Origin of the sequence: Maribacter zhoushanensis, from assembly GCF_029350975.1 — a bacterium.
GTDB classification, from domain to species: Bacteria; Bacteroidota; Bacteroidia; order Flavobacteriales; family Flavobacteriaceae; genus Maribacter; species Maribacter zhoushanensis.
This window is the reverse complement of record NZ_JARKMR010000004.1, coordinates 57,672-115,342: the sequence shown is the minus strand read 5'-3', so window position 1 is coordinate 115,342 and position 57,671 is coordinate 57,672. Positions and strand designations below refer to the sequence as shown.

The following is a 57,671-nucleotide window of genomic DNA, read 5'->3' as shown; positions in this document are numbered from 1 at the left end:
TTAATCGAAAAGTATGCTGCTGATATCAAAGATAAATTTGGTGAAAATGCAGATATGGACTTGCTTAAAAAAGTAACAGTTGGTCTTGGACCATCTATTTACAACATTGATGCTTCTAAAGTATCAGGTAGTGATCAAAAAGAATTGGACACTGTAAAGAACAATTACTTGATCAAGAAGTTAGGTCTTCCTGATAATGCTAAATTAGATGAGGCTATTGCAACTGTTATGGACAAATATGGTTCATCTAACAGAAATAAGCATAGAGCTGTTATCTATTACAAGCTTTGTCAACATTTCAAAAAAGAATCTGTTTACGATAAATAGTCAGATGATAAATAAATTAGAGACCGTTGCCTTTTTGGTAACGGTCTTTTTTTTACGCTAAATTTTAAATATTTAAAATGTAATTTTGCAGCATGATAGAATTAGGACGTATAAACAACCTTGAAATTTTAAGAGACACTAGTGTAGGTCTTTTTTTGGGAGATGAAGAAGGAAATGATGTATTGTTACCAAATAAATATGTACCCACAACTTATGAAATAGGTGAGAAAATAAAAGTTTTCTGTTACTTGGATTATGATGAAAGACCTGTTGCAACTACTTTAGAGCCAGACATTATGTTAGGTGAGTTTAGATTATTGCAAGTGGCTGAGGTTAATGAATTTGGCGCATTTATGCAGTGGGGGCTTGAAAAACATCTTTTAGTACCATTTCGTGAGCAAAGGGTTAAGATGAAAGAAGGGCAATGGTACGTAGTACATTGTTATTTAGATGATCGTTCCGGTAGATTGGTAGCATCAAATAAATTAGATAAATTTTTGAGTAATGATACCGTAGAACTTAAAGAATGGGAAAAGGTAGATTTGGTAGTTACTAGGCAAACCGATTTAGGATGGGAGGTCATTGTAAATGAAAAACATAAAGGTCTAGTTTATTTTAACGAGGTGTTTAAACCAATTAATATTGGTGATGTTATACCTGGTTGTATTAAGACCATAAGAAAAGATAATAAATTAGATATTTCGCTACAGCCCTTAGGTGCAAAAGTATTGGAGCCTGCTGCCAAAAAAATATATGAAGTTCTTGTTGAAAGTGGTGGTTTTTTAGGCTTACATGATAAATCTGCACCAGAGGAAATTAGAGATGTTTTTCAAATGAGTAAAAAGACATTTAAAAAAGGTCTAGGCACACTGTATAGAGAACGCAAGATAAAAATAGAATCTGATGGTATTACTCTTGCAGATGATTAAATGTTATGTAGGAAAATTCTCTGATATTTGATTTTCAACAGAATATCTTAAATAAACGTCGAGTTTTTTGTAATACCTTACAATTAATTTTATTTTTGTTGTAAATAAAAAGTTATTAACAATTTTTAGCTTACATTTAAGTTTTAAGCTTAAAAATTACCCCTGTATTTATGCCTTTTATAGAAGAGAGTGATTTACTAGAATTACATAAAGATGTCGATAAAGCTCAGATTATTAATGAGCGTTTATTAGATCAAATTAAGTTCAAGAACAAGGAGCTAAAAAAGAGTAAGATTCAGCGGAATGTCTTGGCAGGTATTACAGGACTTTTTTTAATAGGCGGTTTGGCGTTTACGTCATTTACGGCAGGTTTATCAAGTTCCGGAGGCTTTAATAGAAAAACTTCTAACGATTTGGTTTTGACTTCTATAGATAGTGTAGATGCTATTAGAACGCGATTAGAAAACTTAAAGGAACAAAACGAAGAATTAAGTTTGGTTAAGGAGTTTTACTTAGCTAAAGAGTTTTTACAGAAAGAAAAAATATATTCCGTTCAGGTAAAATCATTCGTAGATAATAACGTGACTTTGGCTTCTGAAGCTTTGACCAATACACTTTTTGTCAAAACAAACCCTTTTTATTCTTACTCACTTGGTAATTTTGAGACTTTAGAAGAAGCTCAGTCTTTTAGAAAACAATTAGTTGATATTGGTTTCGGTGATGCTTTTGTAGCTTCTTATCAAGACGGTAAAAGAATTCAAATAGAAGATCCGTTTTAGTGATTAAAGTTAAAGCTTGGCTCAACGCAGCAAGACTTAGAACGCTTCCATTATCAATTTCAGGTATATTAGTTGGTACTGCTTTGGCAGCTTATCATGGAGTAACCAATACCACTATTTTTATTTTGGCAATCTTAACCACCATAGGGTTACAAGTAACTTCTAATTTTGCCAATGATTATGGTGACGGTGTAAAAGGTACGGATGGGGATGATAGGTTAGGACCTAAGCGAGCACTTCAAAGCGGACTTTTAACCGCATCACAATTAAAATCAGGTATTTATATTAGTATTGTCATAAATGCAATTCTCATTGTGTCTTTAATTGTGACTTCATTCGGTTTAGATAATATTTTATATCCTATTCTTTTTTTATTGTTGGGGGCTTTTGCAATTTGGGCGGCAATTAAATATACAGTTGGTAAATCTGCTTATGGTTATAACGGTCTAGGTGATATTTTTGTTTTCATTTTCTTTGGGCTTGTAAGTGTTTTGGGCTCAATGTTTTTGTACCTAAAGGCTATTTCGTTTATGACAGTGTTACCGGCAGCTTCTATTGGTCTGCTAAGTGTTGGTGTGCTTAACCTCAATAATATGAGAGATATTAAATCTGATGCTGCTGTGGGTAAAAATACCATGGTGGTTAAAATGGGTTTGACGAAAGCAAAAAAGTATCACTATTCATTATTAATTATTTCGTTTTTATGCCTGTTTTGTTTTTTGCTTACAACAAATGGATCACAATTACGTTATGTATGTCTTGTAGGCTACCTTTTGGTATTTATACATTTAAGAAAAGTAGCACGTACTACAAATGAAGCTGAACTAGATCCAGAGCTTAAAAAATTGGCTTTAAGTACCTTTTTTATCGCCCTGTTGTTTTTTATTAGTTATTATTATTTTTTGTAATTTTGAGTATAACCCACAAACCAATTTAAACCTTGGAACAACCCATAAAAATTCTAATTGTTGAGGATAATGTGATCATCGCCGATGATATGCAATCTATGCTAGAGGAAATAGGATATGAAATAGTTGATAACGTAATTGTTTACGAACAAGCTGTAGAAGTTTTAAAAACCCAACAGGTAGATTTAGTTTTAATTGACATCATTTTAGCGTCTGATAAAACGGGTATTGATTTGGGTAAGCATATTAGGGAAAATTATGATATTCCATTCATTTTTGTAACCTCTAACTCTGACCGTGCAACAGTTGAAAATGCAAAAACCGTAAAGCCAAATGGTTACCTGGTTAAACCATTTGAGCAACAAGATTTATATACTTCTATAGAAATTGCTTTATCTAACTTTATTTATGGTAAACAAGCTGCTGCCAGCAATGGAGCTGCACCTACTGCAAGTACAGAAGATGTAGCAATGTCCAATTCAATTTTAAAGGACTCAATTTTTGTTAAAAAGCAGCACCTTTATTATAGAATACAATTTGGAGATATTCAATTTATAAAAGCGGATAACGTGTATTTAGAGGTAAATACAGTTGACAAAAAGTTTTTGGTACGTTCGCCATTAAAAGATTATTTAGAGAAGTTACCACAGAATAAATTTTACAGGGCTCATAAATCTTACATTGTAAATGTAGATCATATTGATGCCATCAATTCTAAAGATATTATGATCAATAATACATTGATTCCTATTTCTAAAGATTTTAAAGAATTTATAATTTCGGCTATGAATTCTTAGTACGAGTAATAATGTAAAAAAAACACCTTTTTAAGGTGTTTTTTTTTGGACTTATCTCAGATGAAAGGTCTTTATTCATCGTTAAAATGTATATTTTTATCGGTGAAATGCACTATTTTAGAGCTTAAATACGTTTCACAACAATAATTAGGGGTTACACAACAATTAATCTCCTTAGCTATGTGATCTTTTTAATTTTGAAGTATTAGAAGTTGTAGAATTTTTAGGCTAGAAATTAATATTATATCTAGAATTCACAACAATTTCAAATAAATTAATAGAAAGTACGTAGAACACGCTTTTTGAGCTTAGGTTATTTGATAAACTTATAACGATGGCTCACAACAAAAATTTAGTAGAACAGACTATAAGTTTTAAGTTTGATTTTGCTTTTATTGAGATATGAAAAAACAGATTATTTTGAGATTAATGTGCACTTTGGTTTTAAGTGTATTTACGTGCTTTGTATTTGCACAGGAAAATATTGAATCTCAGAATGAAGATTACTACAAGCAGTTTCAGGATTTAGAGAACGGTGAATTGCGTTCTTTTTTCTTTTTTAATACTCCAAATCGATATAATCAGAATTCTCCGTACGATTGGTTAGATACTGTGAAGGTTTACTTGAACAGTTCTGAAAAAACTAAAGATTCCATTTCAATTCGTAATTATCAACTTATAGAATCTCAAATTTATTATGATTTGGGTAACTATGAGAAAAGTTTAGCAATAGCAAGACCGTTATATGATGATTTGTTAAAATTAGATCTTGAGTCTAAAAAGACAATTTTAAGCATATTGGATAGTAATTACAAAATGCTTGAATTGTATGACAAGCAAATTGAAATTAGAAGGGTTAAGCGTGAATTAGGTTTCACTGATAATGTAGCTTTTTATGATATTTATGCAAGTTTAGGTCAGTATAGAAAGGCTATGCGCGATTACATGACCGAAGAAAAGAAAGTACTTAAAGACGATGATTACTACGGTCAGGCTATTTATAATAATACGATAGGTGATTATCTAAGATTAGATAAATCAACAGCTACAGCGTTAAGTTACTATAAGAAAGCAGAAGGATTAATAAAGGTATTTTTAAGTGATGTCACCAATGAGCATTCTGATAAAGAAATTGCTGACGGAAGAATTCTTAACGGATTGATAATAGGTAACATTGGTAAAAGTCATGTTCAATTAAGTGAGTATGAAAAGGCTATTCCTTTTTTAGAGGAAAGTAGAGAGATTATTAAGAAGTACAATAAAAGTAAATTTTCTTCAGATATTATAGAGAACACATTGGCTCTTGCCGAATGTTATTTAAAGTTAGATGATTATGCTAAAGCAACAGATTATTTAACTGATGACCTTAACCCTATAAAGTCAGATAATATTTTAAAGCGTAATAGAATTTATGCGGATTATTACTTTAAAACAGGAGATTTCAAAAACTCTACGGTATACCTTAAGAAGAACATAAGAATTAGAGATTCTATTGATGCCTTGGCATCTAACATAAAAAATCAACAATTAACTTCTGTTGTTGCACAAGATTTAGAGAACTCTAGAAAAATGGTGGATCAACAAAAAGCTCAGTTAGAGGAATCTAGAAAAGATATTAAGGCAAGAGATGATAAAATTAGCTTGGTGTTTGTATCCTTGATTTTTACACTTATAGGTTTTGCCGGTTTAGTATATGCGTATTTAAAGAGTATTAAAAACCAACGTTTAATTGCCGAGCAGAAATTTATTATTGAAAATTCATTAGTAGAGAAAGATTCATTACTTAAAGAGATACATCATAGGGTTAAAAATAACCTGCAAATGGTATCTAGTTTGTTAAGTCTACAAACTAAAAATACTAGAAGTAAAGCTGCTATTGCTGCGTTAGAAGAAGGTAAGAGTAGGGTGAAGGCTATGGCTTTAATACATCAAAAATTGTATCAAAATGATGATTTGTCAGTAATTGAGATGCAGGGCTATATTGAAAGTTTAATTAATAGTATTCAGTCTGTTTATAAAAAAGGTGGACATAATATTAATATTACTATTGATGCAGAAGGTGTAGAATTGGATATTGATAGAGCAATACCATTTGGTCTTATATTGAACGAGTTGGTTTCTAATTCATTTAAATATGCATTCCCGAACGATGATAGCGACGGAAAGATATATATTCATTTGCGTAAAATAGCTGGTCAAGAAGGCTTTTTTGAATATACTGATAATGGTGTTGGTTTGCCAGAAGATTCAGATGAAAGAGCAAGCTCCTCAATGGGTATTCGTTTAATGAGTAGATTGGCAAATCAGCTTCAAACTTCATTGAATACAGATAAGACCCAAGAAGGCGTACGTTTCTGGTTTAATTTTAAATAAGCTTAACGAACCTTACTTTTCATAACCACTTTATGTAAAAGTTTAGGGAAGAATCTTTTGAGGTAAATACCAAATTTTTCTTTTCCGCCTATGTAAGTTTCAAAACGTTTCTTTTTAATTGCAGAGATTATTTTTTGTGCACATTCGTTAACTGGCATTCCATTTTCTGTGGCATTGTCTTCTTTTTGTAAAGCAGAGCCATCACCAGTTAATGCATTTTTAGCCACATTGGTTTGTATAAAGCCAGGGCAAATTATAGAAACGTTGATATTATCTTTTTCATGCTCCATTCGTAATGCATCAAAGAAGCCATGTAAGGCATGTTTTGCCCCACAATAGCCAGAACGATAAGGAGATGAAAATTTACCCATTAAACTAGTTACGGTAACGAAATGACCACTTTTTTGAGCTATAAAATAGGGTAGTATATGTTTAGTTAGTTTTATAGCACCCAGGTAATTAACGTCTATCATCTGTTGATAGACTTCAAATTTTGTATCAATTATGAGTGAACGCTGACTCAGTCCGCCATTATTGATTAATATGTCAATCTTACCATATATTTTAAAAGCCTTTTGGGTTATGATTTCTAAAGAATCAAATTCAGTTAAATCTAAAGGCAGAATAGAAACACTATTAGGAAACTTACATTTATTTTTAACTTCTAAAAGTACAGCTTCCCTTCTTGCTGAGAGTATAACTTTAGCGCCAAGCTCGTTTAATTGATATGCCAATGCTTCACCAATTCCCGAAGAAGCTCCTGTTACCCAAACTACCTTATTGTTTATGCTATCCATTCTGTCGTATTTAAACTCAAAATATAGTTAAATTTGAATGATAATATGAAGGCAACATTTAAAAAGTATCTTTTAAACTTTAAAAACCCTAGTGGAACTTCTAGGGGAATTTTACGAACCAAAGAAACATGGTTCTTGTTTTTAGAAGAAGAAGGGAAATGGGGTATTGGTGAATGCGGACTTTTTAGAGGACTTAGTTTTGATGATGTGCCTAATTATGAAGAAAAGTGTAATTGGGTAGCGGAAAATATTAATTTAGGAGAAACTGAATTATTGACAAGGTTAAAAGAGTTTCCTAGTATACAATTTGGGTTGGAACAGGCTTTTTTATCCTTAAGGTCTACAAATCCTTTTCAGCTCTTTGATTCTGCTTTTTTAAAAAATAATAAACCAATTTCTATTAATGGTTTGGTTTGGATGGGTGATAAGGAGTTTATGCATCAACAAATAGAAGAAAAACTAGCGCTTGGTTTTTCTTGTATTAAAATGAAAATTGGCGCAATAGATTTCAATACAGAAATTGCCTTGTTAAAATCAATTAGAGAACGCTATTCAAGAGAAGATATTGAATTAAGAGTTGATGCTAATGGAGCATTCTCTCCGCAAGAAGCTTTGTCTAAGTTAGAGGTTTTATCAAAGCTGCATTTACACTCTATTGAACAACCTATTAAACAAGGGCAATGGGAAGAAATGCAGAAATTGTGCAAAACTACACCGTTACCAATAGCTTTAGATGAGGAATTAATTGGTGTGGTAGATGTAACAAAGAAGCAAGAGTTGCTACAAACTATACAACCACAATATATCATTTTAAAACCAAGTTTGGTAGGTGGATTTTCAGGTAGTAATGAATGGATTTCTATTGCTGAACAAAATAATATAGGTTGGTGGGTCACGAGTGCGTTAGAAAGTAATATTGGATTAAATGCCATTGCTCAATGGACGGCAACTTTAAATAATAAAATGCCACAAGGTTTGGGCACTGGGTCTTTATTTACAAATAATATAGATAGTCCGTTAGAAGTAGATAATGGAGGCTTGTTTTACGACAGCACTAAAAAATGGAATAAAAATTTAATTGAAAGTTTATGTATATAGAACAGGGGTATAAAGGAGATATCGGTTTATGGAAATATTTGATAATTCCTGGATGCTTTATTGGTTTAATGGTTATGAATTATATAGCTATAGTGTTCTCGCCTGTTAGTGTAGAGGATAGTATGGCTGGAATGATTGATAAATTAGGGTCTAATTTGGTCTTAATTATTTTATTGGCACCATTGGCTTTAGGGTTGTTGTTGGTGTTAGGTTGGTCTAAATTGGTGCATGCGCAAAGTATTACTTCTTTGACAACAGCTAGAAAAAAAATAGATTGGAAAAGGGTAGGTTTTGCCTTTGCGGTATGGGGTTTACTTACGGTAGTATTGACTATGGTAGGTATTTATTTGTCTCCAGAGGATTATGAATTTAATTTTAAATTGAAACCCTTCTTGTATTTAGCATTAATAGGTGTTTTGCTTATTCCTTTACAAACAAGTTTTGAAGAGTATCTGTTTAGAGGTCATATGATGCAAGGTATAGGGCTTGCCGTAAAGAACCGATGGGTGCCTTTAGTTGTAACCTCTGTTTTATTTGGATTAATGCATTTAGGTAACCCAGAAGTTGAAAAGTTAGGATACGGTATAATGATCTATTATATAGGTACAGGTTTTTTCTTAGGAATAATAACCCTTATGGATGATGGTTTGGAATTGGCATTAGGTTTTCACGCGGCTAATAATTTAATCAGTGCTTTGTTACTAACTGCAGATTGGACAGCCTTTCAGACAAATTCAATTTATAGAGATGTTTCTGATCCTGTTTTGGGCTATGACGTTTTGGTTCCGGTTTTTATAATTTTTCCTATTTTATTATTCTTGTTTTCTAAAAAGTACGGTTGGTCAAATTGGAAGAACAAACTTTTTGGAAAAGTACTGTCTAGAGAAGAGTTTTTTTTGATTGAAAGTAAAACTGATGGCTAGTTATAACCCGCATCATGCTTTTCGAGTAAACGGTCGGTTAACGTCTGGTGAAAATCTTTTTGAAATTAGCTATAGCCTTATTAAAGAAGGTGAGGAGTTTGAAAAGCATATAGGTGAATTTCTTTTAGATTGGATAGATGGATCTTCAACTATTTCAGTAAAGACTTCTGGTTCTACAGGAACTCCTAAAACCATTGTCTTAAAGAAAGAGCATATGGTAAATAGCGCTTTAGCGACAGGTAGCTATTTTGATTTAGCTCCTGAATCTTCAGCCTTGTTATGCTTGCCTGCAACGTATATTGCAGGTAAAATGATGTTGGTTAGGGCTATGGTATTAGGTTTAAATATTTATTTTGTGCCACCAACATCAAATCCGTTAGAAGATACAAACAGGTCTTTTGATTTTGGAGCTATGGTTCCTATGCAGGTAAAGAACTCTTTACCAAATTTGCATCAAGTTAAAAAGCTCATTATTGGCGGAGCTCCTATTTCTGCATCATTAAGAGAAGATTTGAAAAATGTGTCTAACGCTAGTTATGAAACATATGGTATGACGGAGACTATTACCCACATTGCTATAAATCCGTTAAATACAGGAACAGGGTTTGAATCATCTTTTTCAATTTTACCAGATGTAAAAATTTCAGTAGATGAAAGAAACTGTTTAGTAATCAATGCTCCTAAGATTTCAGATGAAACTGTAGTTACCAATGATGTTGTTGAATTGGTTTCGGAAAAAGAATTTAAATGGCTTGGTAGAATTGATAATGTTATAAATTCTGGTGGAGTTAAGTTGCATCCTGAGCATATAGAGAAAGTGCTTTCTAAGTATTTAAATATTCCCTTCTTTGTAATCGGTGTTGAAGATGAAGAGTTAGGACAGAAAGTTGTTTTGGTAGTTGAGAATACCTCTAAAAGTGATATTCATAAAACCTTGGATAAAATATTAGAATTCAAAAAATTTGAGAAACCTAAAGCCATTATGGTTTCTAAAGAATTTAAACGGACTGAAAGTGGTAAAGTGCAGCGACAAAAAACCATGTCCTTACTGTAGTCATAACTTCCCTAGCTCAAAGCCATACTTTACTCATTTTTCATTTTTATAGCATTTCTTTCTTTATAGGTTTATTGTTCAAACTTTAAACCAATTATAATGAAAAATGCAATTTTCCTATTTTTTCTGTTCTATAGTATGCTGTTGTCTTCTCAACAAGTTAAAATTAGTGGTATTGTTTCTGATCATGCAGGGTACCCTATGCCTGGTGTAAATGTTATGGAAAAAGGAACGACCAATGGTACACAAACAGATTTTGATGGACATTATGCTATAATAGTATCAGAAGGTGCTGAATTAGCATTTTCATATATAGGTTGTAAGAATCTAACTGTAAAGATCAGGGAATCAGTAGTTGTTAATGTTTCACTTGAAGAAGATCATGAAGCTCTTGAAGAGGTTGTGGTCGTAGGTTACGCAACTTCTAAACGTTCTTTCTTAACAGGTTCGGTGACAAGAGTCAGAGGTAATCGAACTAGAAAACGAAACTCTCAAAATAATATGAATAGCCTATTGCAAGGTAAGATAAGTGGTGTCGCAATAAGTGGAGCAATTCCCCAAGAAAAGAAGGAAAAGCACAAAAAGGTAACAACCCCTCTGTATATTGTTGATGGTGTTCCTATTAAAAAGCAATATAATTCAATTGTTCAAAACTTAAAAAGTGAAAATATTGATAGTAGAAAAAAACTTAAAGCTTCTGAAGCAAAGAGTTTGTATGGAGCTGATGCCAGGTATGGATGTATTGTAATACAAACCGTAAAAGGAAATTATGTAATTGAAGAAGATGAGAATTATGCTCAAATTACTGAAAATCAATTTCAGAATGTTAACGTAAATCCGCTATCTACTTTTTCCATAGATGTCGACAAAGCGGCATACAGTAATATTAGAAGATTCATAAATAATGGAAAGGCGGTTCCTATAGATGCCGTTAAGATTGAAGAAATGATTAATTACTTCGATTATGATTATCCGCAACCAACAGCAGAGCATCCTTTTTCTGTTAACACAGAGGTAGCACAAACTCCTTGGAATGTTGATACTAAGTTGGTACGTATTGGTTTGCAGGGAAAAGAGTATTTAAATGAAGAGCTGCCAGCTTCTAATCTAACTTTTCTTATAGATGTTTCTGGTTCAATGTCGGCAGGTAATAAATTACCACTACTAAAATCCGCATTTAAACTATTAGTAAATCAATTAAGAGAAAAAGATAGGGTTTCTATTGTTGTTTATGCCGGGGCAGCCGGTGTTGTGTTGGAACCTACATCTGGTAATAATAAAGAGAAAATCATGAGTGCACTAAATAACTTAGAGGCTGGCGGTTCTACAGCTGGTGGAGAAGGAATTCAATTAGCGTATAAACTGGCAGAAAAGAATTTTAAAAAAAATGGTAATAATAGAGTGATATTGGCAACAGATGGGGATTTTAACGTTGGGCTGTCTAGCGATAAAGACATGGAAGATTTGATTACTGAAAAACGAGAATCTGGAGTGTTTCTTTCTGTGCTAGGTTTCGGAATGGGTAATTATTTGGATTCTAAGTTGGAAACTTTGGCAGATAAAGGAAACGGAAATCATGGCTACATAGATACTATGCAAGAAGCTCAGAAGTTATTTGGTAAGGAGTTCGGTGGTACTTTGTTTACCATTGCAAAAGACGTAAAGCTGCAGGTAGAGTTTAATCCAGCAAAAGTAAAATCTTATCGACTAATTGGTTACGAGAATAGATTATTGGCAGATGAAGATTTTATTGATGATACCAAAGATGCAGGGGAATTAGGCAGCGGACATAAGGTAACCGCTTTGTATGAAATAGTGGAAACAGGGGTTGAATCAGTATATGATAAAAAAACACCAGAATTAAAGTATACTAATACTACTAGTAATAATGCTTTTTCTGATGAGTTGTTTACTGTTAAATTCAGATATAAAAAACCTGATGGTAAAAAGAGTATAGAATTGGTTCATGTGCAAAATTCAAATTTTCAAGAAATGACAAAAGATTTTCAATTTGCCACAGCCGTTGCTTTGTTCGGTCAGCAATTACGAAACTCTGCATTTATAAATAAAACATCTTATAAAAATATTATTGAATTGGCAGAGAACGGTAGAGGTGACGATAAAAATGGATATAGAGCAGAATTTATCAGGTTGGTTAAAAGCGTTAATGAGAAATTGGTAACTGACAACTATTGATATTAAATAGATTGTAAAAATCATTTGATTTTTGGGGAATAGTTTATTTCTAATGTTTGTTATTTTGTATTTTCAGTGCTTAAACCAAACAACACTCATGAAAAAACTATTCCTTTTTGTATGCTTAATTTTTATAGGTAAAATTAGCGCCCAACAAATCTTAAATGAAAAAGAAAGAGCACAGGTAATTGATGAAATTTTAGACGATCGTTTCAATAATCTGCTACCTGAACTTATGGATGCCGCTGACCTTGATATGTGGGTGGTGATATCAAGGGAATACAATGAGGATCCGGTTATTAAAACAATGCTTCCGGCTACTTGGTTGAACGCTCGCAGAAGAACTATTCTTTTGTTCTATAGAGATAAGGCGAAGAATACGATTGAAAAGTTGGCTGTTGCCCGTTATAATGTAGGTAAAAATATTGTATCTGCTTGGGACAAGGAAAAAGTGCCTAACCAATGGACTAGGTTGATGCAATTGATATCTGAAAGAGATCCTAAGAAAATTGGACTAAATTATTCTACAGATCACAATATTGCCGATGGATTAGTTAAAACAGACTATGAAGAGTTTATGGCTAATTTACCTAAGAAATACACTTCAAAAGTTACTTCTGCGGAACAACTTGCTGTTCGTTGGATTGAAACAAGATCGGAACGTGAAATGGTTATCTACAATCAATTAGTAGATATTACTCATGATATTATTGCAGAGGCTTTTTCTGAAAAAGTAATTACTCCTGGAGTAACTAGAACCTCTGATGTGGTATGGTGGATGAGACAAAAAGTAACCGATTTAGGATTGGAAACTTGGTTTCACCCAACTATAGATGTTCAAAGAAGTGAGAAGGGTGAAAAAAGTGAGTTTTATTCTTTTTCAAATAAGCCAGACGATATGGTGATTCTACCAGGAGATTTAGTGCATTGCGATTTCGGAATTACATACTTACGCCTAAATACCGATTGTCAAGAATTGGCATATGTTTTAAAGCCAGAAGAAACTGCTGCTCCAGATTTTTTAATTCATGGATTAAAAGAGGGGAATAAACTACAAGATTTTCTGACCAGTAATATGGTTAAAGACAGGTCTGGTAATGATATTCTAGCAAAATCATTAAAGGAAGCTAAAGCAGCCGGCTTAAGACCTTCAATTTATACACACCCATTAGGTTTATATGGTCACTCGGCTGGTACTACAATTGGTATGTGGGATTCTCAAGGCGGAGTTATGCGTGACGACGGTGAAAACTATGGATTAAATCCTAATACTGTTTATGCTATTGAATTAAATACTACCATCAACATACCGGAATGGAATAGAGATATTCGTATTATGCTTGAAGAAGCAGGTTTTTACGGTGAAGATGGCTTTAGGTATGTGGGAGGAAGGCAAACGGAGCTTTTATTGATTCCTAGAGTGAAAGGACATCAGGGTTATTAATTTTCTATTTGTAAGATTATTAATTAAAGATGTAATAAAAATCTTATTTATTTTTTTAGGCACTAGGTTTAATGTGCTGTTATTCATATATTTAAGAATATATTAACAGTTATTAAATAAACCGCCAAATGATATTGATTAATAAACTTCATAAAAAGTATTTCCTTTTTTTGGTTTTATGTATATCAAGTATAGGGCTTTTTGCACAACATCAATATAAGGGAACGGTGCTGGATGCTGACACTAAAGAGACGCTTCCTTTTGTAAATATTGGAATTGTAAATAAGGGTGTAGGTACCGTAAGTGATTTTGACGGGAAGTTTTATTTAGAGATTGATAAAGGTAATTTTTCCAAAGATGATATTCTTCAATTTTCATCTGTAGGTTATAAAACCGTTAAGTTCAAAATATCCGAGGTAAACTTTAGCAATGCACTTTTTCAAAAAGTGGTCATGCAGCCTGAGGCAATGCAACTCAACGAGGCGATAGTAACTGCTAAATACCTAAAAGGTAAAAAAGATGACGTTGTCGGTTTTTCCTATCCTAGTAAAAATAAGTTTGGGTATTGGAAGGGTGATGGTTCATTGGGTGCTGAATTATTGACAAGAATAAGTGTAGACAAGAAAAAGCACTACTTAAAAGATTTTCACTTTTATGTGAACGAGAATTATTCAGATAGCGTTTTGGTACGTATCAATATTTACAAGGGCGGAACTATCTATCCAGAAGATAAATTATTAAAAAAGAACGTTACCAAAATGATAGGCAAATCTCCAGGAAAGATAACGGTAGATTTAAAGCCTTACAATCTAATTGTAGATGAAGATTTTAGTATTGGTCTAGAATTATTGGAAGTGTATGGTAAGCGCGTTGGTTTAGTTTTGGCTGCAGATTATAGACCAAGTACTTCGTACAGAAGATATGTGAGTCAAGGGCAATGGAAAACCTTTAGGGGAGATGCAATGACCTTTTATGTTAATACCACTGCTTTGAATGACGGTGATATTGCTCAAATATCAGATTATTCTAGAAACAAGTTGCTTAAAAATTCATTTCAAACTCCAATAATTAATACTAATCCTATTAAAACCCACCGATCTATTACTGGTTTTGTTTTTAATAATGGTAAGCCCGTGGAAAATGCTACAGTTCAAATAACAGAATCATTAAAACAGACACAAACAGATGCCTATGGTAGATACTCTATTATGGCTAGGTTAGGTGATGTTATTAGTTATAATTATTTAGGTTTTGAAAAGGTAGAGCGTAAAGTTACAGAAACCGTACATAACATTAATGTAAGTATGAATGTTAAAGTAGAAGAGTTAACAGGTGTAACGGTTACAGAAAGAGCACGCTTAAAGAAAACCGAGGCAGAAATGTTTTCTGAATATTTAACGAATGATGAATTTGCCAAAACTGCTTATGGAACCCTTGATAAAAAAACTATTGGGCATTCAATAACTATTTTAGAGGGTAAGAGTTTAAATTTAACTGCCCCAAATATACTTGCAGCTATCGACGGTAAAATAGCGGGTGTCCGGGTAGGGAACGTAAAAGTTGAAAATCCCTGTTTTGGATGTTCTTTTACCAAAGTTGCTGTTTTTATAAGAGGGGGAAGCGGATCAATAAATAATTTGAGACCTGCTATATTTGAGGTTGACGGTATAATCTATGAAGAAGTTCCTTATTTCTTAGATTTGAATGTTATTGAGCGTATTGCGGTAATACCTGGTCTTGCTGGCGTTGGTAGGTATGGTCAAGTTGCAGCAGGTGGTGTTATTGCTATAAGTACTCATTTTTCTAATTTTGCTGGTAAAGACGGTAAAAATATTGATCAGGCATTAATTCAGCGTAATATTTATAAGCACGATGCAATAGATAAACAACAGGCTAATAAAAATTTGCCAGGCTACCTTCAAGCTCTTTTAGCTGGCAGTAGTTTTGAAGCGGCTAAGAAAGTGTATCACGAAAATGAGAAACTTTACAGTAGTTCTGCTTCGTTCTTTCTTGATGCCTATATTTATTTTACTGCTAATTGGGAGCAAGAAAAATTCAATAATGATATCATCGCTAATCATCAGTCGCTCTTTGAAAATAATATCAATGAAATGAAAGCTTTGGCATATGCTCATCAGCGAGAAGGTGAATTTGAAAAAGCCAAGAAATTATATACCAACGTTTTTGTAAAAAGACCCAATTATGCGCAATCGTATAGAGACATGGCAAATAGCTATGTTGAGGTTAATGAGGTGCAAAAGGCGGCTAATCTTTATAGTAGGTACACCAAATTATTGAACGATTCTTTTCTTGTGGCAGATACTATAGGATTACATCCTATCATTACGACTGAGTTCAATCACTTTTTACAGCATAAAACCGACTTTGCTATTAGTTCAGAGGATTTAAAAGAAATTGTGGCTATGCGCAAGGGTACAGATACCCGTCTTCTTTTTGAATGGAACGATGATGAAGCCGAGTTTGAACTTCAGTTCGTAAATCCAGAAAATCGTTATTTTGTTTCTCGTACATCGTTAAACAATCAAAATGAATATTTTGGTAAGCAAGAATATTCATCGAGCAAAGAGTTCTTCCTTGAAAGTGATATTATAGGGGAGTGGGTTGTAAATATAAATTATAAAGGGAATAAAAGTGGTTTGCCTACCTATCTAAAAGTGACTTCTTTTTCTGGTTATGGTACAGATAGTGAAGAAAGCACCATTAGAATTTATAGGCTATCTTTAAAAAATGTGAATCAAAATTTATTTTACCTACCAACTTTAGGTATCGATAAGCTGAATTAAAATTAATAGCTTGATATTTAAATGGTTGAAGTCTGTTTTAATTTTTCAATGTTTTCGTAAAATTGTTAAATTCATACATATTTTGTATATCAATTCCTACATAATTAACTCTGGTTTAATTTTTGATGTTAATTTTAGTATAATATTTAAAACTCTATTCTATGAAAAATGTTTTATTCCTCTTAGTATTAGCATCTTTTGCTTGCAATGTTCATGCCCAGAGCAAAATTGTAAAAGGTAAAGTTACCCAAATGGATGCTCCTTTGGCAAATGTTCAGATATCTATTATAGATTCTGATATTGCAACTACAACAGACTCAAACGGATTTTACCAAATAACGACTGAACCTAGAGATGTGTTATTATACAAATATCCGGGCCTCAATGATGTGCAAATTATGGTAGAAGATGTTACTCGCACCTTGAATATAGGAATGAGTCAAAAAGTTGAACAATTAGATGAGGTAACCGTAAAAGGTAGTAATAGGAAATCTCAAAGTGAATTGGAAGAAGAGTATAAATACAAACCAAATTTAATTAAAACGGCATTCGGAATTTTGGATAGTGAGACTGCACCAGGAAAAATTAGGTTTTTACAAGAGGAAGAAATCAATGATGTAGGTATCTGTATTTTAGATGTTGTTAGAAACGAATTTCCGGGAGTAAGAGTGTTTGGTGATTGTATGAGAGGTGGAGGTGTATACATTAGAGGGTTTAATTCCATAAGTCAGGCATCACCTGCGGTTTATGATGTTGATGGTCAGATTTTAACTAGTGCTCCTACGTGGATTGCACCAGCTTCAATTGCTAGGTTGGCTGTTTTAAATAATTTGGCAATGACTACTAGATACGGGTCAATAGGTGCTGGCGGTGTCATAGTAATTAACACGAAAACATTATTATATGCTGGTAATATTGATGGAAAGCCTTATGATCAAGCTAAGCTTAGAAATAATAAATATGATAATTCAGCATTAAGTACAGTTAATTTTAAAGAAGATAAGCCTTCGTACCTGAATGAACTTTTAAATGCGAAAACCGAAGACGAAGCAAAGGTTATCTACGAAAATCAAATCAAAAAATACAGTAGTTCTTATTACTATGTTTTAGATGCTTATGATTACTTTTCTAACAAATGGAAAAATAATGAATTTGCTGAAAAGATTATCCAAGAGAATGATAGGGTTCTGAGTGGAAATCCTTTGGCATTGAAGTCTCTGGCATATATTTATCAAGCAGAAGGGAAATTAGAGAAAGCGAATAAATTATATGAAGATGTATATACGCTTAGAGCAGATTATGCCCAGTCTTATTTAGACCTTGCAAATAGTTATAGAGATCTAGGTATGAATCAAAAAGCGGCAGCTATGTATCTACGATATGATTATTTATTAGAAGAAGAATTATTGGAAAAGGAAGAGGAAGTAAAAACCATAATGGATCGTAATTTAAATAATTTGATTTCTTTAAAGGGTGCCGATTTAGTTTCAACGGATAAGGTGAATGAAATTAAACTTGATGATGATTTTAAGGGGACTCGTTTGGTTTTTGAATGGAGTGATAGTGAGGCAGAATTTGAATTACAATTTGTAAACCCAGAAAAAAGATATTACAAAAGTGAACATTCTCTAGTGGCAGATTCTGAGAGAATTCAAAGCGAAAAACGTTCAGGTTTTTCTAGTGAAGAATATTTAATAGATGATACCCTGCGTGGTAATTGGTTGGTTAATGCTACCTATTTAGGTAATAAAAGTTTGACGCCTACATATTTAAAAGCCACTGTATATTATAATTACGGTAGTGCATCGCAACGAAAAGAAACAAAGGTTTTTAAACTTGGTCTTCGTAATGTAAATCAGCAATTGTTTTCAGTATCTAATGCTGTTAGTATGGTATCTAATTAAGTCCGTTAAAATTGCAAAATATAATAGCATAGTAGATATGTAATTATTATAAAAACCCACAATACATTTTAAATGTGTTGTGGGTTTTTTGAATGTAAATAGTATAAGATATTGCTACTAAAAGTATTTAAGAAATTAAACTTGCAAAACCCCCATATTAAAAGGCTTTTCAATAGGTGAATGATCAGCAGCTTCAATTCCCATAGAAATCCATTTGCGGGTGTCTTTTGGGTCTATAATAGCATCTGTCCATAAGCGGGAAGCAGCGTAGTACGGAGAAACTTGATTGTCGTAACGTTTCTTGATTTTATCAAAAAGCTCGGTTTCTTTTGTTTCTGTAATAGTTTCACCTTTCTTTTTCAAAGAAGCTTTTTCAATTTGTAATAATACTTTGGCAGCAGAGTTTCCACTCATTACAGCAAGTTCTGCGCTTGGCCAAGCAACAATTAATCTTGGGTCATATGCTTTACCGCACATGGCGTAGTTTCCGGCTCCATAACTGTTTCCTATGACGATGGTGAACTTGGGAACGACGGAGTTACTTACCGCATTTACCATTTTAGCTCCATCTTTTATGATACCACCATGTTCACTTTTACTACCTACCATAAAACCGGTTACATCTTGTAGAAAGACTAAGGGAATTTTCTTTTGATTGCAGTTGGCTATAAATCGGGTTGATTTATCTGCGGAGTCGGAATAAATTACTCCGCCAAATTGCATTTCACCTTTTTTGGTTTTAACTACTTTTCTTTGGTTGGCAACTATACCTACTGCCCACCCATCTATACGTGCATATCCGGTAAGAATGGTTTGTCCGTAGCCAGCTTTATATTCTTCAAATTCAGAATCGTCTACCAAACGCTTAATGATTTCCATCATATCGTATTGCTCAGCTCTAGAGCTTGGTAGTATTCCGTATATATCATCCGGGTTTTCTTTTGGCTTCATACTTTTCTTACGGTTGTATCCCGCCTTAGGGAAATCACCGATTTTATCCATAATATTCTTTATGGTATCTAAAGCCGCGGCATCATCTTTCGCTTTATAATCTGTTACTCCACTAATTTCACAATGTGTAGTAGCTCCGCCTAAAGTTTCATTATCTATGCTTTCGCCAATAGCAGCTTTTACCAAATAGCTGCCTGCCAAAAATATACTTGCGGTTTTATCTACAATTAGCGCTTCATCGCTCATAATTGGTAAATATGCACCACCGGCAACACAACTACCCATAACGGCAGATATTTGGGTAATGCCCATACTGCTCATGATGGCGTTATTTCTGAAAATGCGACCAAAGTGCTCCTTATCGGGGAATATCTCATCCTGTAAAGGCAAGTACACTCCCGCGCTATCCACTAAATAAATAATGGGGAGTTTGTTTTCTATAGCTATTTCTTGTGCTCTTAAATTTTTCTTTGCGGTAATGGGGAACCAAGCTCCGGCTTTAACCGTAGCATCATTGGCAACGACAATGCACTGCTTTCCTTTTACGTACCCCATTTTAATAACGACACCACCAGATGGGCAGCCGCCGTGTTCTTTATACATGCCGTCACCAACAAAAGCACCTATTTCTATTTGTTCAGACTTTGGATCTAAAAGATAATCAATACGTTCTCTGGCGGTCATTTTTCCTTGATCATGCTGCTTGGCTATTTTGGCTTTTCCTCCGCCTAAATAAACCTCGTTTAGCTTTCTTCTAAGGTCTGATAATAACAACTTATTCCTATCTTCGTTTTGATTGAATTTTAAATCCATTCTATATAATATCTTTTCTTTTGATAAAGATAAGGAGTTAATTTTGGTGTTCATGCAACAAAAACAAAAAGTATGATAAAGTGGGGTATTGTAGGGGCAGGTAACATTGCCCATAGTTTTTCTAAAGATTTAGCATTGGTAAATGGTGGTAAATTGGTGTCCGTGGCATCAAGAAGTTTAGAGAAAGCAAGAGCTTTTGCAGATGAATATGAAGCAGAAAATGCATATGGAAGTTATGAAGAGCTATTTAATAGTGGTACGGTAGATATCATTTACTTGGCAACGCCACATACATCACATGCAGATTTGAGTATTGCAGCAATGAAAGCAGGTAATGCTGTGCTATGCGAAAAACCGATGGGTGTAAACAAAGCTGAGGTTGAAAAAATGGTTGCAGTCGCCAAGGAGAATAATGTTTTTTTAATGGAGGCTTTATGGTCACGTTTTAATCCTACAATCAAAAAGGTGAAAGAATTGGTAGAAAATGATACTATTGGTGGCATTGGATATCTACATTCAGATTTTGCTTTTTATGCTTTGGATAGGGATGAGAACGGAAGATTGTTAAACCCTGATCTTGCTGGTGGCTCTTTATTGGACATAGGTATCTATCCTATATTTTTAGCATATTTAATGTTAGGAAAACCAAAGGATATAAAGGCAACGGCGAATCTTTATAAAACCGGAGTAGAGGTGCAGTGTAGTATGATTTTTAACTATGATAATGCTCAGGCTATTCTGTATAGCGGACTCAATTCTAACTCTGAAAAGAAATCTGAAATAGCCGGAAGCCTAGGGACTATTTTTATACACCCAAGATGGCATGAGTCTACAGGTTACACTTTAGAAAAAGATGGAGAAACGATTTCTAAGGAAGTCGGAAAAAGAGGTAAAGGGTATGTTCATGAAATTGAGGAAGTTCACGATTGTCTAAATTCTGGGAAAAAAGAGAGTGACTTATGGAGTCACCAAAATAGCCTAGATTTAATAGGGATTATGGATTCGGTACGTAAAAAGACGGGAATTGTGTTTCCGTTTGAATATTAGCATGGGTAATAGTGGACAAATATCTTAAAATTTACGATATTTGATGTTCGCTTAAATTTTAATCGACTCGAAAATGAACAAGAATACTGTGCTCACTTGGGCTACTTTTATTATGATTTTTGTAGGTCTTGCTCTTATTGCATTAGGAGCTTTTCGCTATGATCAAGTTGCTGGTTGGGGTTTTGCATCCGTCGGAATTGGTTTTTTTGCTATTGCTTGGGTGTTCAACGCACTTAAGGGTAGAGTATAACATACATTTTAAACCGGTAGTGAATTTTTCTACTAGCTTATAATTTTCAATAAACACTATAATTTATGTCAGACGATAAGAAGGTAATCTTCTCCATGTCAGGAGTTACGAAAACCTATAAGAATGCTAATACCCCAGTTTTAAAGAATATATACTTAAGTTTTTTCTACGGTGCCAAAATCGGAATTTTAGGTCTAAACGGTTCTGGTAAATCTACTTTGCTGAAGATTATTGCAGGGGTCGATAAAAACTTTCAAGGTGATGTTGTATTTTCTCCTGGTTATAATGTTGGGTACCTAGAACAGGAACCTGAATTGGATGAAAACAAAACCGTTTTAGAGATTGTAAAAGAAGGTGTTGCAGAAACTGTAGCCATTCTTGATGAGTACAATAAGATAAACGATATGTTTGGTCTCCCTGAGGTTTATGAAGATGCTGACAAAATGCAGAAGTTGATGGATCAACAGGCTGTTCTACAAGATAAAATTGATGCCGCCAATGCTTGGGAGTTGGATACCAAGTTAGAAATTGCAATGGATGCTTTACGTACTCCGGACCCTGATAAGAAAATTGCCGTATTATCCGGTGGTGAGAGAAGAAGGGTAGCCTTATGTCGATTACTACTTCAAGAACCTGAAATTTTATTATTAGATGAGCCTACCAACCACTTAGATGCAGAATCTGTACATTGGTTAGAGCATCATTTAGCATCTTACAAGGGTACGGTAATTGCTGTAACACACGATAGATATTTCTTGGATAATGTTGCCGGTTGGATTCTTGAATTGGATAGAGGAGAAGGCATACCATGGAAAGGAAACTATTCTTCATGGTTAGATCAAAAATCTAAACGTTTGGCTCAAGAGAGCAAAACAGCTTCTAAAAGACAGAAAACTTTAGAGCGAGAGCTAGAATGGGTACGTCAAGGAGCAAAAGGAAGGCAGACAAAACAAAAGGCACGTCTTAAGAATTACGATAAGTTAATGAGTCAAGATCAGAAACAACTTGACGAGAAACTAGAAATTTACATCCCTAACGGACCGCGATTAGGTACCAATGTAATTGAAGCAAAGGGAGTAAGTAAAGCTTATGACGATAAATTGCTTTATGAAGATTTGAACTTTAAATTACCACAAGCAGGTATTGTTGGTATTATTGGTCCTAACGGTGCCGGTAAAACCACTATTTTTAGAATGATCATGGGTGAAGAAACTCCTGATAAAGGAGAGTTTGAAACTGGTGAAACTGCTAAGATTGCATATGTTGACCAAAGTCATTCTAATATTGATCCTGAAAAAACCATTTGGCAGAACTTTAGTGATGAGCAAGAGATGGTAATGATGGGCGGTAAACAAGTGAATTCTCGTGCATACCTAAGTAGATTTAATTTCTCAGGTAGTGAGCAGAACAAAAAAGTAAACATGTTGTCTGGTGGTGAGCGTAACCGTTTGCATTTGGCTATGACATTAAAGGAAGAAGGTAACGTTCTTTTATTAGATGAGCCTACCAACGACTTAGATGTAAATACGTTACGTGCCCTTGAAGAAGGTTTAGAAAATTTTGCTGGTTGTGCAGTGGTAATATCGCATGATAGATGGTTCTTGGATCGTATCTGTACACACATTCTAGCTTTTGAGGGTGATTCTCAAGTGTATTTCTTTGAAGGTTCTTTCTCTGACTATGAAGAGAATAAGAAAAAGAGATTAGGCGGAGACCTTATGCCGAAACGAATTAAGTATAAGAAGTTGATCAGATAATATTTTAATAAAAGAAAAAGCCCGCAATTGCGGGCTTTTTTATTTTCAGCTATTAGCTAATATTAATATTCTTTATTAGGGTACCAATCTAACTGTATCACTTCAATATCTTGGTTGCCTGCGTCTACTAATTGCTTAAATTTCGCAACATCGCTTACGTCGGGTTTACCTCTGTAGTGATATGGGTATACTTGTTTAGGCTTAAAGTCCAAAACGGAAGCAGCGGCACTTTCTTCTGTCATAGTGTATGGTAAGTTCATACATATAAAAGCTTTGTCAATATTTTTTAAAGAACGCATTTCTGGAATGTCTTCGGTGTCACCAGAGAAGTAAATTCGCTGACCGTCAATGTTAAGAACATATCCGTTACCGCGTCCTTTTTCATGGAATTTTAAAGCTTCTTTTCTAAGGTTGTACATGGGTATAGCTTCAATTGTAATATCATTAAGTTCTTTACTGGTCCCATTTGCCATAATTACAAGTTGTTCTTTATATTTTTCAGGTAATTCGTTAGCGACCGCTTGTGGTACTACAAATGTTGCGTTAGCAGTGTCTAAGGCATTTAAAGTCTCTACATTTAAGTGGTCGCCGTGTATATCGGTAATTAAAATTAAAGTAGGTTTTTTTTGACCTTCAAAAGCAGCGGCTCCGCCAACAGGGTCAATGTAAATGATGACATCGTTCCATTCTATTACAGCTGTGGAATGCTCAATAGGAATAAACTTGATATCTTCAGATTTACGCTTGTTGATTATTTCGGTAACCGATTTGTTTTCTTCAATTTCGGTTGTAGTATCTACGTTGCTCTCTGCTTTCTTAGCATCTTTACATGCAAATGCCATAGCGCCCAAGAATACTAAAACAAGCAATTTATTTATTTTCATTATGTTACGTTTAAAAGTGTTAGTTCCATTTTAATATCGGATCGAAGGTACTCTAAATTATCTTCTAGTGGCACATTTTTAAAACCGAATTTCTTATATATATGCAGAGCGGTGTCCAATTTAGTGCTAGAGTACAATTCTAGAGTTTCCCATTTTTTATTCTTAGAAAAGTCTATGGCATGGGCTAGCATTTTTTGCCCGATTTTTAATCCATGATGGTTTTTGTCTACTGCCATCTTACCCAATTCAAAACGATTAGCTTCCTTTTTGATCAATGCAAAGCATCCTACAGGTTTGTCATTCCATAATCCTATAAAGATATATCCGCCTTTATCAATTATTGTAGATTGACTATGATCTAATAGCTCCTTGTCTTTTTCTTCCACCTTAAAATATTCAGTAATCCAAGCAATATTCAAGTCTCTAAAGTTTTCAGTATATTTAGGCTCGTAAGGCACAATGCTAAGCATGATTTCTAATTGTTATTTTAGTTAACACCTAAGTTATATCATATTTTATAGTCCCTAACAAGGTTTATAAATTAATTTAACATTAAAAAATCTAAAATTTGAATTACCACGTATATAAACTGAACAAACAGACACTTTATTAAATTTAAAATTATGACTGAAACAAAAAACAACAATGGCTTAAAGGTTTTGACCGCTCTTTTAGGTGTTGTGCTTTTAGGTACTATCATTTACACAGTAAGTCTTTACCAAGATAAAAAGAAGACTGAAGGTGTACTTACCAAAGAGAAAGAATTGGTAGTTGAAGATTTAAATAGCTTGAAATCTGAGTATGACAAAGCTATTTTAGAAAGCAATGCCACTAATGAAGAGTTGGTAAGCGCAAGAGATAATATTGCAAAATATATTGATTCTGTAAAAACAATGAAAGCTGATATAGGTTCTTTATCTAGATATAGAAGACAAGTTGGTGTTCTTAAAGCAGAAAGAGAGCAATTATTAAAGCAAGTAGATTCTTTAACACGTTCAAATACTGCAATTGCTATGCAACGTGACAGTACGTATGTGGAATTAGAAAAGCAAACTGTTTTTAATGACTCTTTAGTAGTACAAAATACAAACTTGGCTCAAGTAGTAGAAAAAGGTTCTGCGTTGAACTTATCTAAGTTTAATGTTGATGCCGTTAAAGAACGTAACAGTGGAAAATTAGTTTCTACACAAAGAGCTAAAGCAACTGATAAGTTTAAAATCTGTTTTACTGTAGCTGATAACGTAATTGCACAAGCAGGCGATAGAGAATTTTTCTTAGAAGTTTTAGATCCTCAAGGTAATGTACTTGGTGGTAGCAACTCTATGACAAATGACAACGGGGCATCTATTACTTATAGTAAGCAAACTGGTTTCTATTATGAGAACAAATCTTTAGATGTATGTGATTATATTAGTAAGCCTTCTGGTGATTTCAAGGATGGAAATTATATGGTAAATGTATATGATGACCAATTAAAATTATTGGGTACTTCTAAATTCATGTTGAAGTAAGATAACTTTATTACATAAAAAAAGGCGACCAATTTGGTCGCCTTTTTTCGTTTTTATAGTTTGTTGTTAGTCTTTTAGACTACCTACCATATTTTCAGGTTTTACCCATTCATCATAATCCTCTGCGGATACATAGCCTAAATTAACGGCTTCTTCTTTTAAAGTTGTACCGTTTTTGTGAGCGGTGTTAGCTATTTCTGCAGCCTTGTAATACCCTATTTTAGTATTTAAAGCAGTTACCAACATTAATGAGTTATTCAGTAGTTGTTTGATAACTTCATGATTTGGTTCTATACCGGCAGCGCAGTGCTCTTCAAAACTTACGCAGGCATCACCAATTAGTTGTGCCGATTGTAAAATGTTGGCAGCCATCATAGGTTTAAAAACATTTAATTCATAATGTCCTTGGGTTCCACCTACGCTAACGGCAACATCATTGCCCATAACCTGAGCGCAAACCATAGTTAATGCTTCACACTGCGTAGGATTCACTTTTCCTGGCATAATGGAACTACCTGGCTCATTTGCCGGAATAATGATTTCTCCAATACCTGAACGCGGACCTGAAGCCATCATTCTAATATCATTGGCAATCTTATTTAGAGAAACAGCCAATTGCTTCAATGCACCGTGACTTTCAACAATAGCATCATGAGCAGCAAGGGCTTCAAATTTATTTTCAGCAGTTATAAATGGCAAACCTGTGAAATCAGCAATATATTTTGCAACCAAAACATCATACCCTTCAGGTGTATTTAAACCTGTACCTACTGCCGTTCCGCCTAAAGCAAGTTCACTTAAATGTGCGAGTGTATTTTTCAATGCTTTTAAACCATGGTCTAATTGAGATACGTAACCTGAAAATTCTTGACCTAAGGTTAGGGGAGTAGCATCCATTAAATGCGTACGGCCTATCTTAACTACATTCTTGAATTCAACAGATTTTTTCTGAAGTGTGTCTCTTAATTGCGTAACACCAGGTATGGTAACTTCAACTATCTTTTTATATGCAGCAATATGCATACCGGTAGGGAAGGTGTCATTTGATGATTGCGATTTGTTTACATCGTCATTTGGCTGAATTGTTTTTTCACCCTCACCTATAACTTTACCAGCAATTTCATGTGCCCTGTTGGCAACTACCTCATTCACGTTCATGTTACTTTGCGTACCAGAACCTGTTTGCCATATGACCAATGGAAATTGATCATTATGCTTGCCTTCTAAAATTTCATCGCAAACTTGTGCAATCAAATCTCTTTTTTCTTCAGATAAAACTCCGAGTTCGCAATTGGCGTATGCGGCAGATTTTTTTAAATATGCAAAGCCGTAAACAATGTCTAATGGCATTGACGCAGAAGGACCAATTTTGAAATTATTTCTAGAACGTTCTGTTTGTGCTCCCCAATATTTGTCTTTGGGAACCTCAACATTACCCATGGTATCTTTTTCGATTCTGAACTCCATAATCTTATAATTTATATGAATCTTAAGTTAACTTATTAATATAGCCTCAAAAATAAGGTTTACATTTATTTTTATTGTGACAACTTTGTTGCGAAAAGTAAAATTAATTTTGCAGAACGTTTGCAAAAAATAATTCGTTTATGGTATCTTTGTCATATATAAGTAAGAAGATATGTTTGATTTTGACCAATATTTAGGATTTTTAGCTTTTTTAACCATATTAACAATAGGTTTTTGGCTAATGATGTTTTTGTTATTATTTGTTGTCCCTTACTGGTTAGGTGGTAACATTATGGAGCTATTGAAAGAAAGACGCGACAAGAAAAAAGCCGCAAGAGAAGCATAGATATAATAGAATAAAAAAAAGGAGCTAATTGGCTCCTTTTTTTTATGTCTTGTTTTTTGATATTAACCTTCTATTTCATCTCCGTCATCATCGTTGTTTCCCCCTCTATTACCTTTGTTACGTTCCTTTGGTTGATTGAAACGATATACAAAGCCCATAGTTATTTGGCGTTGTCTCCATTGAAACTCACTGTCTGATGTAAAGAACTCTGTTTCTGTATATGATGTTCTTTTTCTAGAGTTCAATAAATCACTTACATTTAGTGAAAGCGTACCGTTATCATTTAAAATATCTTTACTGAAGGCTAGGTTCAATGAGAATATACCACCGTTTTCAGTTTGTGCGGTAGAAGATGGTCCTCTATAGAATGCATTAGTTTGCCAGTCTACTTTGGCTGGTAGTGAAACCTTAGAGCTAAATCTAGCAAACCAACTTGTATTTGTGGTGCCATAATCTACACCATTAAAGTCTCCTTCAGTTGAAAATTGAAAGAAGTTAAAACTAGAATTTAATCGCAACCATTTTGCGGCACTATATAAAACACCAGCTTCAACACCTATTCTATCGTTTGTAGATAGGTTGATAGGAATAGATCTAATAATTTCAATACCATCAGTGGTAGTTTGTCCTGTTTCTTCTTGAACACGCTCAAAAGAGTCGGTTTCTCTTTGATAGTAAATGGAAGAAGTTAAGGTTATTTTGTCCCATCTTTTCAAATAACCTAAATCAAAAGCATTTGAAAATGCCGGATTTAAATTTGGGTTACCTTGAAAAATATTTGTTCTACTAGATCTAGATGGAAAAGGATTTACAAATCTACCTCTAGGTCTATTTATTCTTCTGTTATAACCTAAAGAAATATTTTCATTTTCAGCTAACTCATAAATGAAATTCACTGTTGGGAACAAGCCTAAATAATTATTATCGAAATTAGCTTCTACATCAACGCCTAATTGATCTTCTAATTCACTAGTGTCATATAACGAAGACAGTTCACCTTTCAATTGCGTGTTTTCTAATCGTAATCCTAATAGGAAAGAAAATTTACCAAATTTGTTACCATACTGTGTATATAATGCATTTACGTTTTCAGTATAAGTAAATAGGTTGGTAAGGTCTTCGTTGATATCAAATAAACCTGTTGCTTGGTTTAGGGAATCTAAGCGATAGTCAGTACCTGTTTCTTCAAAAGTTCCTCTGTAGCCAATTTCAAATTGAGCGTCACCCATTGGTAGTACATAATCTGCTTGAATTAAATATTCGTTGTCGGTTTCTTCCTCGTATACATTTTCCAAAACGATTAAATCATCATTAGGCAATGTATTGTTCTCTTGAATGAGATTAAACTTTTCTTCTTCTCCTTTAGAATATTGAAGGTCTACTGTTAGTTTTTGTCCATTGTCATCTAAATCATTTACATAATTTAAAGAGAATTGATAGTTGTTATCATCTTCATTTTCATCTTCACTTCTAAACGTTTCGCTGTCTAAAGAGCTGTTTATGAACCTCTGGTTTGTATTGCCTGTTTCATCTTCGCTTTTAGAAGTTCTATAGAAAACACTACCGGTAATAGATGATGATTCGGTCAAGAAATATTCTAACCCTAAGTTGGTATTGAATCCCTTTCTTAATCTATTATACTCTCTGTCCTCTATAATTCTGTCATAAGTACCAGAAGAATAAGTGTTGTCGTAAAATGCATTACCTGGTGCGTCTCTGTAGCTATAACCTGTGGTGTTGAATAAATTGAATTTATCTGTTCGTAAATTTGCATTGACAGATATACCACTATTAACAGGGTAACCTATGGTTGTATTTACTGAGCCATTAAAACCTAATGTTTTTTCTTTTTTAAGAACAATGTTCAAAATACCCGCTGTACCTTCTGCATCATATCTTGCAGATGGACTTGTAATAACCTCAACCTTTTCAATAGCATCTGCAGGAAGTTGGGTTAGTGCGTCAGTAGAACCAAAACCTGCTAAAGCAGATGGTTTGCCATTAATTAGTATTCTAACATTCTCATTACCTCTTAAACTTATAGCACCTTCAACATCTACATCAACAGATGGTACATTATTAAGGGCATCGGTAATGGTTGCACCACTATTGGTTAAGTCTTTACCAATATTATAAATCTTTTTGTCTAGACGAACTTCTACAGTTGTCTTTTCACCAACTACTTCTACAGCTTCTAATTGGGCTACATCTAAGGCAAGTTTAATGGTACCTAAGTCTGTTGATTTTCTTAAAGTTTGATTTGGTAGTTTATACGTTTTGTAAGATATATATTCAATGGATATATTATACTTACCTGGTGATGCCTCAACCTTAAAATTTCCATCTATATCCGTTATACCACCGGTAATTTGATCTGGGTTGGCAACACTTTGTAGTACTAGTGTGGCATATTCTAAAGGTAAGTTATTATCTTTGTCCAAGACCTTACCTGTAATGACAATTGGACCTCTTTCCCGGTCTCCTCCCGGTCTTTGACTATGTGTGTAATTGAATGATAGTACTAGGAGTAGGAGTAAAGGGAAAAGTTGTTTCATTTAGTCGGTTTTAGATTTCTTTCGTTTTTTCTTCTTTTTATTCTTCTTTAAAGTTTTTGAAACACCATCTTTTTGTAGTGCAACAAAAGCTTCATACTTTTCTAATGGCAAACCTGCTTTTAATTCTTCGTCTTGCCTTTTTGTAATATTCTCATAAACCTCAGCCATTTTTTCTGGCGGAAGCTTCAATATTTGAGCTTCTATACGCTCTTGAACATATTTCTTTAAAACAGAACTTAATACAGCCTGTTCAAATTCATTTAGTGCAAGCGCCTCGGTTATTCTAGGCATTTCGCCATCAACCAATTCTTCTGCGGTTTTAGGTTTTGGTGCTTCTGCTGGTGTCTGAGCTTGTGGTATTGAACTTCTTTGTCTGCCATAACCATAACCGCCACGTGACCCATAACCGTTATTACCATAACCGTATTGCGCATAAATTTCAGAACTTCCTAATAGAATTAATAGCAGTGCCAATACTTTTAGGCTGCTACATTTTATTACTTTTTTCATGTGTTTAGATTATAAAGTTATACTATGGTTTAACTGAAAATGGTTAATTGTTTGTTAAGATAATTACCTGAGCAATTATAGTGAATTCTATTTTAACAATGAATCTATGTTAGAAGCAGGTCTACCTATAACTGCACTATTTCCATTAATTACAATAGGTCTTTCTATTAATTTTGGATAAGCAATCATTGCATCTAATAATTCTTCATCATTTAGTGGTAAATGCTTAAATTTTTCTTTCCAGATTGCTTCAGACTTTCGTACTAAATTAATAGGCTTAATTCCTAAACAACTTATGATGTTTCTTAACTCATCTTTAGTTGGTATGTCTTCTAAATATTTTACTACTTCAAACTTCTTGCCAGAATTTTCAAGTACTTTAAGTCCTTCCCTAGATTTACTACATCTAGAATTGTGATATATTTTAATCATTACAATTTATTTTAACTAATAGATATCCCTATTCATCTAAAAAAAGATAAATAAGGATATCTGTTTTATTCTTCATCTTTTTGTCCCATCATCATTAGATAGGCTTTAAGAAATTGGTCTATATCGCCATCCATAACATTGTCGACATTACCTGTTTCTTGACCTGTTCTTACATCTTTTACCAATTTGTAAGGATGCATAACATAGTTTCTAATCTGAGAGCCCCATTCAATCTTCATTTTAGAAGATTCAATTTCTTGCCGCGCTTCCATTTTCTTGCGAAGTTCTATCTCGTACAATTGAGACTTTAGCATTTTCATTGCCGTGGCTCTATTATCATGTTGACTTCTACTATCTGAACATGAAATTTGTATACCGGTAGGGTAGTGGGTCAATTGAACTTTAGTTTCTACTTTATTCACATTTTGTCCACCGGCACCACTGGATCTAGCTGTTGTAATAGTTATATCTGCAGGATTGACATCTACCTCTATGCTATCATCTACTAGAGGGTATACATACACAGATGCGAATGAGGTGTGTCTCTTGGCATTACTATCAAACGGAGAAATACGTACCAGTCTGTGGACGCCATTTTCGCCTTTTAACCAACCAAAGGCATACTCGCCATCAATTTCTAATGTTACGGTTTTAATACCGGCTACATCACCTTCTTGGTAGTTTAATTCTTTAATTTTATAACCATTCTTTTCTACCCACATCATATACATACGCATAAGCATAGCTGCCCAATCGCAACTTTCAGTACCACCGGCACCCGCAGTTATTTGTAATACAGCTGGTAGTTCATCACCTTCTTCAGAAAGCATATTCTTGAACTCCATTTTTTCAAGGGTATTAATTGCCTTTTCATATTGGCGTTCCACTTCTTCTTCAGAAACTTCACCTTCTTGTTGAAATTCAATTAATACCTCTAAATCTGCTACCAATAGTTGTGCCGCATCATAATCATCTACCCATTGTTTTTTTGATTGGATAAACTTCATATGAGCCTGTGCTTCTTGTGGATTATCCCAAAAATCAGGAGCCAAGGTTTTCTCTTGTTCGTTTTCTATTTCTATTAATTTGGCATCAATGTCAAAGATACCTCCTTAACGCACCAAGGCGATCTAAAAGACCTTTGTAGTGGTCTGTACTTATGTTCATACAATTTTATTTTTGGGTAAAAATAATACTCTTTTAAATAATGATGGTAGATATTTTAGAATACCTATTGTTGACTTTCAACAGTTACCGTGTGTATGGTCTTGTTCCTGCCCTGTGAATGAATTATTCCTTTGAGGGGAGCGCAATCATTATAGTCTTTACCATAACAAACCTTTATGTGGTTGGTATTGGCAAGAATATTGTTGGTAGGGTCAAAACCTTTCCAGCCAATTTCTGGTATATAGGCTTCTGCCCACGCATGCATTTGAGAATCACCAACGTAGCCGCTGTCTTGATCAAGATATCCTGATACATATCTAGTTGGTACACCATTATTTCGTGCCAATGCACAAAAAAGATGGGTGAAGTCTTGGCAAACTCCTTTTTTCTTAGCTATGATCTGTTTTAGTGGGGTGCCTACTTCAGTTACACCTGCGGTAAATTTTATGTACTTAAAAATAAATAAGTTTAAGGCTTCAAGATTATCGAAAATAGAAATAGAATTATCAAACTTGAACAGCTCTTCTTGTTTGTTTTCTAAGGAGGTGAAAGGGGTAGATTTTAAAAAGCGTTCGTGAATAATTTTAAAATCTGAATTATGTAGTTCATTATATGCTAAAGATATATCCGGATTTATTTTGAAATTATATGGGTCTACCTCTTCTTTTGAGAACTTAAATTTAGCTTCAAAAGTAATTTCCTTAAACTTTTTCTTTGGATGAACTCTTAATGTTTTAAAGCCATAACCATTAATTGAATATTCAGTATTGGCAAATAATGAATTACTGAATTCTATTTCTACTTCATGTTGGTTCTCGTTCTCAACCGGAATTATTAAAAATTGCCAATGTGCGTCATAAACCCAATCATCATAAATATTTTTCGCATTATAGGTAATCTCAAATTCTCTCGGCATAAGGGCAAATATACCTCATTTAACCGGGCTAATAGTTAAAAAACTCTTCGTCTACTTTGTCGCTAATATCTACTAGACTTTTTAGAATATCTTCAATAAATGATTTAATGTCCTCATCTATTTCCTCAATATATTTAAACTCATATTCAGATCGTACCCTGCCTATTAAGAAAGCGGTAGAATCTTTGTTATATCTCTTTTCTGGATTAAGCATTTTTACATGCCTATTTACTTGGTTTAATGAGTTCATTACCGATCTTGGGCAGTTAGGGTTTAGAATCAAAAATTCTAATGTTGTAATACTGGTAGGTGTTTTTTTGTAAAATCTACGCATCATATCATAAGACTCCGCACATTTTAAAAGGGTAGTCCACTCAAAACTTTTTCTGAATTTATCGTTCTCTCCTCCTTGAGAAAGTAATGCATCATTATATTTAGCATTGATCATTCTAGTGATTTGGGTGGCTCTTTCAATATTGATACCCATTGAAATTATAGCGTAGGTGGCATCATGTAAGAGAGTGCCACGTATTTTACCCCTAAGTATATCTGTCATTTCAGCTACGTTTGTAGTGAAATCATGAAGACCATTTTTTACAAAAATTTCTTTTGGGTAGTTGATGACGAAGTGATAAAACTTGTTGATTGCCTCGTACAATTCTGTAGAGATTAAATCTCTTGCACTGTTGGCATTTTCCCTTGCAAATTTTATGTTGTTGATTATAGAAGAACTATAAGATGGATCTAAACCAATCTGATAAAGTACGTCTTCTTCTTTTAAAAATTTATCTAAATCTTTTTCAGGGTCACCTACCATAAATAACATTGATCGCAATACAAATTGGCGATCTTGAGATTTTAGATTAGGTGCATCTAAAGAAGAGAAATAGTTTACATTTAAATATCTTGCTACATGTTCAGAACGCTCAATATAACGTCCCATCCAAAATAGATTATTGGCAACTCTTGCTAACATATAATTTCTTTATTTTTTTAATACCCAGGTATCTTTTGATCCTCCTCCTTGAGAAGAATTAACAATTAAATTTCCCTTTTTCAGCGCTACACGTGTCAATCCTCCTTTTAGAACAAACTCTTTGTCCTTTCCTAGAACAGTAAATGTTCTTAAATCTACGTGACGTTGTTCAAATGATTCTGTGTCGTCTATGTATGTAGGGTGTACTGATAATGACATTATAGGCTGGGCAACATATTTCCTTGGGCTTGCCTTAACTTCGGCTTTTACTTTTTCTATTTCTTGTTTACTTAGTCTGTTGCCAATAGAGATGCCATAGCCACCTGCTTCGTCAACCGGTTTAATAACCAGTTCGTGTATGTGTTCTAAAACATATTTTAACTCGTCTGGTCTACTGCAATGGTAGGTGTGTACATTGTTTAGAATAGGCTCCTGGTCTAAATAGTATTTAATGATTTGTGGCATATAAGTGTATACCGCCTTATCATCTGCTACACCTGTACCTGGCGCATTGGCTAAAGTGACATTACCTTTTTTGTATGCAGCAAAAAGACCTGGTACACCAAGAACGGAATCTGGGTTGAATTCTAAGGGGTCAATAAACTGATCATCAATTCTTCTGTATATAACATCGACTTTTTCTGGGCCTTTAATGGTTTTCATGTAAACAAAGTCATTCTCTACAAACAAATCACGACCCTCCACAAGTTCTACACCCATGGTTTTTGCTAAATATGAATGTTCATAAAAGGCAGAGTTATACATACCCGGTGTAATTACCACTACGTTAGGTATGTCTACACCTTTTGGTTTTACGGATTCTAATAGCTCTAGCAAATTTTCGGCATAATTGGTTACCGTGTGCGTTTGGTAATGATTGAATACACCAAAAAGTGCTTTTTTAAGTGCGGTACGGTTGCATATAACATAGCTTACTCCTGAAGGACACCTTATGTTATCTTCAAGAACATAATACTTGCCGTCATTATGTTTTATGATATCAGTGCCTGAAATATGATTGTAAATTCCACCGGGAGGATTAACACCGTTCATTTGATCCAGGTAATTTGCTGACGAGGTAATTAATTCAATGGGTACTATTTTGTCTTTTAAAATTTTTTTATCGTGATAGATATCCCATAGAAATAAATTTAAAGCTTTACTTCTTTGAATAGATCCACGTTCTATAATATCCCATTCTTCGGGGTCAATTATTCGAGGAAATAAATCAAAAGGGAAAATCTTCTCTTGTACATTATTGTCTCCATAAACTTGAAATGTAATACCTTGATTAAAGAAGGAAGCTTTGGCTTTATTGTTTAAAGAAACATAATCGTTTATAGTATGCTCTCCATAAAGGTTAAACAGTTTCTGGTATATCTCTTTTACCTTTCCTTTTTTGTCATGTATTTCATCATATAAATCTGGATTTCTTTGATAAGAAGAAAAAATTTGATTTTCAATGTTCTCCATAGAAATAGTTTTGTTAAAAGGTACATGATAAATAGCAATTATCAAGTGTCATATTTGCAATAATCGGCAGAGTTTTTCCTTATTCTGTAATTATACGATAAGATTTTTAACAAGAATGGTATTTATAATATAGTTGGCTATGGCTGTTTTTCATTCGTAAGTTTTTATATACTTTTAGACAAAACTAACAGAGAATGAAAAAGAAATATGTGTTTTTGGTTGGGTTGCTTGTGCTATCCTATAATATGGTGTCTGCGCAGTTTAGCGACCAAAAGAAAGACTATGTAAAGTATGAAGGGCTTTATGATTTTTATTATGATGGGGATCATGATAAAATTTATTTGGAAGTAGATAATTTAGATGAAGAGTTCTTATATGTATATTCTCTTAGTAGTGGTATAGGTAGTAATGACATTGGTTTAGATAGAGGTCAGTTGGGAGATGAGCAAGTGGTCTTTTTCAAAAAAGCCGGTAATAAGCTATTGTTGATTCAGCCAAATATGAAATATAGGGCGATAACCGAAAATGAATTAGAACGTAAGTCTGTTGAACAGGCTTTTGCAAAATCGGTATTGTTCGGTTTCCCGATTGTAGAAGAAAAAAACGGTACGTATATAATTGATATTACCGATTTTTTAATGCAGGATGCTCATGGGGTTTCTAATCGTTTGAAGAGAACGAACCAAGGTTCTTATAGTCTAGATAAATCTAAAAGTGCATTTGCTTTAGATAGAACAAAAGCATTTCCAAAAAATGTAGAGTTTGATGTTACTATGACTTTCAAGGGGCAGGCAAAAGGAAGTTATATTAAGAGTGTAGCGCCAAATGCAGACTTGGTTACTGTTGCTGAGCATCATTCCTTTATAGAGCTACCTGATGATAAATATGAAAAACGAGTGTTTGATCCAAGATCTGGTTCATCTCCTTTTAATTATTATGATTATGCAACTCCTGTTGAATCTAATATTTTAAAGCAATTTATAAGAAGACACCGCCTAGAGAAGAAAGATCCAACTGCGGCAGTTAGTGAAGCTGTTGAACCTATTATTTATTATTTGGATAATGGTACTCCTGAGCCTGTAAGATCTGCGCTTTTAGAAGGCGGACGTTGGTGGAACCAAGCTTTTGAGGCTATTGGTTATAAAGATGCTTTTCAATTGAAAATGTTACCGGACGATGCAGACCCTTTAGATGTTCGTTATAATGTAATACAATGGGTGCACCGTTCTACAAGAGGTTGGAGCTATGGTAGTAGTATTACCGATCCAAGAACTGGTGAAATCATGAAAGGGCATGTTAGTTTAGGGAGTTTGAGAATACGTCAAGATTTCTTAATTGCCCAAGCATTAATGAACAAGCCTTTTGCAGAAAGAGATGGCAATTACCAACCAATGCTTGAAATGGCTATTGCACGTATTCGTCAGTTATCTGCCCATGAAATAGGTCATACTTTAGGTTTTGCGCATAATTATGCAGCTAGTACTACCGGTAAGGCGTCAGTGATGGATTATCCGCACCCGCAATTTAATTTAGTTGATGGTAAGGTTGAATTTTCTAAAGCGTATGAAGTTGGTATTGGAGATTGGGATAAGGTAACAGTTGCCTATTCTTATCAGAGCTTTGATAAAGGCGAGAATGAGAAAGATGAATTGAATAAGATTTTAGACAAAGCAAAAGCTGACGGTCTACGTTATATAACCGATCAAGATGCTCGTCCGCAGGGTAGTGCCCATGTATTGGCTCATCTATGGGATAATGGTACAAATGTTAGCAAAGAATTAGATGATATGCTAAAGTTGAGAAAGGTGGCCATAAATAATTTCTCTGTTGATAATATACAAGATGGTACACCGTATTCAGTTTTAGAAGATGTTTTTGTTCCGCTATATTTCTTTCATAGATATCAAACCGAAGGTGTGGCAAAAGTTATAGGTGGGTTAGAATATAACTATGCGGTAAAAGGTGATGGACAAGAAGTTGTTGCTATTGCTGATAAAGCGATGCAAGAGGAAGCGTTAAAAAGTGTTTTAAAGACTTTAGATGCAGATGAAATAGCTATACCTAAAGATAAGTTGAGTTTATTTCCGCCTAGATCTTTCGGTACGCCAAGAACTAGAGAATCGATCAAAGGGAAAACAGGAGTTTCTTTTGATGCGCTATCAGCTGTAGAAACGGCATCTGATATGACTTTAAAATTTTTATTACATCCAGAGAAAGCATCTAGACTTATACAACAAAAAGCTATTGATACCGATAACGTTGGGTTAGGTGAGGTTTTAGATAAATTGATAGCATCAACTATTAATAGGAAGCATAAAGATGCTTACCTGACCGAAGCACAGACTACAATCAATTTTAGAGTGTTGTTTCATATTATGAACTTGGCTGGACACGCAAATGTGCATCCGCAAGTAAATGCAATTGCATCTCAAAAATTAAAGGAGTTAAGTTTTCAAATGGTAAAAGATTCAGGTTCTAACGCCATAAGTGCAGAAATGGTAAGAAGAATTAAGTCATTTAGGGAGCACCCGGAATTGTTCAAAGTGGTACCTTCACCAAAGATTCCTGATGGTTCGCCAATAGGGATGAGTTGTTTTCACTAATTCAATTTTCAGAACTTTATTATGCTTATTAATCTTATCAGTGATACGGTAACCAAACCAACGAAAGGGATGTTAGATGCCATGATGTCTGCTGCAGTCGGTGATGATGTTTTTAAAGAAGACCCAACGGTAAATGCTTTAGAGGAAAAAGCTGCCAAACTTTTTGGTATGGAATCTGCCTTGTTTTTTCCTAGTGGTACTATGACCAACCAGACTGCAATAAAATTACATACCCAGCCAGGTGAACAATTAATATGTGATAAATATGCGCATATCTATAACTACGAGGGCGGGGGAGTTAGTTTTAATAGCGGAGTCTCTTGTAGGTTGGTAGATGGTGATAGAGGTACAATGACAGCTGAACAGGTAGAAGCCGCAATTAATCCGCCAGATTTTTATCATAGCCCGTTGACTTCTCTAGTGTGTGTGGAGAATACCGCAAATAAAGGTGGTGGTACCTGTTGGGATTTTCAAGAATTACAAAAAATAAGAAAAGTCTGCGATGAGCATAAGTTAGGTTATCACCTAGATGGTGCCCGTTTATGGAATGCCATGGTAGAGAAAAATGAAACTACTTTGCAGTATGGTCAGTTGTTCAACACTATTAGTGTTTGTTTAAGCAAAGGCTTAGGTTGTCCGGTTGGGTCGTTATTAATTGGTACTAAAGAGCATATGGATAAAGCGCTACGTATTCGTAAGATTTTTGGTGGCGGTATGCGTCAATCTGGTTTTTTAGCTGCTGCTGCCATATATGCCTTAGACAATCACGTAGATAGATTAGCGGAAGATCATAAAAAGGCGAAGGAGATTGGTAAGGTCCTATCGGCAAAATCTTATATTAAAAAGGTAGAGCCAATTGAAACCAATATTGTCATTTTTGAGATTGATGAGTCATTTATGACCAGTGATCAATTTGTAAATACATTAAAGGAAAAAGATATTTTAATCATAGGTATGGGGCAAGGTAAATTAAGAATGGTAACCCATTTAGATTATACAGATGACATGCATAACGAATTATTAAAGCAGTTAAAATCTATTTAATACCTAAATCTATACTGTTAGATATATTTAAAATACCATTTTCCATACCGGCTTCAGAGGAATAAAGTCCGCTGGAGCCAATTATTTTTCCGGTAGAATTTTTTAATTCAACTAAAAATTTACCGTCAGTATTTGTTCTACGTTCAAACAATTTACCATTGGCATTTTTTAACGCTTTTATATCTGCTATGGTGCTATCTATTTCGTTTTCAGTATTGAACGATACACTCTTCAATAATACATTACCACTGTCAGACTTCAGGATAAACTGATAAAACCCATCTTCTTTTTTGTCGATCTTGATCATATCAATAAAGATAAATAATATTTTCTCTGTTTTTTAGTGACTTTTTAAATAATGCTGTGTCTTAACTATTGAGACGTAAGTCCGTTTAACTTTTGATTAAGAAAAGAATACAAAAAGTAAGACATTTCTTATACAGATGTTAAAATATTAACATAAATTGCCAAATATTAACTATTAAAATCCTTATCAAAATGAAGAAAGTATTATTCCTAGCAGTTGCGTTTTCAGCTTCTTTTGCAATGGCACAAGATTTGCCATCAAATCCAGAACCTGGTAAATGTTACGTTCGTTGTACAACTCCAGATGTTTATGTAAACGAAACAACTACGATTACAACAAACCCGTCGTACAAAATTTTAAAAACGATCCCTGCTACATTTAAGACAATTACAGAACGTGTATTAGTGAGAGAAGAAGAAAAAGTGCTAACAGTTGTTCCTGCTAAGTGGGGAACAGAAACTGTAACGTATGTATCTAAAGGAGGTGGAAATTCTTTACAGGTGATCCCTGCTTCTTTTTCTCCTAGCACACAAACATTAGAAATAAAGCCAGCTTATGCTCAATGGGAGCTAGGTGTTGCTGCTCCTGATTGTGAATCTGGTAATCCAGATGATTGTAGATACTGGTGTTACAAAGGGTATCCTGCACAATTTGAGACAGTTTCAACTCAAGTTCTTGCAAGTGATGCATCTACAACTAGTACTCCATTAGGTTCTAAAAATGGATCTTACACTAAGTCAGTATTAATTTCTCCTGCAACTGTTGTTGAGAAAATTATTCCTGCTGAGTACAGAGAAATTACTAAAACTGTATTAGATAAAGATGCTTATACTGTTGAAGAGATAGTACCTGCTAAGACTACTACACTTACTAAAGAAGTTTTAAAAGAAAAAGGTGGTTTAACTACATGGAAAGAAGTAGAATGTGCATTAGTTGAGTACCAAGCATTACCAATCAACTGGGATTCTGGTAGCGCAACATTAACTTCTGCAGCAAAAAGTATTATCGATAACAGATTGTTACCTGTATTAGCTCAAAACCCTGGTGTTAAAGTTGAATTAGCTTCTCACACAGATTCTCAAGGTGGTGCTGCATCTAACCAAAATCTTTCTGAAAGAAGAGCTAAAGCGGTTGCAGATTACTTGATCTCAAAAGGTGTTAACTCTAGTCTTTTAGTTGCTAACGGTTACGGTGAAACTAAATTATTAAACAGATGTAGTGATGGTGTTTCTTGTACTGCAAGAGAGCACGCTGCAAACAGAAGAACTCAATTTAGATTAATTAATAACTAATTATTAGGTAATTTAGTGAAAAAGGGCTTACGTAAAGTAAGCCCTTTTTTTATGCTTTAAAGTTTCCACTGCTATGTATCATAGATTTTACTTTGTAGTCTATTCTAATCTATAAGATAGTAGATTTTGTCATAAAGAGTAGTGCTATGTTAAGAGTAAGGTTGACCATTTATTTATACTGGCTGAGGTACCGAGGCTTTATTTAATTTCTAAGTAATATAATTGGGTGCTGTCTTGACGAACCGCAAGTATGCGCTGTTGTAGAGGAGTTTAAGGACTAAACTAAGATTGCAAGAGACGAGAATATCTATTTGAATTTTAAATGACAATTGGGTACTTGTAAATGCTTTATTAGAATAGTGGTTTGTAGAATTATATCAAAATAAAATGGGCTTACATCATGTAAGCCCATTTTATTTATTATTGATATTTTTTATTTATTCTTCTCTAAAAGTCTAAGATGAGAGTCTATGACACCGTTCATACTGTAGCCAGATAATTTATCTAGTTCCTTTCCTTTGGCATCTATTATTTTAAACATTGGAAACACTTTTTTCTTATTCAGTTTCGTCAACAATTCTTTATTGTGAATCATTTGCTTCTCTGAAATCAAATCTCTGTTTCTAGGTACATCAATATATAGAAGTATATAATTATTTGATAATTCTTGAAACTCGTTAGTATCGAACAAATCGGTTTTTAGCATTTTACAAGGCGGACACCAGTCGCTACCCGTAAAATAAACCAATACATTTTTCTTTTGCTTTTTAGCTTTTGAAATAGCAGAATCGTAATTGGTAAGCCATTTAGAATCATCTACGCTGTTATAGTCTGCTTGTGCAGAAGCAAAAAGCGGAATCATGAATAATAGAATTAAATACTTCATAATTTATATTTTACAGGTTTACTACAAATAACTTGCCAATCTTACTTAAATAACGAATCCATGCCGGGAATATTGGGCATTCCGTCTTTGGCAACCGCTGCTAATTCTGTTTCGTTTACGTTAGTTGCGTTCTTTATAGCTTTGTTTAAGGTAAGTATCAAATAATCTTCTAATTGCTCTTTATCTTGCAAAAGACTGTCATCTATTACTATTTTCTTAATTTCTCTATTCGCTGTTATGGTAACAGAAACTAAACCGTCATTAGACTTTTCTTCTAACGAAACTGTATCTAATCTTTTTTTGGTTTCTTCTACTTTTTTTTGGGTCTCTTTGAGTTTTCCCATCATACCCATCATATCTCCGAACATAATTTCATTTTTATTTTAGGTTGTAAAAATAATAAAAATAGAGGCATTTTAGTTTTTAACGGTAATAAAACGGGGGTCTGTTAATTAGTCTTATTTTTGCCATCTTATTTTATAATGTAGTTTGTATGAGTGTTAAGCATCCGCCAAAGGCGCAAAAAGTTCCGAAAGAATTAATTATTCATGATGATGTTCGGGTAGATGATTATTATTGGTTAAATGATAAGGAAAATAAAGATGTTATTTCTTATCTAGAGGCTGAGAATGAGTATTATCAAACTATAACTGATCATACTAAAGATTTTCAGGAAGATTTATTTCAAGAAATGAAAGGTAGGATCAAAGAAGACGATTCTTCTGTTCCTTATAAATTGAATGATTACTGGTATAGTACAAGATATGTTATTGGTGGTGAATACCCTTTATACTCAAGATTTAAAAATAATCTAGATACTGAAGAGGAAATCATGTTCAATTGCAATGACATGGCTAAAGGCTATGATTACTTTAGTCTTGGAGGTATAGCCATTAGTCCAAATAATAAAATGGCCGCTTTTGGTGTAGATACTGTTTCTAGACGGCAATATACCCTACAGATTAAAAATCTTGAAACTGGTGCTGTTTTAGATGATAAAATAGAGAACACTACAGGTGGCGGAGTTTGGGCAAACGACAACAAGACTTTGTTTTATACTCGTAAAGATCCGGTTACCCTTCGTTCAGATAAAATTTACAAGCATAAATTAGGTACGCCAACGTCTGAAGATGTTTTGATTTTTCATGAAAAGGATGATACGTTTAGCACATTCATTTATAGAACAAAATCAAAGAAATATTTGGTAATTGGGTCATTTAGTACTTTAACTTCTGAATTTCAAATTCTTTCTACGGATACACCTGATGAGGAATTTCAGATTTTTTCGCCTAGAGAACGTGGATTGGAATACACTATTTTTCATTATGAAGATAGTTTTTACATATTGACCAACAAGGACAAAGCAGAGAATTTTAAATTGATGCGTACATCAGAAGATAAAACTTCCTCTGAGTATTGGCAAGAATTCATTTCCCATAGAAAAGATGTGCTTTTAGAGGATATCGATATTTTTAAGGAATACTATGTGCTTTCTGAGCGTGAAAACGGACTTAATAGAATAAGAATTGTTCGTTGGGACGGTAGTGAAGAGTATTATTTGCCTTTTAAAAGTGAAACGTATACTGCCTACGTGGGTAGTAATCCTGATTTTGACACCGAGGTTTTGAGGTATTCATACAACTCAATGTCAACGCCTAGTTCTGTTATCGATTTTAACATGCGTACCAAAACCAAAGAGATTAAAAAAGAACAACAGGTTTTAGGCGGTCTGTTCAATAAGGTAAATTATAAAGAAGAGCGCTTATGGGCTACAGCAAGAGATGGTGAGAAAATACCAATGTCAATCGTTTATAGAAAAGATGCTGTTCTAGATGAAAATACGCCTATTCTACAATATGCCTATGGATCTTACGGGTCTACAATTGATCCTTATTTTTCTACGGTGAGGTTGAGCTTGCTTGACCGCGGATTTGTATTTGCAATTACCCATATAAGAGGAGGGGAGTATCTGGGTCGTAGATGGTACGAGACAGGAAAACTCTTGAAAAAGAAAAATACGTTTACTGATTTTATCGATTGCTCTAAATACTTGATTGAACAGCAAATGACCAGTAATAAGCACTTATATGCTATGGGCGGTTCTGCAGGTGGTCTATTGATGGGGGCGATAATTAATATGCAACCAGATATTTACAATGGTGTAATTGCAGCGGTACCTTTTGTAGATGTAGTAACTACCATGTTAGATGATTCTATACCGTTGACTACTGGTGAATATGATGAGTGGGGTAACCCTAATGAGAAAGTCTATTACGATTATATGAAATCGTATTCTCCTTATGACAATGTTGTTGCTCAAGAATATCCAAATATGCTGGTAACAACAGGGCTACATGATTCTCAAGTCCAATATTTTGAACCTGCAAAGTGGGTTGCAAAGCTTAGGGAGCTAAAGAAAGACGATCATGTGCTGTTGTTGAATACGAATATGGAAGCCGGTCATGGTGGTGCTTCGGGCAGGTTTGAGTCTTTAAGAGAGGTAGCCAAGGAATATGCATTTCTTTTAGATTTAGAAGGAAAAATCGCATAATGGAAAAAAAACAGTAAATTTGCAACAGAAATTTTAACAAATTTCGTTTATATAATAACTAAACATTGATATCCCCCTTATGAAAAATGAGATCAGGGCTTACAACAATATATTAGAACTAGTTGGTGATACACCACTAGTTAAGTTAAATAAAATAGCCGAAAACCTTACTGGTAATTTTTACGCCAAGGTAGAAGCATTTAATCCAGGTCACTCTTCTAAAGACAGAATTGCGATTCATATTATCGAGCAGGCTGAGAAAGCAGGTATACTTACAGAAGGTAGCACGGTAATAGAAACAACTTCAGGAAATACCGGTTTTAGTATTGCAATGGCAAGTATCATTAAAGGGTACGATTGTATACTGGCGGTTAGTTCTAAATCATCTCCAGATAAAATAGATATGCTTCGCTCTATGGGCGCTAAGGTGTATGTTTGTCCGGCTCACGTAAGTGCAGATGATCCTAGGTCTTACTATGAAGTGGCTAAGAGAATGCATAAAGAAACAAAAGGTTCCATATACATCAATCAGTACTTTAATAAACTGAATATGGAAGCGCATTACAAATCTACAGGTCCTGAAATTTGGGAACAAACTGGTGGACAAATAACACACCTTATTGCTTGTAGTGGTACTGGTGGTACCATTTCTGGTACTGCTCGTTTTTTAAAGGAGCAAAATCCTAATATCAAAGTTATTGGTGTTGATGCCTTTGGTTCTGTATTAAAAAAATATCATGAAACAGGTAAACTGGATACCAACGAAATCTATCCTTATAGAATAGAAGGTTTAGGTAAAAACTTAATACCTGGAGCTACTGATTTTGCTGCAATTGATGAATTCATCAAAGTTACAGATGCAGAAAGTGCACACACAGCTAGAGAGATATCTAGAACAGAGGGTATCTTTGTTGGGTATACTAGTGGTGCGGTAATGCAGGCTATTAAGCAGTTGGATGAATTAAATACATTTGACGAAAATAGTAACGTGGTTTGTATTTTCCCTGATCACGGTTCTCGTTATATGAGCAAAATATATAGCGACCAGTGGATGGAAGATCAAGGTTTCTTGAATACTGAAACAGTAGAAGAGACTCAAGAGATACAATACATAAAGTAATTTATACTAGATATAGTTGTAAAAAAGTGGGTTTATAGCCCGCTTTTTTGCGTTGTAAATAATTTATGAATCTTTAGCAAAATTATTTACTTTTGCAGACAGATCCAAATTAAACAATGAAAGACTTATTTGATAGAATTTTAGCGAATAAAGGCCCTTTAGGTAAATGGGCTTCACAAGCAGAGGGGTACTTTGTGTTCCCTAAGTTGGAAGGTCCTATTTCTAATAGAATGAAATTTCAGGGGAAAGAAGTTATCACCTGGAGTATCAATGACTATTTAGGCTTGGCAAATCTTCCGGAGATAAAGCAGGTTGATGGTGAGGCTGCAGCTGAATATGGTTCTGCGTACCCAATGGGAGCAAGAATGATGAGTGGTCATACAGAGTTTCATGAGCAATTAGAGCAAGAATGTGCTGCTTTTGTTCAAAAGGAAGCTGCTTACTTATTAAATTTTGGTTACCAAGGTTTTATGTCAGTTATTGACGCCCTTGTTACTAAAGATGATATTATAGTTTATGATGTAGACTGTCATGCATGTATTATTGATGGTGTGCGTTTACATATGGGTAAACGTTTTACGTTTGTCCACAATAATCCAGAAAGTTTAGAGAAGAACCTAGAGCGTGCTACAAAATTAGCCGAGCAGACTGGTGGAGGTATATTGGTTATCTCCGAAGGTGTTTTTGGTATGCGTGGTGAGCAAGGTATTCTTAAAGAAATTGTTGCTTTAAAAGAAAAATTCAACTTTAGATTATTGGTTGATGATGCACATGGTTTTGGTACTTTAGGTGAAACTGGTGCTGGTGCAGGTCAAGAACAAGGAGTACAAGATGGTATTGACGTTTACTTGGCAACTTTTGCTAAGTCTATGGCCAGTATTGGTGCTTTTGTTGCTGCAGATCAAGAAATCATAGATTATTTAAAATACAACCTACGTTCTCAAATGTTCGCTAAATCATTACCAATGGTTTATGTAAAAGGTGCATTGAAGCGTTTAGATATGTTACGTACACAACCAGAGCTTAAGGCTAAACTTTGGGAGAATGTAAATGCGTTACAAAACGGATTAAAAGAAAAAGGTTTTGATATTGGTACAACTACTAGTTGTGTAACACCAGTATACCTTAACGGTAGTATTCCTGAGGCAATGGCGTTGGTTAAAGATTTACGTGAAAACCACGGAATTTTCTGTTCTATTGTTGTGTATCCGGTAATACCTAAAGGACTTATTCTTTTACGTTTAATACCTACGGCAACACATACATTGCAAGATGTTGAAGAAACATTGGCAGCATTCTCAGCTATTAGAGAGCGTTTACAGAATGGTACTTACAAAAGATTATCTGCTGCAGTTGCAGCCGCAATGGGAGAATAATCCCTTATTGATTCATATTTGAAAAAGCCCGGAAACAAATGATTCCGGGCTTTTTTATTACAGTTTTTTTAAAGCGATTTTTTATAAGTTCTTCTGCGCTTATAAACTTTAGGGTCAAAATGTTTCCACATTTGTTTTATAGCTAGGTTTTCTTCCAGCTCAGGAGTTCTATAGCACATGTCAATACCTTTATCGCTAAATGTTTTATGGTATTCGTTGAATATTACTGCTGTGACACCTTTATTTTGATATTCTGGGTCTATGCCTATTAAGTAGAAAATAACATCCTTACTGTTCTTCTTTGCCTTTAGTAAATGGAACAATCCGAACGGGAAAAGCTTACCTTTTGCTTTTTGTAAAGCTTCAGAAAAAGCTGGCATTACAATAGCAAAGGCTATTAACTTGTCTTCTTTATCTTTTACAAACTTTATGTATTCAGGATTTATAAAGCTGATGTATTTTTTCTTGAAATATGCTTTCTGTATTTCCGTAATTGGTACAAATGAAGAAAGGTTTGCATAGGTTGCATTAAAGAGGTCAAACATTTCGTCTGCCATAGGCATCACCTCTTTTGTTTTGGTAAAATTAACCTCTTTTAATCCGTAGCGTTTTTTTACTAAATCATTCAATCTTGTAAATAAAGCTGGATTTGCATTTTTTGCTGGAAACTTATTTTCCATGTATTCCTTTTCTTTTACAAAGCCTAATTTTTCATAATGACTTTGATAGTAAGAATGGTTGTACCAGGTAATCATAGTACCAATATGGTCAAAACCTTCTACTAGAACACCTACCTTATCTAGATTTGAGAATCCAACAGGACCTTCCATATATTCTAAATTGTGCTCTTTTCCTATTTCGGCAACTTTATCTAAAAGTGTTTTTGAAACTTCTGGGTTATCAATAAAATCAAACCAACCAAAACGCATCTTTTTTATTTGCTGTTGGTTTATTTCAAGACGATTAATAATTGCAGCTACACGACCCACAATTTTATCTCCGTCCTTGGCAAGAAAGAACCATGCTTCTGCATCTTTAAAAACGGGGTTTTTATCCTTGTCAAAGCTTTCTAGCTCATCGTTAATAATGGGAGGAACCCAATACTTATTGTCTTTGTATAGCGAAAACGGAAAAGTTACAAAGCGTTTTAAGTCTTGCTTTGTTTTAGCTTCATGTAATGTGATCATTGAACTTCTTTAGAAGTGCCAATATTAGTGATATTAATCAACAAATTAAAGTGGTTGAGAATGAAAAATAATGTAGTATGGTAGTGATTTAAAAGTCTATCTCGCTACTTTCTTTCTTTTTCTTCTTTTCTGCTTTCTTTAATTTCTTAAGTTGTTTTTTAGAAGGACCAAGGTCAATGTCTTCTGCACCGTTTCCTTTTTCTTTTTGTTCCTTCTTTTTCTTTTTCATTGCCTTTTTGTCAATAGCTCCACCATTTTGGTCAGCTTCTTGATCTTCTATAGGTTTAAGCTTGTCTTTATGAAAGTCCATTCTATATGAACCACCTAATCCAAAGAAAATGCGGGTAGGAGTATTTTTTAAACTAGCTCCCATATTAATATCCAATTGAAAATTTTCTTTGAGTAAATGGGCAATACCACCACGGATCAATAAATCTGAATAACGATCACTGTTTATACCTTGGTGTTCCACGAAAACACTCCATTTTGGATTTCTAAATGCATGTGATAATGAAATGGTATAACTTAATTCTGAGTCATCTGTACTTATGCGGTCATATGCCGTATTTGTTATTAAGACAAACCTTGGTGTTAAACGACTTTGTGTGGCAATCATACCACGGTAAGAAATGGAAGGTTCGCCTATATAAAAAGGATTATCGCCAAAAACAAAGTTAGCACCACCGTATATGGAAACTGCAGGTAAAAGATTCTTAAATTGAAATTTATTATTCGCTCTCCAGCTATATAGGTTTGGCTTATTTGCTTCAGGATTTTTGAACGGGTCATAGACAAGAAATTTTAATCCTAATCTATTTCTCGTGAAATCTCTTCGCGTCGCTTCTACATTAAAATTTAAATTGGTAAGGTTTTGATTTTGAAATGTACCTTCATAATTCAATTCTAATTTTTCGAATAGTAAACCGTATCGTAATGAAATATCGGTTCCCCAAATATTAGACTCTGTGTTTAAAAGCGTGTGGTCTTTTTGCTCATAAAACAATCCCATTTCTGCTTGTACCACATTTTTACCAACGGCATAAGCACTTACGGAAACACCTGGTCTGTTAGAGTTTATTACATCTGTGTACTGAGAAATACCCGCCAGTGGTATAAGAAATAATAGGGTTAATACGTATTTATATGATTTAGAGTAGGCAAAAAGACTATTCATGAACACGATTTTATATTTATTTTAATAGTATGATTCTTTATATACAACGTGATAATTGTATTTTTGATATATCTTAAGTAAGAATAAATGGCTTTTTTAAAAACTATATTAATTATTCTTTTGGTGTATTACTTGCTAAAATTTTTAGCGAAGTTATTTGCGCCGAAAATATTAAACTACGCTGCCAAGAAAACTGAATCTCATTTCAGAGAAGCTTTTGATAATCAACGTCCTTTTCAACAAGAGGAAGAAGAAAGTGTTATTATCAATAAAAAACCTTCTAGAAAAAAGAACGATTCTGAAAAAGTAGGTGAATACATTGATTTTGAAGAGCTAGACTAGTTATCTTTGTCAAAACACTACTTATTTAGCAAATGAAGCAAGGCTTAAAATTCTTTTTCATCCATTTTTTTGTTGTCGTATTTTTTATTGTTGCTGCATTGGCATACTTTAGTCCGGTTCTTCAAGGCAAAGTAATGTATCAGCATGATATTGCCCAGTATACGGGTATGGCAAAAGAGCAGAACGATTTTAGAAAATCTAATGATCAAGAACCATATTGGACCAACAGTGCTTTTGGTGGTATGCCTACATACCAACTAGGTGCAAATTATCCACATAATTATATAAAGAAATTAGATCGATTAATACGGTTTTTACCAAGGCCTGCAGATTACCTTTTTCTATATTTTATTGGTTTTTATATTCTTCTGTGCTGCCTTAAAGTAGATTACAGACTGGCAATTGTTGGAGCACTTGCTTTTGGTTTTTCAACATATCTCATTATTATTTTAGGTGCTGGACATAATGCAAAAGCACATGCAATGGCATATTTGCCAGTACTATTGGCCGGTATTGTGCTGGTTTTTAGAAAAAAATACCTCTGGGGATTCGTTTTAACAGCTTTGGCTATGGCTCTTGAGATTACGGCCAATCACTATCAGATGACCTATTACTTTATGTTGTTGGTGCTAATTTTAGGCGTGGTGTATTTGGTGTATGCCATAAGGGATAAAAAAATAAAGCATTATTTCGTTTCTGTAGGTATTCTGTTGTTAGCGGTAACTCTTGGTATTGCTGCTAATGCAACGGGGCTAATGGCTACTAAGGAATATGCAGATTGGAGCACTAGAGGTAAAAGTGAATTGACCATTAACCCTGACGGTTCACCCAAAGCGGATACGGGCGGACTGAGCAAGGCATACATAACCAATTGGAGTTATGGAATTACCGAATCTTTAAACTTATTTGTACCACGACTTTTTGGTGGTGCTAGTCAAGAGAATTTAGGTGAAAATTCTAAATCTTTTAATTATTTAATAGATAAAGGCTTGCCTAGATCTAGTGCATTAGACTTTGTAAGCGGATTGCCTTTGTATTGGGGAGAACAACCAGGTACCTCAGGACCGGCGTATTTAGGTGCGGTTATATTCTTCTTATTTATTCTAGGTTTATTCTTAGTAAAAGGAAAACATAAATGGTGGTTGTTGTTCGGTTCAATAATGTCTTTGGTATTGTCATGGGGTAAAAACTTCAGCGCATTAACTGATTTTATGATAGATTACTTTCCATTATATGATAAATTTAGGGCAGTATCATCTATTCAAATTGTGCTAGAGCTTTGTGTACCTATTTTAGCCATTTTAGCACTAAAAAAACTGTTTAAGGACAAAGTGCCGCAAGCGGATAAAATAAAATCTCTAACCATTGCATCTGCAATTGTATTAGGAATAGGGATAGTACTATTCATATTTAAAGGTGCTTTTCATTTTGTTGGTGCCAATGATGATAGTCTTAGAATGACAGGCTTAGAAGAATTACCAGAAATGCTTAGACTTGACCGTAAAAGTGTTTACACGAGCGATTTATTGCGTTCATTGGCTTTTGCTTTGGGTACGGCTTTATTGATTTGGTTGTATTTGAAAGAGAAATTAAAAATGAATTTCCTGATAATTGCTATTGGGGTATTGGTTGTTGTAGATTTAGTTGGGGTAGATTTACGCTATGTAAATAATGACAATTTCGTATCTAAACGAAAAATGTTACAGCCTTTTCAAGAAACTACAGCTGATAAGATTATTGCTGAAGATGACGGAGTATTCCGTGTTTTTGATCAAACAGACGGATTTGATTCCGCTAAAACAGCTTATTTCCACCAAAGTATAACTGGCTATCATGCAGCTAAACCAGCAGGTATGCAAGACTTGTTCAACTTTCATGTGTACAACGGTAACCTGTCTGTTTTGAATATGATGAACATTAAATATGTTATTAGACAAGATCAAGAGGGTAATTCTTTTTCTATTGAAAACCCTAATGCAAACGGTAACGCTTGGTTTGTTTCTCAATTGCAACCCGTAGCCAATGCAGATGCCGAAATTATGGCGCTTGATAGTTTAGATACTAAGAATGTGGCAGTGGTCAATACCGATAAGTTTTCAGGAATTTATCCTTTGACATATACAGTGGATTCTACTGCAACCATTTCTTTGATTGACTACGAGCCAAATCATTTGACTTATTCATCTAAAAATAGCAACGAAGGTGTTGCCGTCTTTTCAGAGATGTATTATAAAAATGGTTGGAACGCCTATATTGACGGACAGGAAAGTGATTACTTTAAAGTGGATTATGTATTAAGAGCACTTAAAATTCCTTCAGGAGAACATAAAATTGAATTTAAATTTGAACCAGAAGTAGTTGAAACAGGTAGTAAAATTACCTTGGCAAGTACAATTTTATTAGGACTGGTAATTTTAGGTGGATTCGGTTTTTCATTTTGGGGATCTAAAAAAGAAGAGGAAGCATAATGAGAAAGGTGCTGGTCATTACCTACTATTGGCCACCAGCTGGCGGACCAGGAGTTCAACGTTGGCTTAAATTTGTAAAGTATCTTAGAGATTTTGGTATTGAACCGGTTTTGTATATTCCAGAGAATCCCCATTATCCGCTTTTAGATGAATCTTTCTCTCATGATATTCCAGACGATTTAAAGATTTATAAGCATAGCATTAAAGAGCCATACCGTATAGCTTCTATATTTTCTAGTAAAAAAACTAAGCGCATTAGTTCTGGTATTATTCAAACTAAAAATCAGTCTTTTGTTGAGGAAGCTTTATTATGGGTACGTGGTAATCTTTTTATACCAGATGCCAGAAAGTTTTGGGTGAAACCATCGGTGAGTTTTTTAAAAGATGTTCTTGAAAAAGAAGGTATAAATACTATTATAACTACAGGTCCACCACATAGTGTACATTTAATTGGGTATTATTTAAAGCAGGCTCAACCACTAAACTGGATTGCAGATTTTCGGGATCCGTGGACTACTATTGGCTATCATAAGAAATTGAAACTCACTTCATCTGCAGAAAAGAAACACAAGCAATTAGAGTCTGATGTTTTAAATAGTGCCGATAAAATTATCGTTACCAGTAATACAACTAAGCAAGAGTTCCAGCTAATTACAAAGAAACCGATACAAGTTATTACTAATGGCTTTGATGGAGATATAGCATTAGAAAGTATATTGGATTCTAAATTTACTATTGCTCATATAGGATCTTTGTTAAGTGGTAGAAACCCTGTGAATTTTTGGAGGGTATTATCAAATTTGGTAGAAGAAAATGAGGACTTCAAGAATGCATTACAATTACGTTTTATAGGTGTGGTCAGTGATGAGATACTTTCAGCAATAGCAGAACAGGGCTTGCAAGACTATATTAAGATTGTAGGCTATGTGTCTCATAAAGAGGCGTTGGCATATCAAAGGGCATCACAAGTTTTATTGTTGGTAGAGATAGATTCTCAAGATACCATAGGTATTATACCGGGTAAATTATTTGAATATATGGCTGCAAAAAGACCTATTTTGGGAGTTGGTCCTAAAAATTGGGAGGTAGCTAGTATTGTATCTAAAACTGAAACCGGTCAGGTATTTGAGTATTCTGACGATATCGAACTTAAAAACGTACTTTTAAGTTGGTTTCAGCAATTTCAAAAAGGAGAATTGCAAATAACCCCAAGTAATATTGAGCAGTACAGTAGAAGGGAGCTCACCCGTAAATTGGTTGAATATATTTAATGGGTATCGTACTTAAACAATCTTTGAACAACACTATTGTAACCTATTTTGGTTTTGCAATAGGTGCGGCCAATACCTTGTTTTTGTATACTAATTTTATGCAGCCAAGTAATTACGGATTAATACAGGTTATTTTATCTGTATCTTCTGTACTTATGCCAATACTTGCATTTGGTGTCCCTAATAGCTTAGTAAAATTCTATTCTAGTTTTAATACTGATCAAAGTCAAAATTCATTTCTGACTTTAATGTTGTTATTGCCATTGGTATTAATATTGCCGGTTGCTTTGTTAAGTTATATGGCTAACGATGCTATTGGAAGTTTACTTTCTAAGCAAAATGATATAGTTAGGGATTATGTATGGCATATTTTTCTGGTAGGGATGGCCATGGCGTATTTTGAAGTTTTTTATGCTTGGGCAAGAATTAGAATGAAATCAATGTTCGGCAATTTTATGAAAGAGATTTTTTGTAGAATAGGACAAACCGTATTACTCTTGCTACTATATTTCAAAATCATTGATATTGAATTCTTTATAAATGCCTTGGTAGGTTTTTATCTTGTACGTACTATAATTATGAAACTGTATGCATATACGGTGCGTAAACCTAAATTGAATTTTACGCTCCCTAAAAATTGGCAGACTATAGTTAAGTATAGTGCGCTGATTATTTTGGGTGGCTCTACAGCTATTGTTTTAATGGAGGTCGATAAAGTAATGCTGAACAACTTTCTTGAACTTGAAAATGTCGCTTTTTATTCCGTAGCAGGGTTTATTGCTTCAACCATAGCAGTGCCTTCTAGGGCAATGCATCAAATAACATATCCGTTAACGGCAACTTACCTAAATAATAATGACAGCTCTGCACTAGCACAATTATATCAGAAAAGCTCATTGACTTTGTTTATTGTTTCTGGTATTCTTTTCTTGCTCATTCTTTTAAATTTAAATGAACTTTATGAACTATTACCAGAAAAGTATTCTGGCGGATTCATGATTGTTTTTTGGGTAGGTTTGATAAAGGTGTATGATGCATTGTTGGGGAATAACAATTCTATTTTATTCAATTCAGATTACTATCGTTCTATTTTGTTTTTTGGAGTTTTATTGGCGGTGCTTGCTATAGTATTTAATTTATGGCTGATTCCCAATTACGGTATAAACGGTGCAGCTATAGCTAGCTTTAGTGCCTTTTTTATCTATAATACATTGAAGTTAGGTTATGTGAAAACGAAATTTAAAATACTCCCATTTACAAATGAAACCTTTAAAGTGCTTGCCCTGTTAATTGTTGTAGCGGCTATTTTTTCTGCTTATAATTTCTCTTTTCATCCGTTAATTAATATTGTACTTAAAAGCATTTTGATGATTGTGTTTTATGTCGGCGTTCTTTATAGGTTTAAAATATCTGAAGATGTTTATGGTTTTTTAAGTAAATACTTAAGTCGCTAATTAAATTTGCTGTGCTCTTTGTTTGTTCGGTTTTTGAATACCATATTGTTGCTTGTATATTTTTACTATAATCAAGAATAGGTTAATGATTAACGGACCAAAAATTAGACCAACAAATCCAAATAAAGGAATACCTATTAAAACTCCTATTAAAGTGATTAATGGGTGAGTGCTATCTAATTTATTTAGAACAAAAAGTCTGATTAAATTATCTGTCATTGCAACCACGGTAACTCCATAAATTAGGACTCCCCAGGCTTGAAAGTCTTCGCCACTGGCAAGACTTAATACAAACACCGGAAAAATACCTATGAAGGTTCCAATAAAAGGAATCATGGAACCAATTGTTACTATTACGAACCAGAACAGCGGATTTTCTACGCCGAATATGTAAAATCCTATTAATGCTATAATTCCCTGTGCAAGTGCTACCAAAGGAATTGCAATGGCATTAGAACGTACTACGCTATCAATTTCCTTACCTAAAACTACTAGATTTTTATTACTTAACGGAATATACTCTAACAATGATTCTTTTAACTGTTTTGGGCTCTTTAGCATATAATAAAGTAGGAATAATAAAATACCTAATGAGATAAAAATATTAAAAGTGCTATTGGCAAAACCTTGCATGTTGTCTGTTAACCAGCCAGATGCCTGCTGTGGATCAATGGTTGATGAAATATCATATCCAATATACTTTTCTACTTGAGCGACTTGGTCTTTAAAAGCCTTGGTAACTTGTTCAGATTTATCAGCGAAATCGCCCAATTGTGAACTTAGCATAAAACCTGCCCCTGTAATAGGTATAAAAATGCCAATGAATGCTGCTAAAATAAGTAACATTGATGCCCATGATCTTTTTACTCCTTTGTTGATTAATTTCAACATCCATTTTCTTAATACTACATAAAGGGTAAGTGCACCTAAAATACCAGACATGTATGGTAGCATATATTTAATGATTAATCCACCTAAAAAAAGAATCAAGGCAAGAATGATTAATTGTCTTAGAATTTTATGATTAATTTTTTTCATGAGGTTTGTTTATAGGTAGATTGATTGTCACAGGAAAAATAAACTTAAGTGGTAAGTTTGATTAACTCACTACATTATTTTAATAGTCCTAAAGTGAATTGTTTAGATATCAGCTAAAACCTGATTAACTTTGAATACTTATCATGCAACTAAAAGAAATACATAATGTGCCTGAGAATGTGACTCCTTTACGGTTACAGGAATATGGAGTAGGGGTGTTTGAAAGCATTAAGACCAAGTCAGCCTTGAAGAAGGCTATCAAGAAAAATCTGGTTTTGGTCAATGGCGCTATTGCTACCACCGCTACTATGATTGTTGGTGGTGAAGAAATTGCATACCATCAACTTCCGGAAAAGAAAACTAAGACACGACTTGTTTTAAAATTAGATGTAGTTTATGAAGATGAGTATTTGGCGGTTATCAATAAACCCGCAGGAATATTGGTGAGCGGTAACGGATTCAAAACCGTTGCGAATGCACTTCCTCAAAATTTAAAAAAAAGTTCCGCTATTGATGCTGCTACTCCACAACCTGTTCATCGCTTAGATTATGCTACAACTGGTCTGCTATTAGTAGGTAAGACAAATAGCATGATTATAAATCTTAATCAGTTATTTGAATTTAAGAAAATCACCAAAGAATATTACGCGGTTACCATTGGTAAAATGGAAACCAATGGAATCATAAATAGTGAAATAGATGGCAAACCCTCAATGTCTTCTTTTAAAGTTATAGCATCAATCCTTTCAGAACGATTTTCATTTCTGAATTTGGTAAAGTTGAGCCCGCATACAGGTAGGCGGCATCAATTACGAAAGCACTTATTGTCAATTGGAAACCCGATATTAGGGGATGCTACTTATTTTTTAGAAGGGCTACAGTTAAAGCGAAAAGGATTGTATTTACATGCGCGGTTGCTTCGGTTTCAACATCCTATAACTAATGAAGAAATGTGTATTGAATCTGATTTGCCAAAAAAGTTTACAAAACTATTTCCCACAAACTATATGCAATAGTAACAGAAAAAGCGCCGCAGTGAATAAATCACTACGGCGCCTTACAACTAACCAACCTAAAAACTTATTTTAATATCTTCTGCTACTTTTAGTTGCTGAACTTGTTCTTGAACTAGAGCTTCTAGAAGGAGCTTTACTTACTGATCTTGAACTTGAGCTTCTAATAACCGTACTTCTAGACGGGCTACTAGTCGCTTTTCTAGTTACAGTGCTACGTTGAGTTCTGGTATTTGTGGCAGTTCTAGTATTAGAACTTCTGCTTACCGGTTTTTTGTACGTAGTAGTAGTAGTTCTTTTTACAGTGGTACTTCTTGGTGTACGGCTTACTTCTCTTTTAGTAACCGTTCTGTTTGGTGATGTACGCACTGCAGAGTTATTACTTCTTGTAACTGTTCTACTTTGTGTTGTTCTACCGCTATTGGTATTGCTACGTCTTACATTAGTAGATCTATTTACGGTTGAACTTCTATTTGCTCTTGTTTTACTATTAGAAGCTAACGTTCTGTTCGTTCTTAAACCATTATCTCTTTTAGCAACAGTTCTGTTACTTCTAAAGTTGTTATTTCTTACTGCAACTCGCTTATCATTTCTGTAAATGGTAGCTCTATTATTTCTTACCTTATTGTATCTATATTGTTTACCAACATTTACATAAGCTCTTCTAAAGTTATTTCTGTAAGGACTATAGTAAGAATATCTAACAGGAGTATAATATCTTCTGTAAGGACTATTGAATACAAAGCTAAAACCTACTGCCGGTCTAACAAACCATCTGTGAAATGGGCGGTACACATAGCTTCTATTGTATATGTTGATATAACCAGTATGGTAATCATAAAATCCACGGTTGTTATAGTATACGTTCATACCACCAACACTACGTACTCTATTGTTAGTATAATTAATGTTTACTTCACCAATTGAACTAACACGACCATAATAGTCATAATAGATAGGCACATTTTCTACTTGAATAACTGCACCGTAATCATCATACTGTGCAAACGGACTGTAGTCATAACCTGAGTTAAATGTTACTCCGTTTTTGCTTCCTGAAACTTGGTTTTCAATATAAAAATCAAATTCACCATCAGGGTAAACAGAAAATGTAATTCCGTTTTCTATAAAAATAAATGAGTTGTCGTATCTATAAG

The 57,671-nt window shown here is 34.1% G+C and carries 48 protein-coding genes (2 of these 48 cut by a window edge); 29 read left to right on the top strand and 19 right to left on the bottom strand.

The features are described 5' to 3' along the window. The 6 genes from PXD56_RS14055 to PXD56_RS14030 form a co-directional block, all read left to right on the top strand. Nucleotides 1-327, top strand: the 3' portion of a protein-coding gene (locus tag PXD56_RS14055) for a DUF2853 family protein (protein ID WP_133673696.1). 18 nt of this gene lie to the left of the window's left edge; 327 of the gene's 345 nt are visible here — the last part of the coding sequence; its start codon lies beyond the left edge, outside the window; its stop codon occupies nucleotides 325-327. Between the two features lie 92 nt (nucleotides 328-419). Then, nucleotides 420-1,256, top strand: coding sequence for a CvfB family protein (locus tag PXD56_RS14050; protein ID WP_276493974.1), 837 nt, complete (start codon nucleotides 420-422; stop codon nucleotides 1,254-1,256). A gap of 170 nt (nucleotides 1,257-1,426) precedes the next feature. Then, a complete protein-coding gene (locus PXD56_RS14045; RefSeq protein WP_276493973.1) occupies nucleotides 1,427-2,035 on the top strand; it encodes an SPOR domain-containing protein in 609 nt (202 codons plus the stop codon). Next, nucleotides 2,035-2,943, top strand: coding sequence for a 1,4-dihydroxy-2-naphthoate octaprenyltransferase (menA, locus tag PXD56_RS14040; RefSeq protein ID WP_276493972.1), 909 nt, complete (start codon nucleotides 2,035-2,037; stop codon nucleotides 2,941-2,943). Before PXD56_RS14045 ends, menA begins: the two co-directional genes overlap by 1 nt. A 32-nt stretch (nucleotides 2,944-2,975) precedes the next feature. Further along, the gene (locus PXD56_RS14035; protein ID WP_276493971.1) at nucleotides 2,976-3,740 is read left to right on the top strand and encodes a LytR/AlgR family response regulator transcription factor; all 765 of its coding nucleotides are present in this window, start codon (nucleotides 2,976-2,978) and stop codon (nucleotides 3,738-3,740) included. A 402-nt stretch (nucleotides 3,741-4,142) separates the two neighbouring features. Continuing rightward, nucleotides 4,143-6,113, top strand: a complete 1,971-nt coding sequence (locus PXD56_RS14030; RefSeq protein WP_276493970.1) for a sensor histidine kinase — start codon at nucleotides 4,143-4,145, stop codon at nucleotides 6,111-6,113. A gap of 2 nt (nucleotides 6,114-6,115) precedes the next feature. Here the strand turns inward: PXD56_RS14030 and PXD56_RS14025 are convergent, their stop codons facing one another. Next, complete coding sequence (locus tag PXD56_RS14025) at nucleotides 6,116-6,910, bottom strand: SDR family oxidoreductase (protein ID WP_276493969.1); 795 nt, start codon at nucleotides 6,908-6,910, stop codon at nucleotides 6,116-6,118. A 45-nt stretch (nucleotides 6,911-6,955) separates the two neighbouring features. On the opposite strand from PXD56_RS14025, the gene PXD56_RS14020 reads away from it, so the two are divergent. The 7 genes from PXD56_RS14020 to PXD56_RS13990 all read left to right on the top strand — a co-directional run bounded on the left by PXD56_RS14020 (nucleotide 6,956) and on the right by PXD56_RS13990 (nucleotide 18,333). After that, entirely contained in the window at nucleotides 6,956-8,008 is a 1,053-nt protein-coding gene (locus tag PXD56_RS14020; protein WP_276493968.1) for an o-succinylbenzoate synthase, read from the top strand. Next, nucleotides 7,999-8,931: a CPBP family intramembrane glutamic endopeptidase gene (locus tag PXD56_RS14015; RefSeq protein ID WP_276493967.1), complete on the top strand. Its 933-nt coding sequence runs from the start codon at nucleotides 7,999-8,001 to the stop codon at nucleotides 8,929-8,931. The genes PXD56_RS14020 and PXD56_RS14015 overlap by 10 nt, the downstream gene beginning before the upstream one ends. Further along, on the top strand, nucleotides 8,924-9,985 hold the full coding sequence (locus tag PXD56_RS14010) for an AMP-binding protein (protein WP_276493966.1): 1,062 nt from the start codon (nucleotides 8,924-8,926) through the stop codon (nucleotides 9,983-9,985). The genes PXD56_RS14015 and PXD56_RS14010 overlap by 8 nt, the downstream gene beginning before the upstream one ends. Nucleotides 9,986-10,084: 99 nt before the next feature. Beyond that, nucleotides 10,085-12,181: a YfbK domain-containing protein gene (locus PXD56_RS14005; RefSeq protein WP_276493965.1), complete on the top strand. Its 2,097-nt coding sequence runs from the start codon at nucleotides 10,085-10,087 to the stop codon at nucleotides 12,179-12,181. Between the two features lie 97 nt (nucleotides 12,182-12,278). After that, nucleotides 12,279-13,625: a M24 family metallopeptidase gene (locus tag PXD56_RS14000; RefSeq protein ID WP_276493964.1), complete on the top strand. Its 1,347-nt coding sequence runs from the start codon at nucleotides 12,279-12,281 to the stop codon at nucleotides 13,623-13,625. A 128-nt stretch (nucleotides 13,626-13,753) separates the two neighbouring features. After that, complete coding sequence (locus PXD56_RS13995; protein ID WP_276493963.1) at nucleotides 13,754-16,429, top strand: carboxypeptidase-like regulatory domain-containing protein; 2,676 nt, start codon at nucleotides 13,754-13,756, stop codon at nucleotides 16,427-16,429. 161 nt (nucleotides 16,430-16,590) lie between these two features. Then, complete coding sequence (locus PXD56_RS13990; protein ID WP_276493962.1) at nucleotides 16,591-18,333, top strand: carboxypeptidase-like regulatory domain-containing protein; 1,743 nt, start codon at nucleotides 16,591-16,593, stop codon at nucleotides 18,331-18,333. A 135-nt stretch (nucleotides 18,334-18,468) separates the two neighbouring features. On the opposite strand, the gene PXD56_RS13985 is transcribed toward PXD56_RS13990, so the two are convergent. Then, complete coding sequence (locus tag PXD56_RS13985; protein ID WP_276493961.1) at nucleotides 18,469-20,097, bottom strand: acyl-CoA carboxylase subunit beta; 1,629 nt, start codon at nucleotides 20,095-20,097, stop codon at nucleotides 18,469-18,471. 72 nt (nucleotides 20,098-20,169) lie between these two features. On the opposite strand from PXD56_RS13985, the gene PXD56_RS13980 reads away from it, so the two are divergent. The 3 genes from PXD56_RS13980 (at nucleotide 20,170) to ettA (ending at nucleotide 23,151) form a co-directional block, all read left to right on the top strand. Continuing rightward, the gene (locus PXD56_RS13980; protein WP_276493960.1) at nucleotides 20,170-21,144 is read left to right on the top strand and encodes a Gfo/Idh/MocA family protein; all 975 of its coding nucleotides are present in this window, start codon (nucleotides 20,170-20,172) and stop codon (nucleotides 21,142-21,144) included. A 73-nt stretch (nucleotides 21,145-21,217) separates the two neighbouring features. After that, complete coding sequence (locus tag PXD56_RS13975) at nucleotides 21,218-21,394, top strand: CAL67264 family membrane protein (protein ID WP_167333101.1); 177 nt, start codon at nucleotides 21,218-21,220, stop codon at nucleotides 21,392-21,394. A gap of 65 nt (nucleotides 21,395-21,459) precedes the next feature. Beyond that, the gene (gene ettA / locus PXD56_RS13970; protein ID WP_276493959.1) at nucleotides 21,460-23,151 is read left to right on the top strand and encodes an energy-dependent translational throttle protein EttA; all 1,692 of its coding nucleotides are present in this window, start codon (nucleotides 21,460-21,462) and stop codon (nucleotides 23,149-23,151) included. Nucleotides 23,152-23,213: 62 nt separating this feature from the next. Here the strand turns inward: ettA and PXD56_RS13965 are convergent, their stop codons facing one another. Then, on the bottom strand, nucleotides 23,214-24,035 hold the full coding sequence (locus PXD56_RS13965) for an MBL fold metallo-hydrolase (RefSeq protein WP_276493958.1): 822 nt from the start codon (nucleotides 24,033-24,035) through the stop codon (nucleotides 23,214-23,216). Continuing rightward, nucleotides 24,035-24,505: a GNAT family N-acetyltransferase gene (locus tag PXD56_RS13960; protein ID WP_276493957.1), complete on the bottom strand. Its 471-nt coding sequence runs from the start codon at nucleotides 24,503-24,505 to the stop codon at nucleotides 24,035-24,037. Before PXD56_RS13960 ends, PXD56_RS13965 begins: the two co-directional genes overlap by 1 nt. Before the next feature lie 153 nt (nucleotides 24,506-24,658). On the opposite strand from PXD56_RS13960, the gene PXD56_RS13955 reads away from it, so the two are divergent. Then, complete coding sequence (locus PXD56_RS13955; RefSeq protein WP_276493956.1) at nucleotides 24,659-25,546, top strand: hypothetical protein; 888 nt, start codon at nucleotides 24,659-24,661, stop codon at nucleotides 25,544-25,546. A 66-nt stretch (nucleotides 25,547-25,612) separates the two neighbouring features. Here PXD56_RS13955 and fumC read toward each other — a convergent pair whose 3' ends face one another. Beyond that, a complete protein-coding gene (gene fumC, locus PXD56_RS13950; RefSeq protein WP_276493955.1) occupies nucleotides 25,613-27,013 on the bottom strand; it encodes a class II fumarate hydratase in 1,401 nt (466 codons plus the stop codon). A 172-nt stretch (nucleotides 27,014-27,185) separates the two neighbouring features. Between fumC and PXD56_RS13945 the strand changes: the two genes are divergently transcribed. Then, the gene (locus PXD56_RS13945; RefSeq protein ID WP_167333102.1) at nucleotides 27,186-27,359 is read left to right on the top strand and encodes a hypothetical protein; all 174 of its coding nucleotides are present in this window, start codon (nucleotides 27,186-27,188) and stop codon (nucleotides 27,357-27,359) included. 62 nt (nucleotides 27,360-27,421) lie between these two features. Here PXD56_RS13945 and PXD56_RS13940 read toward each other — a convergent pair whose 3' ends face one another. From PXD56_RS13940 to PXD56_RS13910, 7 genes are all read right to left on the bottom strand, one after another. Then, complete coding sequence (locus tag PXD56_RS13940; RefSeq protein ID WP_276493954.1) at nucleotides 27,422-29,914, bottom strand: TonB-dependent receptor; 2,493 nt, start codon at nucleotides 29,912-29,914, stop codon at nucleotides 27,422-27,424. Beyond that, nucleotides 29,915-30,424 carry a hypothetical protein gene (locus tag PXD56_RS13935; protein WP_276493953.1) on the bottom strand — a complete coding sequence of 170 codons (510 nt, stop codon included), beginning with the start codon at nucleotides 30,422-30,424 and terminating at the stop codon, nucleotides 29,915-29,917. A gap of 87 nt (nucleotides 30,425-30,511) precedes the next feature. Further along, nucleotides 30,512-30,856 (bottom strand): arsenate reductase (glutaredoxin), encoded by a 345-nt coding sequence (arsC, locus tag PXD56_RS13930; RefSeq protein ID WP_276493952.1) that lies wholly within the window; start codon nucleotides 30,854-30,856, stop codon nucleotides 30,512-30,514. Nucleotides 30,857-30,921: 65 nt separating this feature from the next. After that, nucleotides 30,922-32,023 (bottom strand): peptide chain release factor 2 gene (prfB, locus tag PXD56_RS13925; protein WP_276493951.1). Its coding sequence is split into 2 segments (ribosomal slippage): nucleotides 30,922-31,956 and nucleotides 31,958-32,023, totalling 1,101 coding nucleotides; the frame shifts between segments, so codons are not numbered across the junction. A gap of 64 nt (nucleotides 32,024-32,087) precedes the next feature. Continuing rightward, nucleotides 32,088-32,939 carry a transglutaminase-like domain-containing protein gene (locus PXD56_RS13920; protein WP_276493950.1) on the bottom strand — a complete coding sequence of 284 codons (852 nt, stop codon included), beginning with the start codon at nucleotides 32,937-32,939 and terminating at the stop codon, nucleotides 32,088-32,090. 28 nt (nucleotides 32,940-32,967) lie between these two features. Further along, the gene (locus PXD56_RS13915; protein WP_276493949.1) at nucleotides 32,968-33,915 is read right to left on the bottom strand and encodes an alpha-E domain-containing protein; all 948 of its coding nucleotides are present in this window, start codon (nucleotides 33,913-33,915) and stop codon (nucleotides 32,968-32,970) included. Nucleotides 33,916-33,924: 9 nt separating this feature from the next. Beyond that, nucleotides 33,925-35,388 carry a circularly permuted type 2 ATP-grasp protein gene (locus tag PXD56_RS13910; RefSeq protein WP_276493948.1) on the bottom strand — a complete coding sequence of 488 codons (1,464 nt, stop codon included), beginning with the start codon at nucleotides 35,386-35,388 and terminating at the stop codon, nucleotides 33,925-33,927. A 194-nt stretch (nucleotides 35,389-35,582) separates the two neighbouring features. Here PXD56_RS13910 and PXD56_RS13905 point away from each other — a divergent pair, with 194 nt between their 5' ends. Both PXD56_RS13905 and PXD56_RS13900 read left to right on the top strand, forming a co-directional pair. Next, on the top strand, nucleotides 35,583-37,991 hold the full coding sequence (locus PXD56_RS13905; protein ID WP_276493947.1) for a zinc-dependent metalloprotease: 2,409 nt from the start codon (nucleotides 35,583-35,585) through the stop codon (nucleotides 37,989-37,991). A 21-nt stretch (nucleotides 37,992-38,012) separates the two neighbouring features. Then, complete coding sequence (locus PXD56_RS13900) at nucleotides 38,013-39,035, top strand: threonine aldolase family protein (RefSeq protein WP_276493946.1); 1,023 nt, start codon at nucleotides 38,013-38,015, stop codon at nucleotides 39,033-39,035. Here PXD56_RS13900 and PXD56_RS13895 read toward each other — a convergent pair. Next, on the bottom strand, nucleotides 39,028-39,342 hold the full coding sequence (locus tag PXD56_RS13895) for a YegP family protein (protein ID WP_276493945.1): 315 nt from the start codon (nucleotides 39,340-39,342) through the stop codon (nucleotides 39,028-39,030). The genes PXD56_RS13900 and PXD56_RS13895 overlap by 8 nt on opposite strands. 191 nt (nucleotides 39,343-39,533) lie before the next feature. Here PXD56_RS13895 and PXD56_RS13890 point away from each other — a divergent pair, with 191 nt between their 5' ends. Next, nucleotides 39,534-40,634: an OmpA family protein gene (locus tag PXD56_RS13890; protein WP_276493944.1), complete on the top strand. Its 1,101-nt coding sequence runs from the start codon at nucleotides 39,534-39,536 to the stop codon at nucleotides 40,632-40,634. A gap of 433 nt (nucleotides 40,635-41,067) precedes the next feature. Here the strand turns inward: PXD56_RS13890 and PXD56_RS13885 are convergent, their stop codons facing one another. Further along, the gene (locus PXD56_RS13885) at nucleotides 41,068-41,520 is read right to left on the bottom strand and encodes a thioredoxin family protein (protein ID WP_276493943.1); all 453 of its coding nucleotides are present in this window, start codon (nucleotides 41,518-41,520) and stop codon (nucleotides 41,068-41,070) included. 41 nt (nucleotides 41,521-41,561) lie between these two features. Further along, the gene (locus PXD56_RS13880; RefSeq protein WP_276493942.1) at nucleotides 41,562-41,888 is read right to left on the bottom strand and encodes a YbaB/EbfC family nucleoid-associated protein; all 327 of its coding nucleotides are present in this window, start codon (nucleotides 41,886-41,888) and stop codon (nucleotides 41,562-41,564) included. Between the two features lie 125 nt (nucleotides 41,889-42,013). On the opposite strand from PXD56_RS13880, the gene PXD56_RS13875 reads away from it, so the two are divergent. The 3 genes from PXD56_RS13875 to capB all read left to right on the top strand — a co-directional run bounded on the left by PXD56_RS13875 (nucleotide 42,014) and on the right by capB (nucleotide 46,567). Then, nucleotides 42,014-44,071, top strand: coding sequence for a S9 family peptidase (locus PXD56_RS13875; protein ID WP_276493941.1), 2,058 nt, complete (start codon nucleotides 42,014-42,016; stop codon nucleotides 44,069-44,071). 79 nt (nucleotides 44,072-44,150) lie between these two features. Then, a complete protein-coding gene (gene capA / locus PXD56_RS13870; protein WP_276493940.1) occupies nucleotides 44,151-45,191 on the top strand; it encodes a cysteate synthase in 1,041 nt (346 codons plus the stop codon). Nucleotides 45,192-45,307: 116 nt separating this feature from the next. Then, on the top strand, nucleotides 45,308-46,567 hold the full coding sequence (capB, locus tag PXD56_RS13865) for a cysteate-C-fatty acyltransferase (RefSeq protein WP_276493939.1): 1,260 nt from the start codon (nucleotides 45,308-45,310) through the stop codon (nucleotides 46,565-46,567). Between the two features lie 68 nt (nucleotides 46,568-46,635). Here capB and PXD56_RS13860 read toward each other — a convergent pair whose 3' ends face one another. Next, on the bottom strand, nucleotides 46,636-47,754 hold the full coding sequence (locus PXD56_RS13860) for a GTP cyclohydrolase (RefSeq protein ID WP_276493938.1): 1,119 nt from the start codon (nucleotides 47,752-47,754) through the stop codon (nucleotides 46,636-46,638). Nucleotides 47,755-47,842: 88 nt separating this feature from the next. Beyond that, nucleotides 47,843-48,928, bottom strand: a complete 1,086-nt coding sequence (locus PXD56_RS13855) for a transporter (RefSeq protein ID WP_276493937.1) — start codon at nucleotides 48,926-48,928, stop codon at nucleotides 47,843-47,845. 87 nt (nucleotides 48,929-49,015) lie between these two features. Here PXD56_RS13855 and PXD56_RS13850 point away from each other — a divergent pair, with 87 nt between their 5' ends. The 4 genes from PXD56_RS13850 to PXD56_RS13835 are packed head-to-tail and all read left to right on the top strand — an operon-like array spanning nucleotide 49,016 to nucleotide 54,463. After that, nucleotides 49,016-49,270: a DUF4834 domain-containing protein gene (locus tag PXD56_RS13850; RefSeq protein WP_276493936.1), complete on the top strand. Its 255-nt coding sequence runs from the start codon at nucleotides 49,016-49,018 to the stop codon at nucleotides 49,268-49,270. 32 nt (nucleotides 49,271-49,302) lie between these two features. Then, on the top strand, nucleotides 49,303-51,738 hold the full coding sequence (locus PXD56_RS13845) for a YfhO family protein (protein ID WP_276493935.1): 2,436 nt from the start codon (nucleotides 49,303-49,305) through the stop codon (nucleotides 51,736-51,738). Further along, on the top strand, nucleotides 51,738-53,009 hold the full coding sequence (locus PXD56_RS13840) for a glycosyltransferase family 4 protein (protein WP_276493934.1): 1,272 nt from the start codon (nucleotides 51,738-51,740) through the stop codon (nucleotides 53,007-53,009). The genes PXD56_RS13845 and PXD56_RS13840 overlap by 1 nt, the downstream gene beginning before the upstream one ends. Then, entirely contained in the window at nucleotides 53,009-54,463 is a 1,455-nt protein-coding gene (locus PXD56_RS13835; protein ID WP_276493933.1) for a lipopolysaccharide biosynthesis protein, read from the top strand. The genes PXD56_RS13840 and PXD56_RS13835 overlap by 1 nt, the downstream gene beginning before the upstream one ends. On the opposite strand, the gene PXD56_RS13830 is transcribed toward PXD56_RS13835, so the two are convergent. Next, entirely contained in the window at nucleotides 54,464-55,501 is a 1,038-nt protein-coding gene (locus tag PXD56_RS13830) for an AI-2E family transporter (protein WP_276493932.1), read from the bottom strand. 143 nt (nucleotides 55,502-55,644) lie between these two features. On the opposite strand from PXD56_RS13830, the gene PXD56_RS13825 reads away from it, so the two are divergent. Further along, the gene (locus tag PXD56_RS13825; RefSeq protein WP_276493931.1) at nucleotides 55,645-56,517 is read left to right on the top strand and encodes an RluA family pseudouridine synthase; all 873 of its coding nucleotides are present in this window, start codon (nucleotides 55,645-55,647) and stop codon (nucleotides 56,515-56,517) included. Between the two features lie 69 nt (nucleotides 56,518-56,586). Here PXD56_RS13825 and PXD56_RS13820 read toward each other — a convergent pair whose 3' ends face one another. Then, nucleotides 56,587-57,671: the 3' portion of a hypothetical protein gene (locus tag PXD56_RS13820; protein WP_276493930.1), read on the bottom strand. Its footprint extends 97 nt past the window's final position; the window shows 1,085 of its 1,182 coding nt (coding positions 98-1,182); the start codon falls outside the window, past its right edge — the gene reads right to left on this strand; its stop codon occupies nucleotides 56,587-56,589.

What these genes read in the sequence shown, in the direction of transcription:
- PXD56_RS14050 (WP_276493974.1), top strand. Translation starts at nt 420, where the DNA reads ATGATAGAATTAGGACGTATAAACAACCTTGAAATTTTAAGAGACACT.
- PXD56_RS14045 (WP_276493973.1), top strand. Translation starts at nt 1,427, where the DNA reads ATGCCTTTTATAGAAGAGAGTGATTTACTAGAATTACATAAAGATGTC.
- PXD56_RS14030 (WP_276493970.1), top strand. Translation starts at nt 4,143, where the DNA reads ATGAAAAAACAGATTATTTTGAGATTAATGTGCACTTTGGTTTTAAGT.
- PXD56_RS14025 (WP_276493969.1), bottom strand. Translation starts at nt 6,910, where the DNA reads ATGGATAGCATAAACAATAAGGTAGTTTGGGTAACAGGAGCTTCTTCG.
- PXD56_RS14020 (WP_276493968.1), top strand. Translation starts at nt 6,956, where the DNA reads ATGAAGGCAACATTTAAAAAGTATCTTTTAAACTTTAAAAACCCTAGT.
- PXD56_RS14015 (WP_276493967.1), top strand. Translation starts at nt 7,999, where the DNA reads ATGTATATAGAACAGGGGTATAAAGGAGATATCGGTTTATGGAAATAT.
- PXD56_RS14010 (WP_276493966.1), top strand. Translation starts at nt 8,924, where the DNA reads ATGGCTAGTTATAACCCGCATCATGCTTTTCGAGTAAACGGTCGGTTA.
- PXD56_RS14005 (WP_276493965.1), top strand. Translation starts at nt 10,085, where the DNA reads ATGAAAAATGCAATTTTCCTATTTTTTCTGTTCTATAGTATGCTGTTG.
- PXD56_RS14000 (WP_276493964.1), top strand. Translation starts at nt 12,279, where the DNA reads ATGAAAAAACTATTCCTTTTTGTATGCTTAATTTTTATAGGTAAAATT.
- PXD56_RS13995 (WP_276493963.1), top strand. Translation starts at nt 13,754, where the DNA reads ATGATATTGATTAATAAACTTCATAAAAAGTATTTCCTTTTTTTGGTT.
- PXD56_RS13990 (WP_276493962.1), top strand. Translation starts at nt 16,591, where the DNA reads ATGAAAAATGTTTTATTCCTCTTAGTATTAGCATCTTTTGCTTGCAAT.
- PXD56_RS13985 (WP_276493961.1), bottom strand. Translation starts at nt 20,097, where the DNA reads ATGGATTTAAAATTCAATCAAAACGAAGATAGGAATAAGTTGTTATTA.
- PXD56_RS13980 (WP_276493960.1), top strand. Translation starts at nt 20,170, where the DNA reads ATGATAAAGTGGGGTATTGTAGGGGCAGGTAACATTGCCCATAGTTTT.
- PXD56_RS13975 (WP_167333101.1), top strand. Translation starts at nt 21,218, where the DNA reads ATGAACAAGAATACTGTGCTCACTTGGGCTACTTTTATTATGATTTTT.
- ettA (WP_276493959.1), top strand. Translation starts at nt 21,460, where the DNA reads ATGTCAGACGATAAGAAGGTAATCTTCTCCATGTCAGGAGTTACGAAA.
- PXD56_RS13965 (WP_276493958.1), bottom strand. Translation starts at nt 24,035, where the DNA reads ATGAAAATAAATAAATTGCTTGTTTTAGTATTCTTGGGCGCTATGGCA.
- PXD56_RS13960 (WP_276493957.1), bottom strand. Translation starts at nt 24,505, where the DNA reads ATGCTTAGCATTGTGCCTTACGAGCCTAAATATACTGAAAACTTTAGA.
- PXD56_RS13955 (WP_276493956.1), top strand. Translation starts at nt 24,659, where the DNA reads ATGACTGAAACAAAAAACAACAATGGCTTAAAGGTTTTGACCGCTCTT.
- fumC (WP_276493955.1), bottom strand. Translation starts at nt 27,013, where the DNA reads ATGGAGTTCAGAATCGAAAAAGATACCATGGGTAATGTTGAGGTTCCC.
- PXD56_RS13945 (WP_167333102.1), top strand. Translation starts at nt 27,186, where the DNA reads ATGTTTGATTTTGACCAATATTTAGGATTTTTAGCTTTTTTAACCATA.
- PXD56_RS13940 (WP_276493954.1), bottom strand. Translation starts at nt 29,914, where the DNA reads ATGAAACAACTTTTCCCTTTACTCCTACTCCTAGTACTATCATTCAAT.
- PXD56_RS13935 (WP_276493953.1), bottom strand. Translation starts at nt 30,424, where the DNA reads ATGAAAAAAGTAATAAAATGTAGCAGCCTAAAAGTATTGGCACTGCTA.
- arsC (WP_276493952.1), bottom strand. Translation starts at nt 30,856, where the DNA reads ATGATTAAAATATATCACAATTCTAGATGTAGTAAATCTAGGGAAGGA.
- PXD56_RS13920 (WP_276493950.1), bottom strand. Translation starts at nt 32,939, where the DNA reads ATGCCGAGAGAATTTGAGATTACCTATAATGCGAAAAATATTTATGAT.
- PXD56_RS13915 (WP_276493949.1), bottom strand. Translation starts at nt 33,915, where the DNA reads ATGTTAGCAAGAGTTGCCAATAATCTATTTTGGATGGGACGTTATATT.
- PXD56_RS13910 (WP_276493948.1), bottom strand. Translation starts at nt 35,388, where the DNA reads ATGGAGAACATTGAAAATCAAATTTTTTCTTCTTATCAAAGAAATCCA.
- PXD56_RS13905 (WP_276493947.1), top strand. Translation starts at nt 35,583, where the DNA reads ATGAAAAAGAAATATGTGTTTTTGGTTGGGTTGCTTGTGCTATCCTAT.
- PXD56_RS13900 (WP_276493946.1), top strand. Translation starts at nt 38,013, where the DNA reads ATGCTTATTAATCTTATCAGTGATACGGTAACCAAACCAACGAAAGGG.
- PXD56_RS13895 (WP_276493945.1), bottom strand. Translation starts at nt 39,342, where the DNA reads ATGATCAAGATCGACAAAAAAGAAGATGGGTTTTATCAGTTTATCCTG.
- PXD56_RS13890 (WP_276493944.1), top strand. Translation starts at nt 39,534, where the DNA reads ATGAAGAAAGTATTATTCCTAGCAGTTGCGTTTTCAGCTTCTTTTGCA.
- PXD56_RS13885 (WP_276493943.1), bottom strand. Translation starts at nt 41,520, where the DNA reads ATGAAGTATTTAATTCTATTATTCATGATTCCGCTTTTTGCTTCTGCA.
- PXD56_RS13880 (WP_276493942.1), bottom strand. Translation starts at nt 41,888, where the DNA reads ATGTTCGGAGATATGATGGGTATGATGGGAAAACTCAAAGAGACCCAA.
- PXD56_RS13875 (WP_276493941.1), top strand. Translation starts at nt 42,014, where the DNA reads ATGAGTGTTAAGCATCCGCCAAAGGCGCAAAAAGTTCCGAAAGAATTA.
- capA (WP_276493940.1), top strand. Translation starts at nt 44,151, where the DNA reads ATGAAAAATGAGATCAGGGCTTACAACAATATATTAGAACTAGTTGGT.
- capB (WP_276493939.1), top strand. Translation starts at nt 45,308, where the DNA reads ATGAAAGACTTATTTGATAGAATTTTAGCGAATAAAGGCCCTTTAGGT.
- PXD56_RS13860 (WP_276493938.1), bottom strand. Translation starts at nt 47,754, where the DNA reads ATGATCACATTACATGAAGCTAAAACAAAGCAAGACTTAAAACGCTTT.
- PXD56_RS13855 (WP_276493937.1), bottom strand. Translation starts at nt 48,928, where the DNA reads ATGAATAGTCTTTTTGCCTACTCTAAATCATATAAATACGTATTAACC.
- PXD56_RS13850 (WP_276493936.1), top strand. Translation starts at nt 49,016, where the DNA reads ATGGCTTTTTTAAAAACTATATTAATTATTCTTTTGGTGTATTACTTG.
- PXD56_RS13845 (WP_276493935.1), top strand. Translation starts at nt 49,303, where the DNA reads ATGAAGCAAGGCTTAAAATTCTTTTTCATCCATTTTTTTGTTGTCGTA.
- PXD56_RS13840 (WP_276493934.1), top strand. Translation starts at nt 51,738, where the DNA reads ATGAGAAAGGTGCTGGTCATTACCTACTATTGGCCACCAGCTGGCGGA.
- PXD56_RS13835 (WP_276493933.1), top strand. Translation starts at nt 53,009, where the DNA reads ATGGGTATCGTACTTAAACAATCTTTGAACAACACTATTGTAACCTAT.
- PXD56_RS13830 (WP_276493932.1), bottom strand. Translation starts at nt 55,501, where the DNA reads ATGAAAAAAATTAATCATAAAATTCTAAGACAATTAATCATTCTTGCC.
- PXD56_RS13825 (WP_276493931.1), top strand. Translation starts at nt 55,645, where the DNA reads ATGCAACTAAAAGAAATACATAATGTGCCTGAGAATGTGACTCCTTTA.